43 protein-coding genes and 1 pseudogene (1 of these 44 running past the window's edge) are annotated in these 52059 nt (G+C 71.1%); 15 read left to right on the forward strand and 29 right to left on the reverse strand.

All coding sequences use genetic code 11. The features are described 5' to 3' along the window. Positions 1-832, forward strand: the 3' portion of a protein-coding gene (locus IG54_RS0104310; protein ID WP_030777460.1) for a hypothetical protein. The gene continues 200 nt to the left of window position 1, outside the view; only the last 832 of its 1032 coding nucleotides appear in the window; its start codon lies beyond the left edge, outside the window; the stop codon is at positions 830-832. 26 nt (positions 833-858) lie between these two features. Here IG54_RS0104310 and IG54_RS0104315 read toward each other — a convergent pair whose 3' ends face one another. The 4 genes from IG54_RS0104315 to IG54_RS0104335 all read right to left on the reverse strand — a co-directional run bounded on the left by IG54_RS0104315 (position 859) and on the right by IG54_RS0104335 (position 5585). Beyond that, on the reverse strand, positions 859-2379 hold the full coding sequence (locus IG54_RS0104315) for an MFS transporter (RefSeq protein ID WP_234335955.1): 1521 nt from the start codon (positions 2377-2379) through the stop codon (positions 859-861). A gap of 317 nt (positions 2380-2696) precedes the next feature. Then, positions 2697-3530, reverse strand: coding sequence for a PIG-L family deacetylase (locus IG54_RS0104325; RefSeq protein WP_030777468.1), 834 nt, complete (start codon positions 3528-3530; stop codon positions 2697-2699). A gap of 216 nt (positions 3531-3746) precedes the next feature. Beyond that, positions 3747-4952 (reverse strand): MFS transporter, encoded by a 1206-nt coding sequence (locus tag IG54_RS0104330; RefSeq protein ID WP_030777471.1) that lies wholly within the window; start codon positions 4950-4952, stop codon positions 3747-3749. A gap of 96 nt (positions 4953-5048) precedes the next feature. After that, complete coding sequence (locus tag IG54_RS0104335) at positions 5049-5585, reverse strand: SRPBCC family protein (protein ID WP_030777473.1); 537 nt, start codon at positions 5583-5585, stop codon at positions 5049-5051. Positions 5586-5699: 114 nt separating this feature from the next. On the opposite strand from IG54_RS0104335, the gene IG54_RS0104340 reads away from it, so the two are divergent. Beyond that, positions 5700-7565, forward strand: a complete 1866-nt coding sequence (locus IG54_RS0104340) for an SIR2 family protein (RefSeq protein WP_030777476.1) — start codon at positions 5700-5702, stop codon at positions 7563-7565. Positions 7566-7665: 100 nt separating this feature from the next. Beyond that, entirely contained in the window at positions 7666-7968 is a 303-nt protein-coding gene (locus IG54_RS0104345; protein ID WP_030777477.1) for a hypothetical protein, read from the forward strand. A gap of 4 nt (positions 7969-7972) precedes the next feature. Here the strand turns inward: IG54_RS0104345 and IG54_RS0104350 are convergent, their stop codons facing one another. Genes IG54_RS0104350 through IG54_RS0104365 form a run of 4 tightly spaced genes read right to left on the reverse strand, consistent with a single transcriptional unit; the run spans position 7973 to position 14694 of the window. Then, positions 7973-10696, reverse strand: coding sequence for an NACHT domain-containing protein (locus IG54_RS0104350; RefSeq protein WP_030777479.1), 2724 nt, complete (start codon positions 10694-10696; stop codon positions 7973-7975). Beyond that, entirely contained in the window at positions 10693-11949 is a 1257-nt protein-coding gene (locus tag IG54_RS0104355) for an FG-GAP repeat domain-containing protein (RefSeq protein WP_030777482.1), read from the reverse strand. The genes IG54_RS0104350 and IG54_RS0104355 overlap by 4 nt, the downstream gene beginning before the upstream one ends. A 38-nt stretch (positions 11950-11987) precedes the next feature. Then, complete coding sequence (gene iolE / locus IG54_RS0104360) at positions 11988-12929, reverse strand: myo-inosose-2 dehydratase (RefSeq protein WP_030777484.1); 942 nt, start codon at positions 12927-12929, stop codon at positions 11988-11990. 22 nt (positions 12930-12951) lie between these two features. Next, positions 12952-14694 carry a GMC oxidoreductase gene (locus IG54_RS0104365; protein ID WP_030777486.1) on the reverse strand — a complete coding sequence of 581 codons (1743 nt, stop codon included), beginning with the start codon at positions 14692-14694 and terminating at the stop codon, positions 12952-12954. Positions 14695-15097: 403 nt separating this feature from the next. On the opposite strand from IG54_RS0104365, the gene IG54_RS37625 reads away from it, so the two are divergent. The 3 genes from IG54_RS37625 (at position 15098) to IG54_RS0104380 (ending at position 19385) form a co-directional block, all read left to right on the forward strand. Further along, positions 15098-15391, forward strand: coding sequence for a hypothetical protein (locus IG54_RS37625; RefSeq protein ID WP_106976944.1), 294 nt, complete (start codon positions 15098-15100; stop codon positions 15389-15391). Positions 15392-15581: 190 nt separating this feature from the next. Further along, positions 15582-17555, forward strand: a complete 1974-nt coding sequence (locus tag IG54_RS37630) for a serine/threonine-protein kinase (RefSeq protein WP_030777488.1) — start codon at positions 15582-15584, stop codon at positions 17553-17555. 177 nt (positions 17556-17732) lie between these two features. After that, complete coding sequence (locus IG54_RS0104380) at positions 17733-19385, forward strand: alpha/beta hydrolase (RefSeq protein WP_037896230.1); 1653 nt, start codon at positions 17733-17735, stop codon at positions 19383-19385. Between the two features lie 18 nt (positions 19386-19403). On the opposite strand, the gene IG54_RS0104385 is transcribed toward IG54_RS0104380, so the two are convergent. Together IG54_RS0104385 and IG54_RS0104390 are read right to left on the reverse strand one after the other, a co-directional pair. Next, a complete protein-coding gene (locus tag IG54_RS0104385; RefSeq protein WP_030777493.1) occupies positions 19404-19892 on the reverse strand; it encodes a YbaK/EbsC family protein in 489 nt (162 codons plus the stop codon). A 143-nt stretch (positions 19893-20035) separates the two neighbouring features. Continuing rightward, positions 20036-20728, reverse strand: a pseudogene (locus tag IG54_RS0104390) (lysophospholipid acyltransferase family protein); the annotation flags it as partial. Positions 20729-20956: 228 nt separating this feature from the next. Between IG54_RS0104390 and IG54_RS0104395 the strand changes: the two are divergent. Further along, entirely contained in the window at positions 20957-21349 is a 393-nt protein-coding gene (locus IG54_RS0104395) for an SSI family serine proteinase inhibitor (protein WP_030777498.1), read from the forward strand. Between the two features lie 47 nt (positions 21350-21396). Here IG54_RS0104395 and IG54_RS42455 read toward each other — a convergent pair whose 3' ends face one another. The 5 genes from IG54_RS42455 to IG54_RS0104420 all read right to left on the reverse strand — a co-directional run bounded on the left by IG54_RS42455 (position 21397) and on the right by IG54_RS0104420 (position 25912). Next, a complete protein-coding gene (locus IG54_RS42455) occupies positions 21397-21555 on the reverse strand; it encodes a hypothetical protein (protein WP_037896233.1) in 159 nt (52 codons plus the stop codon). 85 nt (positions 21556-21640) lie between these two features. Continuing rightward, positions 21641-22591: a cytochrome c oxidase assembly protein gene (locus IG54_RS0104405; protein ID WP_030777500.1), complete on the reverse strand. Its 951-nt coding sequence runs from the start codon at positions 22589-22591 to the stop codon at positions 21641-21643. Between the two features lie 106 nt (positions 22592-22697). Further along, the gene (locus IG54_RS0104410) at positions 22698-23723 is read right to left on the reverse strand and encodes a 6-phosphofructokinase (RefSeq protein ID WP_030777502.1); all 1026 of its coding nucleotides are present in this window, start codon (positions 23721-23723) and stop codon (positions 22698-22700) included. Positions 23724-23902: 179 nt separating this feature from the next. Further along, positions 23903-24631, reverse strand: a complete 729-nt coding sequence (locus IG54_RS0104415) for a type 1 glutamine amidotransferase (RefSeq protein ID WP_030777503.1) — start codon at positions 24629-24631, stop codon at positions 23903-23905. Between the two features lie 42 nt (positions 24632-24673). After that, entirely contained in the window at positions 24674-25912 is a 1239-nt protein-coding gene (locus tag IG54_RS0104420; protein WP_030777505.1) for a Mur ligase family protein, read from the reverse strand. Between the two features lie 141 nt (positions 25913-26053). Between IG54_RS0104420 and def the strand changes: the two genes are divergently transcribed. Beyond that, positions 26054-26593, forward strand: a complete 540-nt coding sequence (gene def / locus IG54_RS0104425) for a peptide deformylase (protein WP_030777507.1) — start codon at positions 26054-26056, stop codon at positions 26591-26593. A gap of 68 nt (positions 26594-26661) precedes the next feature. On the opposite strand, the gene IG54_RS0104430 is transcribed toward def, so the two are convergent. Continuing rightward, the gene (locus tag IG54_RS0104430; protein WP_030777510.1) at positions 26662-27306 is read right to left on the reverse strand and encodes a TetR family transcriptional regulator; all 645 of its coding nucleotides are present in this window, start codon (positions 27304-27306) and stop codon (positions 26662-26664) included. A 167-nt stretch (positions 27307-27473) separates the two neighbouring features. On the opposite strand from IG54_RS0104430, the gene IG54_RS0104435 reads away from it, so the two are divergent. Next, complete coding sequence (locus IG54_RS0104435) at positions 27474-28700, forward strand: acyl-CoA dehydrogenase family protein (RefSeq protein ID WP_030777512.1); 1227 nt, start codon at positions 27474-27476, stop codon at positions 28698-28700. 22 nt (positions 28701-28722) lie between these two features. On the opposite strand, the gene IG54_RS0104440 is transcribed toward IG54_RS0104435, so the two are convergent. The 4 genes from IG54_RS0104440 to IG54_RS0104455 all read right to left on the reverse strand — a co-directional run bounded on the left by IG54_RS0104440 (position 28723) and on the right by IG54_RS0104455 (position 32854). Beyond that, on the reverse strand, positions 28723-29511 hold the full coding sequence (locus IG54_RS0104440) for a GNAT family N-acetyltransferase (protein WP_030777514.1): 789 nt from the start codon (positions 29509-29511) through the stop codon (positions 28723-28725). A 60-nt stretch (positions 29512-29571) separates the two neighbouring features. After that, on the reverse strand, positions 29572-30612 hold the full coding sequence (locus tag IG54_RS0104445; RefSeq protein WP_030777516.1) for a polyketide synthase: 1041 nt from the start codon (positions 30610-30612) through the stop codon (positions 29572-29574). Positions 30613-30712: 100 nt separating this feature from the next. Then, positions 30713-31534 carry a helix-turn-helix domain-containing protein gene (locus IG54_RS0104450; protein ID WP_030777519.1) on the reverse strand — a complete coding sequence of 274 codons (822 nt, stop codon included), beginning with the start codon at positions 31532-31534 and terminating at the stop codon, positions 30713-30715. A 432-nt stretch (positions 31535-31966) separates the two neighbouring features. Then, a complete protein-coding gene (locus tag IG54_RS0104455) occupies positions 31967-32854 on the reverse strand; it encodes a Gfo/Idh/MocA family protein (RefSeq protein WP_030777521.1) in 888 nt (295 codons plus the stop codon). A gap of 289 nt (positions 32855-33143) precedes the next feature. On the opposite strand from IG54_RS0104455, the gene IG54_RS0104460 reads away from it, so the two are divergent. Together IG54_RS0104460 and asnB are read left to right on the forward strand one after the other, a co-directional pair. Beyond that, positions 33144-33734 (forward strand): TetR/AcrR family transcriptional regulator, encoded by a 591-nt coding sequence (locus IG54_RS0104460; RefSeq protein WP_030777524.1) that lies wholly within the window; start codon positions 33144-33146, stop codon positions 33732-33734. A gap of 292 nt (positions 33735-34026) precedes the next feature. Then, a complete protein-coding gene (asnB, locus tag IG54_RS0104465; protein ID WP_030777526.1) occupies positions 34027-35868 on the forward strand; it encodes an asparagine synthase (glutamine-hydrolyzing) in 1842 nt (613 codons plus the stop codon). Positions 35869-35898: 30 nt separating this feature from the next. On the opposite strand, the gene IG54_RS0104470 is transcribed toward asnB, so the two are convergent. Together IG54_RS0104470 and IG54_RS0104475 are read right to left on the reverse strand one after the other, a co-directional pair. Then, positions 35899-36174 carry a hypothetical protein gene (locus tag IG54_RS0104470; protein ID WP_158708815.1) on the reverse strand — a complete coding sequence of 92 codons (276 nt, stop codon included), beginning with the start codon at positions 36172-36174 and terminating at the stop codon, positions 35899-35901. 235 nt (positions 36175-36409) lie between these two features. After that, positions 36410-37165 carry a sulfite exporter TauE/SafE family protein gene (locus IG54_RS0104475; protein ID WP_030777531.1) on the reverse strand — a complete coding sequence of 252 codons (756 nt, stop codon included), beginning with the start codon at positions 37163-37165 and terminating at the stop codon, positions 36410-36412. A gap of 169 nt (positions 37166-37334) precedes the next feature. On the opposite strand from IG54_RS0104475, the gene IG54_RS0104480 reads away from it, so the two are divergent. Beyond that, positions 37335-38267: a LysR family transcriptional regulator gene (locus IG54_RS0104480; RefSeq protein WP_030777534.1), complete on the forward strand. Its 933-nt coding sequence runs from the start codon at positions 37335-37337 to the stop codon at positions 38265-38267. On the opposite strand, the gene IG54_RS0104485 is transcribed toward IG54_RS0104480, so the two are convergent. From IG54_RS0104485 to lpdA, 5 genes are all read right to left on the reverse strand, one after another. Continuing rightward, on the reverse strand, positions 38237-39472 hold the full coding sequence (locus IG54_RS0104485; protein WP_030777535.1) for an RNA polymerase sigma factor: 1236 nt from the start codon (positions 39470-39472) through the stop codon (positions 38237-38239). The genes IG54_RS0104480 and IG54_RS0104485 overlap by 31 nt on opposite strands. Continuing rightward, positions 39466-39879 carry a YciI family protein gene (locus tag IG54_RS0104490; protein WP_030777538.1) on the reverse strand — a complete coding sequence of 138 codons (414 nt, stop codon included), beginning with the start codon at positions 39877-39879 and terminating at the stop codon, positions 39466-39468. Before IG54_RS0104490 ends, IG54_RS0104485 begins: the two co-directional genes overlap by 7 nt. A 162-nt stretch (positions 39880-40041) precedes the next feature. Then, positions 40042-41580 (reverse strand): DHA2 family efflux MFS transporter permease subunit, encoded by a 1539-nt coding sequence (locus IG54_RS0104495; protein WP_030777540.1) that lies wholly within the window; start codon positions 41578-41580, stop codon positions 40042-40044. A gap of 379 nt (positions 41581-41959) precedes the next feature. After that, on the reverse strand, positions 41960-44128 hold the full coding sequence (locus IG54_RS0104500; RefSeq protein ID WP_030777542.1) for an MMPL family transporter: 2169 nt from the start codon (positions 44126-44128) through the stop codon (positions 41960-41962). Positions 44129-44260: 132 nt separating this feature from the next. Beyond that, on the reverse strand, positions 44261-45664 hold the full coding sequence (gene lpdA, locus IG54_RS0104505) for a dihydrolipoyl dehydrogenase (protein ID WP_030777544.1): 1404 nt from the start codon (positions 45662-45664) through the stop codon (positions 44261-44263). A 318-nt stretch (positions 45665-45982) separates the two neighbouring features. Between lpdA and IG54_RS0104510 the strand changes: the two genes are divergently transcribed. Together IG54_RS0104510 and IG54_RS0104515 are read left to right on the forward strand one after the other, a co-directional pair. Beyond that, the gene (locus IG54_RS0104510) at positions 45983-47218 is read left to right on the forward strand and encodes a CaiB/BaiF CoA transferase family protein (RefSeq protein WP_234335959.1); all 1236 of its coding nucleotides are present in this window, start codon (positions 45983-45985) and stop codon (positions 47216-47218) included. A 58-nt stretch (positions 47219-47276) separates the two neighbouring features. After that, positions 47277-47675 carry a YunG family protein gene (locus tag IG54_RS0104515; protein ID WP_030777549.1) on the forward strand — a complete coding sequence of 133 codons (399 nt, stop codon included), beginning with the start codon at positions 47277-47279 and terminating at the stop codon, positions 47673-47675. A gap of 128 nt (positions 47676-47803) precedes the next feature. Here the strand turns inward: IG54_RS0104515 and IG54_RS0104520 are convergent, their stop codons facing one another. Both IG54_RS0104520 and IG54_RS0104525 read right to left on the reverse strand, forming a co-directional pair. After that, on the reverse strand, positions 47804-48247 hold the full coding sequence (locus IG54_RS0104520; RefSeq protein ID WP_030777551.1) for a subtilase-type protease inhibitor: 444 nt from the start codon (positions 48245-48247) through the stop codon (positions 47804-47806). Between the two features lie 329 nt (positions 48248-48576). After that, positions 48577-49020, reverse strand: coding sequence for a DUF3093 domain-containing protein (locus IG54_RS0104525; RefSeq protein ID WP_030777553.1), 444 nt, complete (start codon positions 49018-49020; stop codon positions 48577-48579). A 162-nt stretch (positions 49021-49182) separates the two neighbouring features. Between IG54_RS0104525 and IG54_RS0104530 the strand changes: the two genes are divergently transcribed. After that, a complete protein-coding gene (locus IG54_RS0104530; protein WP_030777555.1) occupies positions 49183-51966 on the forward strand; it encodes an alpha/beta hydrolase family protein in 2784 nt (927 codons plus the stop codon). The last annotated feature ends 93 nt before the right edge of the window (positions 51967-52059 follow it).

Here is a 52059-nt window from a genome sequence, read left to right on the forward strand (position 1 = left end):
GCACGACGCGCTCGGCGCCGTGGTCGCGGCGGACCGGGATTTCGCCGCCGCGTTGGCCGCGGCCCTGGCCCCGATCATCGCCGGACCGCCGCCCGGCGACCCGCCTCCGCGGACCGTCCAGAACGGTGTGGTGATCGACGGCGGGTCGCGGATATGCGGCAGCACCATCGCACTCGGGCCGGTGACCTTCCACAACACCCCTGCCGGGCGGGGCGCGTTAGGCGCGGTCTGCCTCGGGCTCGCGACCTTCGTGGCGCTCCTGGTCTACGGCACCATCCAGGCCCTGGACAGCGAGTCGCCGGGCCCCGACGCCGACGCGCCGGGCGACGGCAGCGGGGATCGGGCGCTGCCCCTCGCCGACGCGGAGGCCGTGCGCGCCGTACTCCCGCCCGTCTCAAGCCTGCCGCCCGGCTGGACCGAGCGCTCAGCCCCCACCGCGGACGTCTCCGCGCAGGACGACGGCTCCACCTTCGCGGCGGAGTCCCGGTACCTGGGGCGCCACAGCATGGAGACTCGGTTGCTGGTGTTCTCCTACCCGGATGAGGACGGGGCACGGAAGGCCTTCGACGCCAGGGCCGGCAAAGCGCGGGCGGAGGGCGCGAGTTCACTGGCCATGGCGCGGATCGGGGACCAGACCGCGGCGTTCGCGCTCCCGGCGAGCCGTGGAGACGCGTACGACACCCACACCAGCCGCAGCACCGTGGTCCGCACCGGAACGGTCCTGACCGTCGTCGTCGGCAACGACACCGAGAGCCGCGCCTACAGCGGCGAGGACCTCGAAACCCTCACCCGGCTCCTCTCCGAGCGCGCACGAACGGCCCAGTCCGGCTGACGTACGGCGAAGAAGCGAGCGGGACGTCAGCGCCCCACACCGACCGCACAGCCGGGCAGTTCGCCGCCCCCGCCCTGTCGAGCGGAGGCGTCCTCATGCTGATGTTCCACCGGCCGCGGCAGCCATCGGGCCGCCGCGACGGACATGACGAGGGTCACGGTACCGGCGACGACCGCGGTAACCGTCAGGGCGTCGGCGAAGGCTTCCCGGGCGGCGGCCAGCGTGGCCTCGCGTGCCAGTGGGCCGAGGCGCGCGGCGGCCCCGGGCACCGCGAGCATGCTGAGGTCGGCCGCCGCCAGCAACTCACCTGAGGCGTCGTGCTGGTCCAGCGAGGCGTGCAGACGCGAGGTGAACACGCCGGTGACGATCGCGCCCTGCACCGCCACACCGAGCGCGGAGCCGATCTGGCGGGTGGCGTCGTTGACCGCGGAGCCCAGCCCCGTCTTCTGCTCGGGCACGGCGGCCATCACCGACTCCGTCGCCGCCGCCCCCACCAGGCCCGAGCCGACGCCGATGACCAGCTGGAAAAGCGCGCAGCGCCCGTACCCGGAGCCCGCACTGGTACCCGCCAGAACGACGAAGCTCAACGAAACGACCGCGAGCCCCAACACGATCGGGGTCTTCTGACCCCTGCGTGCCTGAAGGGGCAGGGACACCGCGGCGCCGACCGCCAGCCCCGCGGGCAGGGGAAGAGTGCGTACTCCGGCCTCCAGCGGCGAATATCCGAGCACCCCTTGGAGGTAGAGCGTCAGCACGAAGAGGGAACCGAACGCGGCGAACGCCACCACGGCCAGCGCGCCGGCCCCCATGCTGACGCGGGGCGCCGCCAGTACCGACAGCGGCAGCATGGGCGCCCGGGCGCGCGACTGGCGGAGGAGGAACGCGGCCAGCAGCACGAGTGAGCAGGCGAAGACGCCCACGACCCAGCCGCTGGTCCATCCCCGGTGAGGGCTTTCGATCACCGCCCACACCAGAGCGGTCAGACCGACGATCGACAGAGCCGCCCCGGGCGCGTCGAACGCCGACGGCCGGGGCGAGCGCGACTCGGGTACGAGAACCAGCGCGAGACCGATCGCGAGCACGGCCGGCGGCAGATTCACCCAGAACCCGGCACGCCAGGACGACTGCTCCACCAGCCAGCCACCGATCACCGGACCGCACACCCCGCCCAGCCCGCCCACGGCGGCCCACGCGGCGATGGCCCGGCGCCGCAGAACAGGCTCCGGAAAGAGATCGTGGAGGACCGCCAGCGTCGCCGGCATCAGCAGAGCGGCCCCCGCGCCCAGCAGACAGCGCGCACCGACCGCCTGCCACGGCTGGGCGGCGAAAGCGCCGCAGACGGAGGCGGCCGCGCAGACCGCCATCCCGCAGACGAACGAACGCCGGCGCCCCCAGGAGTCGGTGAACGCCCCCACCGCGAGGACCGTGCCTCCCAGCACCAGGGCGTAAGCGTCGACGATCCACTGAACTTCGGCGGACGAAGCCTCCAGGTCGTGCTGGAGACCGGGCAGCGCGACGTTCAGGACGGTCAGGTCCATCCCCAGCATGAACAGACCCAGGCACACCACGGCGGCGGCCGCCGCGCGGGCTCCCGGGCTCGTCGGCCTCGCAGAGCGACGAAGCCTCATACGAGGGCCGCGGTGGGAGCGAGGTACAGCCGCACGACGTGCATCAGGTGGTCCCTTCCGTCCTGGCCGTCCGTGTGGCCGCCCGGCAGGCGAACCCCCACGTGTGCCGAGTACGGACACCCTTGCAGCTGCCGCGCGCCCACCCCCGCGTCGCCCGGCCCGATATCACCCGCATGGGCCGCGAAGAACACGCGAAGGGGGCGGCGGGGGAACACGCGAAGGGCGCGGCATGCGGATCAGCGCAGTCCGGCGAAGAGGTCGTTCTCGGGTACAGCCGCGCCGGTGGCGTCCTTGACGCGGAGGAACGTCTCCGTGCCCATCAGCTCGCCGAATGTCTCCTGGCCCATCTTCAGGAAGAAGATGTTCTCGCCCTGACTGGCGTGGGCGGCCAGCGAGTCGAACTTCTGACCGCTGTAGGCGGTGGTGTCCACCCACGTGGTGATCTCGTCGTCGGGAAGGCCGATCTCGGCCAGCGCGGCGGCCTCGGCGGGATCCGGCTCCGGCATGTCCCCATGGAACTCGCGCATGATCTCCCCGAACCGCCGCATCCGCGAGCGCGGCATCGTCGTCCAGTACACCTTCGGTGTCAGCGAGGTCATCTCCAGCGCCGCCATCGTGATGCGGTGGGCCTGGATGTGGTCGGGGTGGCCGTAGAAGCCGTTCTCGTCGTAGGTGACGACGACATCGGGCCGGTAGTGCCGCATGAGGTCCGCGAGCCGGGCGGCACCTTCCTCCACGGGGGTCTGCCAGAAGGCGCCGGGGGCGTCGTTGCTCGGCCAGCCCATCATCCCGGAGTCGGCATAATCCAGCGTCTCCAGGTCGCTGATCCTCAGGACGTCGCAGCTCGCCTGGAGTTCCTTGCGGCGTATCGCGGCGACGGCCGCCGGATCGTGCCCGGGGTCGCCCGGCTTGGTACCGGCAGGTCCGTCACCGCAACCGCCGTCGGTACACGTCACGAGAACCGTGCGTATGCCCTCCGCCGCGTAGCGCGCGAGGATCCCGCCGGTTCCGGTGGCCTCGTCGTCGGGGTGGGCGTGTACCGCCATGAGCGTCAAAGGCCGGTCAGTCATGAATCAGTCCTCCTGCGGAAGTACGTCTCGACCCCATGGCAACAGCGCGGACCGGACGGACTGTTCCCGGCGCGACCGGCCGGCCTTCCCGGTGCCCGGCGCGCGATACACCGCGTCGTGCCGTGGAGTCGGCGTTCCGTCGGCTCATCTCCAGGCCAGGCACGCTGAGTTGGTGCTCGCCGCGCGAACACCGAGCCCGCTCAGAGGCTCCTCGCCTCAGCGCACTCCGCCGGAGGGTGCCGCCGCTACCGGTCGCCGGAGCAGGTAGACGCCTGCCGCCGACACCAGTAGGGCCATGCACGCGATGAACACCAGCCCGGCGCCTTCGAGGCCGAGCGGCCGTGCCAGCAGCCCTACGCCGATGACCGGTACCGAGATGCCCGTGTAAGCGACCACGAACAGCGCCGAGATCACGGCCGCGCGTCGGTCCGCCCCGGTCGCCTCGGCCACGGCGGACAGCGCCCCGCGAAACGCCAGCCCCTGCCCACACCCGCCGACGATCGCGCTCAGCACCACCAGCGGCAGCAGCTCCCAGTACAGCGCGCCCGCCAGCAGCGCGAGTCCGCCAAGGAGAGCGGCGCAGCCCAGGGGCAGCGACCGGCCCACGCCGAGCCGGCCGACGGCCAACTGCCCGGCGGTCGAGGCGAAGAAGGCCAGGGCGACGACCAGCCCGCTCACCGCACGGTTGTGCACGTCGAGGGACTGGGCCAGGAAGGACGGGCTGACCGACGTGAAGACTCCGAACAGGGCGAACCCCACGAAGGCGGCGGCCGCAGCGGGTCCGAAGACCGCTCGCACCCCCGGGGGCAGCCCGGGCCGCTGCGGCCGTACGGTGCTCAGCGGGCGCCGCTGCCGCATGGTCTCCGCCAGCCGCAGCAGGACGGCCGCCGAGCAGACCACGAGGGCGAGGTGGACGGCGAACGGCAGGTGCAGCGGCCACTCGGCGTACTGCGCGAGCACCCCCGCCAGCAGCGGGCCGCAGCCCAGACCGCCCATATTCGCGGCGGTCGCCACGAAAGTGGCCCGCGAGGCGCCTCCGCGCGGCGCCAACTCCATCACGTACGCCGTGGCAGCCCCGGTGAACAGGCCGGCGGACAGGCCCGACAGCAGCCGGCCCACATACAGCCAGCCCAGACCAGTGGCGCACAGGAAGCAGACGGCACTCGCGGCGGCGAAGCCCAGGCCCCACAGCAGCACCGGCCGCCTGCCCGCGGCGTCCGAGGCGTTGCCCGCGAGCAGCAGCACCCCGATGACTCCGACGGCGTACACGGCGTAGACGACGGTGACCGTCAGCTCGGAGAACCCGAACTCCGCCTGATAGAGGCCGTAGAGGGGGGTCGGCAGCGTCGTCCCGGCCATGCATACGGCGAACACCGCGCCGGCGAGCAGGCACGGGCGCCAGCTTCGAAGGTCACCGTCCATAGCGTCGACGGTATCCTTGCCCGCCGCCGCTCGCGGCCTGGTGCGCCGCCGTCCGAGGAGGCTCCCCTCGACGGCCATCCCCCTCGGGACGGGACATCAGGCGTCCGGTCCGCCGGAGGCCATTTTGATCAGGCCGTTCAGCCAGGCCTGGTGGCCGTTGAGCATCGGGTTGGGGAGCAGCCGGGCGAGTTCGGCGGCGGGGTGACCGATCTGCGTCTCCTGGGTGAGGATCCGCACGCGGCCGCCCGGCAGGTCCTCGACCAGCCAGGCGTGCAGTACGTCGAGCCGCTCCTCCGGCGTACCGTCCTGGTCGGCCGTCCAGGAAAGACGGCCCGGGACTCCCTTCGCCGGGGCCTGGAACTCGACGACGCGGGCGTGCTGGGTGCGCACGGACGAGAACCCGACAGGCTCGAAGGTGAAGATGACATCGTCCTTCAGCACGGGGCCACCGCCCTCCGGGAAGGAAACGGCGGTGATGTTGTCGTAGTACGACTCCCAGGTGGAGGTGTCGGTCAGATACATCCAGACCTGGGCGGCGGCGACGCCCTGGACGATCACCTCGTTCGAGACGAAATTGTCGCCGGTGCCGGGCAGGTACTTCTCGGGCCAGGTGATCGCGTTCTGCGTGGTCATGCGCTCACCCATACCCGCACCCGCAAGAGCCGTATCGGCCTGCCCGCCCACCGTGCCCGGACGGAGGCGCAGGCCAGGAGGCGTCCGCGAGGCCCGCCACGCACAGTGGAAGGCATGACGGACGACGACAGGCCGGCCGCGGCAGCGCCGATGCGCGGTCTCGACCCCATGATCTCGCTGGCCATGTGCGTGCAGGCCGGGCCCGGCGTCTACGCCCTGCTGCTGGGCGCGGGCATGTCGCGGGACGCCGGTGTGCCCACGGGGTGGGAGATCGTCACGGACCTGGTGCACCGGGCGGCCGTCGCGCGCGGCGCGGACGAGGAACTCGCCGCCGCCGATCCGGAGGCCTGGTGGGCCCGCCACGGCGACGGGGGGCCGCTCGGCTACTCCGCCCTGCTGGAGGCCCTGGGCGACACCCCCGCCGCCCGGCACAAGCTGCTGCGCGGCTACTTCGAGCCGGACGACGAGGACCGGCAGGACGGACGCAAGCGGCCCGGGGCGGCGCACCACGCGGCGGCCCGACTCGTGGCGCGCGGCTCGGTGCGCGTGGTGCTGACCACCAACTTCGACCGGCTCACCGAGCAGGCGCTGGAAGCGGCGGGAGTACAGCCGCAGATCATCCACAGCCCCGCGAGCCTGCGCGGGATGACACCGCTGGCGCACGCCCGGGCCACGGTCGTCAAGCTGCACGGCGACCTGACCGACCTGGAGGCCCGCAACACCGAGCGCGAGCTGGGGGAGTACCCGGCGGCCTGGGCCGGTCTCGTGGACCAGGTCCTCGACGAGTACGGACTGATCGTCTGCGGTTGGTCCGCCCAGTGGGACCACGCGCTGGTCGCCTGTTTCGACCGCCGCGCCACCCGCCGATACCCCGTGTTCTGGGCCGCCCCGCACGGCCCGCAGGGCAAGGCCGCGGAGCTGGTCGCCCGGCATGGCGCCGTGGTGGTCCAGGGCCTGACGGCGGAGGAGTTCTTCCCCGGCCTCCTGGCCCGGGTCGACGCCCTGGAACACCTGACGGCACCCGCACCGACCCGAGAGCTGTCCGTGGCCCGCCTCAAGCGCGCGCTGCCCGACCCCGTGCGCCGCATCGAGCTGCACGAACTGCTGGAGGCCGAGGTCACGCGGGTCCTGGAGCGAATCGCGGACGGTGGCCGGTACCCGCCCGGCGAGCGCGCCCTGGGCCCGGAGGCGTACCGGGAGAGGCTTGAGCGCTACCGGAGTGACTGCGACACACTCCTGCACCTGATGGCCGTCGGCGTGTTCCACGACGAGGCCGGGGCGCACGCACGGGTGTGGGTACGCGTGCTGCAACGACTGTTGAACGTACCCGGGGACGACGGCGAACAGGGCGATCCCGGGCTGCGCCGCTACCCGGCCCTGCTCGCCCTGGCCGCCGCCGCCGGCGCCGCCGAACTGGCCGGCCGCGACGAGCTGCTCGGCCGGCTGCTGCTCGAACCGGTCAGCACGCATCCCTCCGCCTCGCGGTCCGGCCCCGGCGGCCGGGCCGCGACCGAGCCCAGGCCCGCCGTGCTGGTCCTGCGCCCGACGGACGTCCTCGGCCCCGGTGAGCGCGTCAACGCCTTCCTGGAGACGCCGTATCCACCGCCGCTCGTCGACGCGTCGCACAGCACGTGGCTGCGCCGGCGGCTGCGGGACGTGCTCGCCGACCCGGGCGCCGACAGCGACCGCGCGATCTCCGACGCCTTCGACTGCTACGAGTACCTCGCCGCTCTCCTCCAGGGCGACCTCTCGGAAACCCCCGACACGCTGGGCGAATTCACCCTTCCGGACCGCTGGGACGGCGACGGACGGCTGCGGGTCGCCGCACGTGTGCAGGCCCGCTTCTCCGCGACCTGGCCGATGCTCCGCGGCGGCGCGTTCAACGGCGAGGTCCAGCGGGCCCACACGGCGGCGGCCGTCGTCGACGTCCTGTGCGCCGAGCGCTACGTGGCCGCCGGGGGGCGTCAGCCGTTCCGGTGACCGTGCGTTTGTCTCTGGTGGCGGGGTGTCGAAGGCGGCCTTAGCGTGAGCCAAAGATCCGCTGTGCAGGCGGACTTCACCCCGCGAGGAAGGCAGACGCATGACGGACGACCCCGCCGACAACCGCTTCTCGATCAGCGTATGTGACGTGCAGGTGGACCTGCCGCACAGGGACGACGGCGAATGGACGCTGCGGGAGATACTCGACTGGGCTCCCGAGCACTCCGCGTGGCACACGAGGAAGAGGTGCCTCAGCAGCTGTGGCGGTAGTTGTCTGATCGTCCCCGAGGGAACGCTGGTCGAGGTTCCCAAGGGCGAGGCCATGCAGGTCACGTTGGTCGCGCCGGCGGAAGTCGCGCGGCGGATCGCGGAGGGCCGCATGTGGGCGGAGAGCGGCACGTGAGCCGTCACGCCCCGGCCGCGTCCGCCCGGGCCGAGTCCCCCGCCGCGGGGACACCGACGACGATGCGGTCCCTGAACTCCGCATGACAGAACTGGTAGACGGGCCCGACCCGTCTGAGCACGCTGAGCACGCGGGCGTCCTCCATGAACGACAACAGATGACGCGGCAGCCGCCGGGCCGCGGCAAGCCGTAGGCCGGCCTCTCGGTAGGCGAAGTAGGCGGTGCTCGAAACGGCCACGAGCCCGGCGGCGAGGCCGAGCGCCAGATTCGCCTCCAGCGTCAGCAGCCACTCCCCGACCGTCTCCACGCCCAGGATGTGACTGTTCTCCAGATCCCACTGGACCGTGATGACCCACTTCACCAGAGGCGGCACCACGGCCAGCACCATGAGTGCGACGGCGACGGTGCGGTCGCCGCGCACGGTGGACTGAGGTGTCTCCTGTTCGAGGTCGGCGGGGACCCGGGCCCAGCGAAGGATCCCCAGCCCCGCTCCGAAGAGGGCGCCGAAGAAGACGCCGAGGACGCCTGTCGCGGTGCACCGCACCCACCAGGGTGGACTGGACATCCAGGGCGCCACAAAGGCGAGCGCGATTCCCAGGCTGACCCCCAACAGCGCGCCCTGCACGACGCATCCGGGGAGCACGGACCACAACAGGCGCCTTGGAGCACGGAAGTTCAGCCGGGAGGGACGTGATGAGCCGTCGGCGAGTTGGAGCCCCGCCATGATGACGATGACCAGCAGGAAGACGCAGGCCCGGAAAGTCGCCCGCTGACTGACGAAGGACACGGCCTCGGACGGGTCGATGAACGAGACGTCCAGAAGAGGGCGCCCTGTCACCTGGCGAACGGACAGGTAGGAGAGAAAACCGGCGAGTTCGGCACCCAGCCAGAAGAGCAGGACGAACACCAGGATCTTACGTGCCCGGACGCCACGGTGTTCCGCGGTGAAGGGACGCCACCTGACCCGTCGGCAGAAGATCGAGACACCCAGCACGCCGAGGGCGAGCAGCGCCATGAACAGCACCCAGGCGACACTCGCCCTGAGCCCGGTGTAAGGCGCCACACCCACCTGGCTGTCCGCGCCCACGTGCTGGAGGGTCCTCGCCCAGTGCTCGATCACCGCCCCCACCCCCGCGGAGAGCGGAAGGACGACCGCGCATCCGATGCCCACGCGGCGCGCGACCTCCGCGAAGGCGTTCGTCCGCCTCCGCTCGGGCGGCCAGGGTTCGACCGGAGGCCACGTCGGCCCCCTCCTCCCGTCCGGAACCCAGGCGAGCCGCACCACCGTCGCCGCCGCGACACCGGTGGTGAGCGTGATGGCCAGAAACCCGACCAGCCGCGCGAGCGGCGAGAGCGCCCAGTGGAAGTACTCGCCCGCCATGCACCCCGCTCCCAGCCCCAGGACCGCCCCGGCCACCGGGCCGGACAGCGGGCCCACCGGATCCGGCCGCAGGGTGCGGTGCAGTTCCCACCAGGCGATGTCGTCCGTGCCCTGCCGCTTGATGTGCGCGGCGAGGAAGGCGAGTGCCGTGCGGGCGTCATCGGGCCGCCAGCGGGCGGCGGCGGAGCGGCGTACGTCGGGGACCGACGGGTCCGCGACGGCCGGCTCCGCGGAGAAGACCGCAGGCACCAGCGCGTCGAGCAGGTGGTGCTGGAGGCTCTTCGTGTCGGTGCAGCGCGTCATGTCGGCGGGGTCGCTGGCCGGTGAGGCGTAGACGGTGCGGGCGAGCCAGATGTTCAGCGGCACCGACAGGGCCCGGGCGACGGTGCCTTCGGGGTGCCGCGTGAGTTCGTCGATCACCGGTTGCCACGCCGCGCCGCGCCGGGGCGGGACGGCGCAGCGCAGATAGTCCGCCACGTCCGCCGCCTCCACCGGGCTTGCGATCACGACGGCCGCGGCGGTGATCACGTCGGTCTCCGCGACCACCTGGTGGTATTCGGCCTGGCGCGCGGTGAGGATCAGCGGCCCGTGCACCGCGACGGCGTGGTTGAGGGCGGTCAGCGCCTGGGGGCGCAGCTGGGCCGGCAGTTCGTCGAGGCCGTCCAGGACGGGCAGGACGCGTCTCTCGGCGACCAGTTTGCGCGCCGCGTCGCGACCGTACGTCTCGTGGTTGCGCAGCGCCGGGTAGTCCTCGTGGATACGGCGTGCCATCCAGTCGAGCAGTGGCTGCTTGCGGGGGTTCCACGGGGCCAGGTCCAGCAGCACGGGGACGGGCTCGCCGGGTTCGGGGGCGCGCAGGAGTTCTCGTACGAGCAGGATGGCGAGGGCCGTCTTGCCGGCGCCGGGGTCGCCGAGGATGACGAGGCGGCGGCGCGGCAGGGCGCGGAAGGCCTCGGCGAAGGCCTGGATGTTGTCGCTGCGGCCGGACAGGGTGCGGCCGACCATCCGCGCGTGGTCGCCGGACTCCGTCTGCGCGCTGTGCCAGCGCACGGCCAGCGGGTGGGGATCCAGCAGGCCCTGCGCGGCGGCTTCCTCCGTCCACTGGTTGCGCACCATGGCGGCGAGCGCCTCCGCGGCCTGTTCCAGTTCCGCCTTGGTGGCGGGCGCGGCGGGGCGTGTCCGGTGCCAGGACCAGCTGAGCAGGCCCGCCGTGGCCGAGATCAGGACGCTCAGCGAGGTCGCGGCGGCCTGTGCGCCCGCGCCGACCACCAGGGCCAACACCGTGCCGAGCGCCGCGACGCCGATCGCTCCGATGACCCACGGCCACCAGGATCTGTCAGTCCTCATGTGGGGTTGGTCTCGATGTCGTTGCGGAACAGGCAGAGCTTGGCGTCCTCGGCGAGGAAGTACTTGTCCACCTTGTAGGCGATGGTGGCGAAGTCGAGTCGGCCGTCTCCGTTGAAGTCGCCGATGGCGATCCGCGCGGCGCTGTCCGACGACACCCGCCACTTGGCGAACACGCCGGCGGTGATGTCCAGCGCCTTGTAGTAGAAGACGCCCTGCCAGGGATACGGGCCGCGCAGGGCCACCAGGAACTCGTCGTCGCCGTCGTTGTCGAAGTCCGCGCAGATGATCTGGTGGCTCGGGCCCTCGCCGAGTTCGTTGGGGTCGCCGAAGACGTCGAGCACGATCCGGCGCCAGCTCGCCTCGGCCACGGGGGTGCCGGGGCGTTCCTTGATGTACGCCGCCACGGTGTTGCCGTGGAAGGGCTCCGTCGCCACGACGTAGGCGTGCGGGTCGGCGCCGATCCGTCCGGCGCCCACGTCGCCACTGCCCTTGAACCCGGTCCGCTCGAACCGCTCGTGTTCGCCGTCGCCGATGTGCGTGGTGGTGAACCGGTGCTCGCGCTCGTCGTAATGGAGCCAGGTCACGCCCTCCTCGGAGGCGAGCAGGATCGAGTCGAGGTGCTCGCTGCCGGGCAGCGGATTCTTCTGGATCTCCACTCCGTGGATCATGCGGAAGTGGCTGTCGTCGATGACGCGCTTGTCCCAGGGCTGTCGTATGTCGTTGTTGGGGCTGAACAGCACGACGGGTACGAGGGCGTGGACGTGCCGGCCCCCCACGGTCGGCAGGGCCATCAGCTCGGGCTTGCGGGTCTGGGTGAAGTGGCCGAGACGCAGCCGGTGCATGGCCGTCTCACGGCCGATGTAATGCCGCTTCCAGCGCGTCTCGGAGTCGAATTTCCCGGTGTTCTCGATCCAGTCGATCTTCCCGCCCTCGGGGTCGGGGTCGTCGATGCGCCCGCGTTCGCCGTACAGCTCGTAACAGACCACGAGGTCCGGGTAGCCGTTGCCGGTGATGTCCCCGAAGTGGGCGCCGATCGGCATGTGGAAGCCGTCGGCCACCAACTGCCGCTGCCAGCCGGGGTTCCTGTACCAGTAGATCTCGCCGAGGTAGAGGCCGTGGCCGACCAGATCGGGCCGGGTGTCGCCGTCGATGTCGGGCGCCTCCAGCCAGTAGCCCTCGATGAGGTCGTCCTGGAGGACCTCTCGGGTGAACCGGGGGACGCGGATGTTCAGGGGGGTGCTTGCGACGCCCATGGGGGTGCCTTCCGGTGAGAGCGTGCGGTCGGATCGGGTCAGCCGAGTGCCTCGGCCAGATAGGCGCGGGCGGTCCGGGCGTAATGGAGCGGCGGATGGCCGCCCCGCGGGTCCTGCTCGGCCTCCACCACCAGCCAGCCGCGGTAGGAGTCGCCGGGCCGCAGGACTTTGAGGACGGTGTCGAAGTCGACGAAGCCGTCGCTGTCGCCGGGCACCGTGAAGATGCCGGCCTCGACGTACTCGCGGAAACTGCCGTCGGCCAAGGTGCGGTCCGCGTGGACACCGCCGCGGACGTTCTTCAGGTGGACGTGGACGACGCGGTCCCGATGCCGTTCGACGATCTCCGTCGGATCGGCCCCCGCCCAGGCGAGGTGACCGGTGTCCAGCAGGAGGCCGACGTGTCGCGGGTCCGTCTGCCGCATGAGCCGGTCGACGTCCTGTTCGGTCTGTACGCCGGTGCCCATGTGGGGGTGGTAGGCGAGGGTGAAGCCCTGGCTCGCGGTGATCTCGCCGATCTTGTTCAGCCCGTTGCACAGGTCGTCCCACTGCTCGTCGGTGAACTCCGGCTTGTTGCTGCGCAGGCTGAGCGCCTGAAGGTGGACAGCCCCGCCGAACTCGGCGACGCCGATGACGCGGGTCCTCACCGGGGGCGCCCCCGCGTTGAACCGCTTCAGGAACTCCAGGACCTTCAGCAGGTCGCGGGCGGTGCGCCCGGCCCCGTCCGGCACGGTGAAGTACGTACTCACCCACGGTTCGCTCACACTCAGGCCGCGCAGATGCATCGCGGCGGTCAGCGCGTGGACATCGGTGGTGAAGGTGTGTCCGATGCTGCACCCCTCGAACCCGGCGAGCGCGATCTCGCTGAGGCACTGCTCCATCGGGATGTCGTTGCCGATCAACGGGAAGTCGTCATTGGTCCAGCAGGTGGGGGTGATGCCCAGGTGGATGCCGTCCGGGGGCGGGGGGATGTGTGCCGGCATGGTGAGGTCCAGGGGTCGGGAGTCAGTGTCCGGGGTGGCCCTTGACGATGGTGTCGACGGCGTGCAAGGCCGTGGCGACGCTGGTGAGCGTGGGGTTGGAGGCGTTGCCGAAGGGGTGCAGGCCGTTGCCGCCGAGGTAGAGGTTGTCGATGTTCCACACCTTGGAGTACTCGTCGACGACGCTGTCCAGCGGATTCGTGCCCATGCGGGTGGTGCCCGCGATGTGCAGCGGCAGGCCCGGGGTGAGGAAGACGGGCTCGGAGCCGGGCATGAAGCCGCCCAGCGCGGAAGCGGTGCGCAGCATGTGCTCGTTCATGCGGTCGGTCTCCTTCCGTTCGGCCTCGTCGAGGCAGAAGTGGAAGGTGGGCTGCGGCATGTCGAAGGTGTCGCGCAGCGCGCGGGAGAAGGTGACCCTGTTCTCCGGGTGGGGCCGGGAGATGCCGAACCAGCGCAGGTCGACGATGAGCCGGGGGTCGACATTGGGCGGTACGGCGCCGTAGGTGAAGGCGTCCCGGTGGATCTGGCAGTGCCAGGGGCGCCGGTCGGACACCAGCAGGGCCAGGTTCGGATCCCGTTCGCCGGGAGGGAAGGGCACCGGGTCGGCGCACTTGTCACCCGAGCGCAGCCGCTTCAGCTGGGCGGCGCGGTAGCGGGCGACCCGGTCGGCGGCGGCTTCGGCCGTGGCGTCGGCTTCGCGGGCGGCTTCGGTCGTGACGTCGCCGCCGCCGGGCGAGGTCCGCAGGATGTCCTCGATGCCGTCCATGTGCTCCTGCTGCAACACGACCTGGCAGAAGGACATGGGCTGTTCGGTCAGGTAGCGGCCGAGTGCGGGGAGGGTGACACCGGAGTTGAACAGCAGCTGCGGCGTCGGTACGGCGCCGCACGCCACCACGTACGTATCGGCCCGCAGCCGGATCTCCTCGCGTACGTCACGCAGGTTGCGCACCATGGCGTACTGGACCTTCTGGTGCTTGCCCGAGCCGCTGATCTCCAGATGGACGCACTGGTGCTCGGGCAGCAGCGTGAACGAGCCGCGTGACGGTGTGTGGACGGGGTCGGCCAGCTCGCCGAGGACGGTGTCGGCGGCCGACCACGTCACCGCGGAGGTCCGGGCGGAGTCGGCGCGGTCGCTGACCGCGAGGGGAAGTTCGGTGACCTCGGCGAACTCCTCCCCGGCCCGCTGGAGGACCCGCTTGACCAGCAGGTGCCGGGCCGAGGAGGTGAACACGGAGGTGCTGCGCGCCAGTAGGGACTCCGCCTCGTCGTACAGCCTGTCCATCTCCTTGTCGTCGATGGGGTAGCCCTGCCCGCCGTACTGCCGCTCCACTTCGGGGTGGAAGCGGGGAACCGCGCAGGTCCAGTGGGTGGCCATGCCGCCCACCGCGTACGTGGCCGCCGCCGCGGGCAGGTTGACGTGCACCCGCTGCTCCGGGTTCTGGTTGCGCATCGAGAAGCCGGCGTATTCGTCCGGGTCGTACGTGAACGCCGACGGGTCGAGGGTGAGCACCGGCTCCCTGCTGGTGGCGGTCGACAGGGGGAGCAGGTTGCCCTTGATGACCGCGACGAACAGATCGATGTTCTTCTGGAACAGATAGCTGTTCTTGAGGTGTTCGCCGTAGCGGCGGGACAGTTGGGCCCCGGCGTCGATCATCAGGACGCTCTTGCCGGCGTCCACCAGTTTGCGGGCGAAGGTGCACCCGACGGGCCCGCTGCCGATGACCAGTACATCGGCCTCGACGGGAGGGGGCGCAGCGCTGGCGTTCATGGACGTCCTTTCGCGGGGTCCGGGACCCGGGGCCGCGTCGTGGAGGAGACCGGCCAGTCGTGGAGGAGGCCGGCCATGCGCAACGCCCGCGGGGCGCTGCCGAGGAGACGGCCCGTCGCCGGGTCCCGGAACCGGTCATGCGGCCTTCCAAGGGAGCCGAACCCCGGCCGGGCACCGCGGACGGGCAAGAGCCTGAACGCGTCCGCAGGACCTTCTCCACGGTGGCACAGGCCGGATGAAAGAGCGACTTGTCATATGCCAATGGCACGCCGGGAAACCTTGCATCGCGTGCGCGAGCCCTGGACTCGCCCGGGCGCCCTCTGGGACCGTCGGAGTGTCTCCGCGCGCGCGGGGGAGCGCCCACCGTCCCGGGGGCGGGGGAACCAGGAAACCGGTGAGGGCCGTGGCGGAGATCTGGCTCGTGGGGCTCGTGGCGACGGCGCTTCTGGTGGCCTTGATCGCCGTCGTCGAGAAGGTCAGGAACAGGCCCGCGCGCAATGCCGCCAAGACCGCGCCGGGTGCGCCGCGGCGAGGTGAGGCCGAGAGCTGGGTCGCGGGCGGCGCGGTGGCGGGCTGCGGCGGCGGGATGCCCGGCTGGAGCGCGCCGCCCAAGGGCGACTCGTCGTGCGACGGTAGCTCGTCCTCCTGCGGGGATGGGGACGGGGGCGGTTGTGGCGGGTGCGGGTGCGGCGGCTGAGCCTGCTTCAGGCGCGCGGCCCGGGGTGTTGAACGTCCGGGCACCGAGGGCGGCCCGTGCCTGAAGGGTGCGCGTGCCTGGACGGTGCTCGTGCCTCACGTTATAGGCCCGTAGTCGAACGCCCGGTCCGCTGAAGTACTTTGATACCCGGGCTCACTGAGAGACGGCCGAACCAGGGGGAACGTGCGCCATGCGGGCACTCGCGCCGGGTGATCCGGCATACATCGGGCGGTACCGACTGCTCGGCAGGCTCGGCGAGGGCGGCATGGGCCGGGTGTACCTCGGGCGCTCGGAGGGCGGGCGCACCGTGGCGCTCAAGGTGATCCAGGACGAACTGGCCCGAGTGCCCGAGTTCCGGCAGCGGTTCGCCCGCGAGATAGCCGCCGCCCGGCGGGTGGGCGGCCAGTGGACCGCGGCCGTGCTGGACGCGGACACCGACGCGGCCTCGCCGTGGGTCGCGACGCAGTACATCTTGGGGCCGTCGCTCCATGAGGTGGTGGCCGAGGACTACGGCCCGCTGCCCGAACATTCTGTACGCACGCTCGCCAACCGCCTCGCTCTCGCGCTGGAGGCCGTGCACGGCGCCGGTCTCGTCCACCGCGACCTCAAGCCGGCGAACGTGCTGGTCACCGTGGACGGTCCGCGCGTCATCGACTTCGGTATCGCCAGGGCGCTCGACGTCCTGGACACCCTCGTCGGCGACGGCGCGCGAACCCGTACGGGCATGCTCATCGGCTCACCCGGATTCATGTCTCCCGAGCAGGCGCGCGGGCGTGAACTCGGCCCCGCGAGCGATGTGTTCTGCCTCGGCTCCGTTCTGGCGTACGCCGCCACGGGGCGGCAGCCGTTCGGGGTGACCGGTACTGGCGGCATGCACGCGCAGTTGTTCCGGATCGCCGAGGACGAGCCCGACCTGGACGGCGTGCCCGAGAGCCTGCTGCCGCTCGTACGCGACTGCATGCGGAAGGAGCCGGCGCGCCGGCCCGCGCCGCGGGAGATCGCGGAGCGGACGTCCGGGCTGCGGGCCGGTCCGTGGCTCCCGGGGGAGGTGCTTGAGCAAGTCGGGCGCCATGCCGCGCAGTTGCTGGACTTCGATGCGCCGGGGCAGGCTCCGTCTCGGCCCGGCGCCCTGCCCCCGCCGACGGCCGAGATTGCGACGGCGTGGCCGTCGGTGGAATCCGGACCGGCGACGCCCTCACCGCTCCCGGCTCAACCGCAGACTCCGCTCCCGGCTCAACCGCAGACTCCGCCACCGGCTCCGCCGACCATGCCCGCCTGGGCGCCGACCGGTACACGAAAGCCGCGCCGGCGCCTCCGAGCCGTATGGACCGGGGCCCTCGTCCTGGCCGTGCTCGCCGCGGGCGGAGGGCTGCTCGCGATCAAACCCTGGGAGGGGGGCGGCGGGGGCGGCGGCCAGGAGGGTGGTGGCGGCGGGAAAGCCGGTGCCGCCGTGCCGAAGGCCCTCCACGGCAAGTGGGAGGGCAAGTTCCCCGGGCAGGGCACGAAGTCCGAGAAGTACGCGATGGTGGAGTTCGGCGCCGACAAGAGCGACGGCGACGCCATGGTGTCCGTCATGGGCACCGAACTGCTCTGTGTCACGCGCGCCGACGTCGAGTCCGCCGGGCATGACGAGGACTCCGGCAAACGGACCGTCGCGCTCGGCACCGGGGAGATCAGGACCGGAAGGCCGAAGGCCGATTTCGGCCTCTGCCGCGACCGGCCCGGTGGCAGCCTCGGTTACGACCCCGTGGACCCCGATCGACTCGTATGGACGGTCGGTGGACAGGAGATCCAGCTCACCAGGCAGGAGAACACCTCGATCGCCGAATACGGTCTGACCACCTGGTACGCCGACAGCGGCAAGCAGCGCAAAGGCACCCTGGAGTCGGTCACCCTACAGACCGAGACCCTGCACGACAGCACCGTGAAGATCGTGGACGGCCGGGGCTCCCAACCCTCCTGCTTCTACGAGGCACAGCTGTTCACCGCGATGGACGGCCGCCTCCTCACCACCCCGGCGGACCCCGCGACCACCGGCGCGGCGCCCGCACCGGACTGCCCCGCTGGCCTCGCCCCGATCTGGCTGGACACCGTGGACGACCGGACTCTCGAGTACGGCTCCCTCGACGGGACCATGTCCGGGACCTTGAAAAACAGCCCCTGACACCCTCGCCGACGCCGGGCCGATCCTGGTCGCGAGGGCAGCGGGGCGGGGCCGCGCGGACCGCTCACAGGGGCAACCGGGTCCGGTTATCGGATTAGTAAAGAAGGCCCCCCGCGCCTGTCGCCCCCCGCCCCCAGGCGCAAGGATCCCCCGTACTGATCGAATCTGCTCGAATCGATGTGCGGGAGGCCCCACTTGAGTTGGACCCGAGGGACCAGGCGGACGGCGGTGCTCGGCTCGGCGGGCGCGCTCGTCGCGGTGACGCTCATAGCGGGCGCGGTGGCCGCCCCGACGGCGATCGCCGGGACCGAGACGGGCGGGAAGGCCGACGCGGGCGCCCGCTTCGGCAAGGAGCGCGAGGACCGTGAGGCCCGCGGCGTGGCGCTCGCCGCCCGGCGCGCGGCCAAGGCCGGCGTCGACTGGAAGGACTGCCCGGCCGACTGGGGCCTGGAGAAGCCCATCCAGTGCGGCTGGGTCACCGTGCCCCTCGACTACACCCGGCCCGACGGCAAGCAGATCAAGATCGCCGTCGACCGCATCGGCAACACCGGCACGAAGGACGAGCGCCAGGGCGCCCTCGTCTACAACCCAGGCGGCCCCGGCGCCTCCGGCCTGCGCTTCCCGCGGCGCGTCGTCACCCAGAACAAGCTGTGGGAGAAGACCGCGAAGGCGTACGACTTCGTGGGCTTCGAGCCGCGCGGCGTCGGTCACTCGGCGCCCGTCTCCTGCATGGACCCGCAGGAGTTCGTGAAGGCGCCCAAGCCGGACCCGATCCCCGACAGCGAGGCCGACAAGCGCGCCCAGCGCAAACTCGCCGCCGAGTACGCGGACGGCTGCCAGGAGCGCAGCGGCGCACTGCTGCCGCATATGACGACGCCGAACACGGCCCGCGACCTGGACGTCATCCGCGCGGCCCTCGGCGAGCGGAAGCTGAACTTCCTCGGCGTCTCCTACGGCACCTACCTGGGCGCGGTCTACGGCACCCTCTTCCCGACGCACGTACGCCGCATGGTCTTCGACTCCGTGGTCAACCCGCGCACGGACAAGATCTGGTACGAGGTCAACCTCGACCAGGACATCGCCTTCGAGAAGCGCCTCATCGACTGGATGACGTGGGTCGCGAAGAACGACGCCGCCTTCCACCTCGGCGACACCTACGGCGAGGTCCGTGCCCAGTGGGAGAAGCTGCGCGCCACCGCGAAGAAGCAGCCCCTGGACGGCGTCGTCGGCCCGGCCGAACTCCACTCCTACTTCCAGAACGCGCCGTACTACGACTCCTACTGGGTCCAGATCGCCACGAACTGGAGCAAGTACGTCGCAGGCGACCCGAAGCCCCTCATCGAGGCGGCGAGCCCCGACATGGACGACAAGGCGGGCAACGCAACCTCGGAGAACAGCAACGCCGTCTACACCGCCGTCGAGTGCGCAGACGCCAAGTGGCCGCGCAGCTGGCGGAAGTGGGACCGCGACAACACCCGCATCCACCGGACGAGCCCCTTCTTCACCTGGGGCAACGCCTGGATGAACCTGCCGTGCGCGACCTGGTCCAGCAAGCAGCAGCGCCCGCTGGAGATCGAGAGCCGCAAGGGCCTGCCGCCCACACTGCTGGTCCAGGCCGCCCGTGACGCGGCCACGCCGTACCCCGGCGCCCTCGAACTGCACAAGCGCCTCAAGGGATCGCGCCTGGTCACCGAGGCGGACGCCGGTTCGCACGGGATCACCAACATCCCCAACCCGTGCCTCAACGACCGTGTCGACGCCTACCTGTTGACCGGCCGGCTGGACTCCTCCGACGTGACGTGCGGCCCGCACGCCACGCCGAAGCCGTAACAGCCCCTCGGCCCACCGCTACTGGGAGATCGCCTCGGTCCGAGGCTGGGCGATCTCCCGGTAGTCCGCCGTCCGCAGCGCCAGCGAGCGGTCGAGCCGCGCCGCGTTGAAGAAGATCTCCTCATGCTCCAACAGAGCCGGATCCACGACGAGTTCCAGCTCCGGGTCGAACGAGAACGGCAGGATCGTCCCGCTCACGCTCCCCGAGAGCCGCTCCGCCACCTCCTGCGTCGCGAACCCGGCGTACGTGCCACCGAGCAGCGCCTTCAGCGCGTTCAGATCGACGCGCCGGTCGCCCGGCACCACGGCGAGGACGTACCGCTTCGTCTTCTTGCCAATCTTCACCATCACCACAATGCACTTGGCTGCCTGCTCCAAGGTGTTGCCGCGCAGCGCGCTCACCGCCTCCGTGGCGCCCTCCGGATCATGCTCGATGACCCGGTACGCCGCGCCCCGCTCCTCCAGCAGCCCCACCAACTTGGCGTACTGGACGTGCTCTTCGCTCACTTGGCCCTCCCGTCGCGCCGCTCAGGCGCCTTCCGTTCAGGCGCCTTCCGCTCAGGCGCCTTCCGCTCAGGCGCCTTCCGTTCAGTCGTCGAAGAGATCGACTTCGCGATCATAGTTCGGGAACGCCACGGCCCGGACCGTCCCGCCGCGCCCTGGCGCTCGGCCTCCTCCGCCTTCACGACCGCCGCGTACTTGTCGACGTACTCCTGTCCGGAGAGCCCGAGGATCGCGTACATGATCTCGTCGGTGACGGCCCGCAGGACCGCCTTCTCGTTGTCCATGCCGACGTAGCGGGAGAAGTCGAGGGGCTCGCCGAAGCGGATCGTCACCCGCCGGAAGTTCGGCATCTTCTGGCCCGGCGGCTGTGCCTCGAAGGTGCCGATCATCGCGCAGGGGATCACCGGCACCTCCGCCTTGAGCGCCATCGCCGCGACGCCGACCTTGCCCTTGTAGAGCCGCCCGTCGTGCGAGCGCGTGCCCTCCGGGTAGATGCCGAGCAGTTCGCCCTTGCGCAGCACGCCGAGGCCCTCGCGGATCGCTGCCTGGCCTGCCTCCTTGCCCGAGCGGTCGACCGGGATCTGGCCCGCGCTGTGGAAGAACGCGGCCGTCAGCCGGCCCTTGAGGCCCGGCCCCGTGAAGTACTCGGCCTTCGCGAGGAACGTGATGCGGCGCTTGATGATCGCCGGCATCAGGAAATGGTCGGAGAACGACAGGTGGTTGCCCGCGACGATCGCGGCACCCGACTCGGGCACATGTTCCAGGCCCTCGATTCTCGGCCGGAACATCAGCCGGAGCAGTGGGCCGAGGATCACGTACTTGAGCAGTAGATAAAACATGGCGCCCGCCTTCCCCTGATCCAGGTGACGACGCACAGTAGCCAATCGGCGACGCGGACGCGAGAGGCCGTTCGGGCCCTCGGCCACCGCCGGGTGGGCGAACCGTCGGCGAGGCGGCTCGACGCGCGATGCGCGCGGAGGGTCCGCTGGCCTCGCCCCGGCGTCCCCGACGGGACGCCGCGGACCGACGCCGCAGCACGTCACCGTCACCCCCTCCGGAGGTTTCGCATGCGTCCCTTCACCGTCGCGGTCGCCGCCCTGATCGCCCTCGGCACGGCCGTCCCCGCCCATGCGGCGGACGAGGCCCCCACCCCGAAGCAGCGCGGGCTCTTCCTCACCGTCTCGGGCTCCGAGAACACCTGGATCCGCGGCGTCCTGCTGCGCTGCCGGCCCGAGCCCACCGGCCCCCACCCGCAGGCCGCCGAGGCGTGCGCGGCGATCGCCCGGGCCAAGGGGAACTTCGACAAGCTCGCCGACGACCCGCGCATGTGCACCAAAAAGTTCGACCCGGTCACCGTGTCCGCTTCCGGTACCTACCGGAAACGGGTGATCAGCTGGCAGAAGACGTACCCGAACGCCTGCGAGATGGGTGCGGACACGGGCCACGTCTTCCGGTTCTGAGGACGGCGACGACCTCACGCGGACCCTGCTGTCGCGCGGCACACCGCTCACGTGGTGCGCGACAGCACCATCCCGAGAGTGATCAGTCCGAGTACGACCCAGCCGAACCACAGCCAGCCGTTACTTCCGAGCCCCACCGAGTAGGCCGTCACCATGACCAGGCCTCCGATGGTGAACCCACCCATGGTCTTCGTGGAACCGGGCATCGCTCAGCCTCCTCCCGGCAGTCTCCGGCGCCTGCGCCGAGACCGCGGTCCGAGGACCATCGTCACCCCCGATGCCCCTCCGGCGCTAGCGGCCGCGTGCGGCCAGTGAGGCCAGATAGGCGTTGTACGCCTCCAGCTCCTTGTCCCCGTCGCGGTCGGCGGCGCGGTCCTTGCGCCGCGCCTCACGGTCCTCGGAGCGCCGCCACTGGAAGAGCAGGGCCACCAGGACCACCACGGAGGGGATCTCACTGAACGCCCAGGCGATGCCGCCCGCCGCCTCCTGGTCGGCCAGCGCGTCGATGCCGAGCGAGGCCGGCGGGTGCATGTACGTACCGATCATCGGCTGGGTCGCCATCATCAGCGCGATGCCGAAGAACGCGTGGAACGGCATGCCCGCGAACAGCTCCAGCATCCGCATCACATAGCCGGGCCGGTGCGGCCCCGGGTCGACGCCCATGATCGGCCAGAAGAAGACCAGGCCGACGGCGAGGAAGTGCACCATCATTCCGATGTGGCCCGCCTTGGAGCCCATCAGCGTGTCGAAGAGCGGCGTGAAGTAGAGCGCGTACAGGCTCGCGATGAACAGCGGGATCGTGAACGCGGGGTGCGTGATGATCCGCATGTACCGGCTGTGCAGCAGCCACAGCAGCCACTCACGGGGACCCTTGTGGCCCCGCGCCGCGGCCGGCAGTCCGCGCAGCGCCAGTGTGATCGGCGCACCCAGGAGCAGCAGGATCGGCGACAGCATGCTGATCACCATGTGCTGCACCATGTGCACGCTGAACATGACCATGCCGTAGTCGTTGAGCTTGGTGCACATCACGAGCAGGACGGTGAGGATGCCGAGCACGAAGGAGATCGTGCGGCCCACCGGCCACTTGTCGCCGCGCCGCACGAGCCGCCCCACACCCCACCCGTACAGGGCGAGGGCCACCAGGCAGCCGATGAGGAAGAAGGGGTCGGCGGAGAGTTCCAGGCCTCGCCCCAGCGTGAACGGCGGCAGATCCATGTTCATGCCGTGCCCGCTGTGATCCATCCAGTGGCTCCTGATTCGTGCGGATTGTGCGACGTGTGTCGGCACAAGAGTAGAACCGCCCCCGGCCGCTGAGGCGACCGGGGGCGGATAGTGCAACGGGCAACGACTACAGCACGCACTCCGCCTCGGCGTACCGCTCGTCGGGCACGGTCTTCAGCGTCTCGACGGCCTCGGCGAGCGGCACCATCGTGATGTCCGTGCCGCGCAGCGCCGTCATCCTGCCGAACTCGCCGCGGTGCACGGCCTCCACGGCGTGCCAGCCGAAGCGGGTCGCGAGGACGCGGTCGTACGCGGTGGGGGTGCCGCCGCGCTGTACGTGGCCGAGGATGACCGGGCGCGCCTCCTTGCCGAGACGCTGCTCCAGTTCGATGGAGAGCTGCCGGGCGATGCCGGCGAACCGCTCGTGGCCGTAGGCGTCCTTGACGCCCTCGTCGAACTCCATGGAGCCCGGGCGGGGCTTGGCGCCCTCGGCGGCCACGACGATCGCGAACTTCTTGCCCGCCGCGAAGCGCTCGCCGACCTTCGCGGTCAGCTCCTCGATGTCGAAGGGGCGCTCGGGGACGACGATGGCGTGCGCGCCCGCGGCCATGCCGGAGTGCAGGGCGATCCACCCGGTGTGCCGGCCCATGACCTCGACGATGAGCACGCGCTGGTGCGACTCGGCGGTGGTCTTGAGGCGGTCGAGCGCCTCGGTCGCGACGCCCACGGCGGTGTCGAAGCCGAAGGTGACGTCGGTGACCGCGATGTCGTTGTCGATCGTCTTCGGTACGCCGACGATCGGCAGGCCCGCGTCCGAGAGCAGCCGGGCCGCCTTCAGCGTGCCCTCACCGCCGATCGGGATGATCGCGTCGAGGCCGAGGTCCGCGACATGGCCCCTGGCTCGCTCCACGCCGCCGCGCAGCTGCGCGGGCTGGACGCGCGAGGAGCCGAGGATCGTGCCGCCACGGGCGAGGATGCCGCCCACCGCGTCGAGGTCGAGCTTGCGGTAGTCGCACTCCAGGAGGCCTTTCCAGCCGTCGTAGAAGCCGATGACGTCGTCGCCGTGGTCCGCGACCGCGCGGTGCACGACGGAGCGGATGACGGCGTTCAGGCCGGGGCAGTCGCCGCCGGATGTCAGGACACCAATGCGCATAGCCCGGAATACCTTTGCAACGTGGGCCGAATGGCCGGACCACGTCGTCCGGCTGGATCCCCGCCACCCTATAGGCGCCGGGGGGCGGGGCCGCATCAGGCGTCCGAGGGCTGGACGCCCCCGCTCACATGTGCGTGCGGGGCGTCAAGCGGGCTTCGTGCCGGGGTGCGACGCGGGTGCTACGCGGGCTGCTGCGCGGCGTTGATGCGCTCGGCGCGCAGCGCCTCGTACCAACGGTCGTCCGTCGGCGGCAGCGCGTTCACATCGAGGGCCAGCTTGAGCAGCAGGTCCGCGATGAGCGGGTTGCGGGCGAGCACCGGGCCGTGCATGTAGGTGCCGAAGACCGTGCCGTTGTACGCGCCCTCGGTGCCGTCGCCCGTGCCGTTGCCCCGGCCGAGGGTGACGCGGGCCAGCGGCCGTGCGTTCGGGCCGACGTGCGTGACGCCCTGGTGGTTCTCGAAGCCCGTCAGCGGGGGCAGGCCCAGCTGGGGGTCCATGTCGGCGAGGACGTCACCGACGCACCGCTCGCCCTCGCCGCGCGTGGAGACCACGTCGAGCAGGCCGAGGCCGGGCTCGCGCTGGCCGAGGTCGTTGATGAACTCGTTGCCGATGATCTGGTAGCCGGCGCAGACCGAGAAGACGATCGCGCCGTTGCCCACGGCCCGCTGGAGGCCGCCGTCGCGGCGCAGCCGCTCGGCCGCGAGGCGCTGCGGGCGGTCCTCACCGCCGCCGATGAGGTAGATGTCCCCGGAGGTGGGGACCGGCTGGTCGCTGCGCACGTCGTACCGCTCGACCTGGAGGCCGCGCTGGCGGGCGCGGCGCTCCACCACCAGGGCGTTGCCCTGGTCTCCGTACGTGCTGAGCAGGTCGGGGTAGACCCACACCAGCCGCAGGCTGTTGTCGCTCATGCTCATGTGTCCCTACGAAATGTCTAGAAGGGGCCGGTGGGGTCAGTTGCCGACGCGGCGGCGCAGGTCCTGGAACGCGGTGTAGTTCGCGATCGTCTCGATGCGTCCCGGCGGGGCCAGCTGCACCGCCTCGTCGACGCTCTCGCAGACCCGGAAGTCCAGGCCCGCGACCTCCAGGCGCACGGCGAGGTCCAGCTTGCGGTCGCCGAGCACGAAGATCGGGTGGCCGGCGAGCCGGGTGTAGTCGACGTCCCACAGCCAGGAGGTGTCCGTACCGTCCGCGCCGCGGGCGTTGACGGAGAGGATCACCGGGGTGGGCGGCGGGTCGATCAGCGAGAACGTCTCGAGCCAGCCCGCGGGGTTCTTCGCGAGCAGCAGACGCAGGTCACGGCCCTGGAACTGCACGACGTCGTAGCGTCCGGCGACCGCCTGCACCTGGTACATGCGCTCCAGGGCGACCTGCGGCGGCACCCCGAAGACGGCGGCGACGGCCGCCGACGAGGTGGCGTTGGCCTTGTTCGCCCGGCCGGGCAGCTGGAGGTGGATCGGCCAGGCCGAGCCGTGCGGGTCCAGGACGTGGTCGCCGGAGAGGACCCAGCTGGGCGCGGGGCGGCGGAAGCCGCACTCGCCGCAGAACCAGTCGTCCCCGGGGCGCTGCATGACGCCGCCGCAGGACGGGCACGACCAGGCGTCGTCCTTCCACTCCTGGCCGGCCGCGACCCACACCACGTTCGGTGAGGAGGAGGCCGCCCAGACGACCAGCGGGTCGTCGGCGTTGGCGATGACCACGGCCTTCGAACCGGCCAGGCCCTCGCGCCACTTCTCGGCGAGCATGCGGGTCTCGGCGGCGCGGTCCAGCTGGTCGCGCGAGAGGTTGAGCAGCGCGATCGCCTTGGGGTCCACGTCACGGGCGACGCCCGCGAGGTACTTCTCGTCGACCTCGATCACGCCGTACTTGGCGTCGGAGCCGCCGGCGAGCGCCGAGGTGATTCCCGCAGGCATGTTCGCACCGAGCGCGTTCGACACGACCGGGCCGCTGGCCCGCAGTGCCTCCGCGATCAGGCGCGTGGTGGTCGTCTTGCCGTTGGTGGCCGACACGAGGACCACGTCCAGGTGTGTGGCGAGGCGACCGAGCAGCTCGGGGTCGAGCCTGAGCGCGACCTTGCCGCCGATCACCGATCCGCTGCCGCGGCCCGCCGCGCGCGACACCGCCGCGGCCGCCTTGCCCGCCGTCACGGCCAGCTTGGCCCGCGGCGACAGCGGGTCCGTGTTGCCTGACATCTGTCGAGATCCTCCTTGCGTACGGCGCCGCGCCTGCCCCGGCATCGTTTCTCTGCCTCAGCCTATCGAGATCCACTGACAAGCCCGAACCACGGCACCACCTCGATGCCGCCGCCCTCCATGGACCGTACTCTTGCCGCCATGCGACACGGCTCGATCCCGGGCGCCTCGGGGCGCGTAAGACCTCTGACCCTGCTCGGTGACCCCGTGCTGCACACGGCCTGTGAGGAGGTCACCGACTTCGGTCCCGAACTGGCGCGTCTCATCGAGGACATGTTCGCGACGATGTACGCGGCCCAGGGCGTGGGTCTGGCGGCGAACCAGATCGGCGTGGCCAAGCGGGTGTTCGTCTACGACTGCCCCGACGACGAGGACGTCCGTCACCTCGGGCACGTGGTCAACCCGCGGCTCGTGGAGGCGGACGGCGTGACCGTGCGCGGGCCCGAGGGCTGTCTGTCGCTGCCCGGCCTCGAAGCGGGTACGCCCCGCTTCGACCATGCGGTGGTCGAGGGCGTCGACCTGCGCGGTGCGCCCGTGAAGGTGCACGGGACGGGTTGGTTCGCGCGCTGTCTCCAGCACGAGTGCGATCACTTGGAGGGCGGCGTCTACACCGACCGCGTCACCGGCTGGCGGCGCCGCAGGGTGCTGCGGGCCGCCGCCAGGGCCTCCTGGAACGCCTGAGAGCCCCTCAGGGGGCGCGTGAGTGCTCCCCGACGACCCGTGAGGGGCACCTGGCGGTTTCCCGGAGGTCAGAAGCCGGGGCCGCCCACACGGTTGCCCGCCGCGGCGAGCCTGCCCCACAGGAGATCGGCCAGGCTGCGGACCAACTGCTCGCGGGAGCAGGGCCGTTCGCCGAGCCACCAGTCGCCCGCCGCGTGCATCATGCCGACGATGCCGTGCCCCCAGACGCGGGCGAGCTGGGCGCTCTCCGGGCCGAGGTCGACGCGCTCCTCGATGACCTCCGCCAGCTCCTCGCCGAGGCGCCGCAGTACGGGAGCGGAGTGCAGTCCGACGTCGAAGCCCTGCTCGCCGGGGGAGGGCGCTTCGGAGGGGTGCATAAGGAAGCGGTAGACCTGCGGGCGAGCCTCGATCGCCGCGAGGTAGGTGTCGAGCGTCGCCTCCACCCGCTCCCTGCGCTCCGCGGGGGCGTCGAGGGCGGCGCGCAGGGCTTCGAGCAGCGCGTCGGTGTGCCGCTTGGCGAGCGCGGCGTACAGGCCGCCCTTGTCGCCGAAGTGGCGGTAGAGGATCGGCTTGGTGATGCCGGCCTCCGCGGCGATGGCGTTCATGGAGGCGCCGGGGCCGTCGCGGAGCACCACCCGGTCCGCGGCCTCCAGCAGCTCGCGCCGGCGATGGTCCGCGGATCTCTGCTGATCAGCGTGGTGTGTGGTCTCCATAAGCGTTCTCTCCCCGCCCGTGCGATTGCGTGACGCACGCGCAACGTAACACCCGGCAGGTGGCGGGCATCGAACGGGCTGCCGGGAGTTGACACGGACTACTGGCCGGTAACACACTTCGGTTACCGCTAGTAACGCCGCAGTTGATCGCTGGTCCTGGAGGGGTCATGGCCGAGTTCACCATGGAGCTGAACGACGAACAGAAGGAGGTCCGGGACTGGCTCCACGGGTTCGCCGCCGAGGTGATCCGCCCCGCGGCCGCCGAGTGGGACGAGCGCGAGGAGACCCCCTGGCCGATCATCCAGGAGGCGGCGAAGCTCGGGATCTACTCCCTCGACTTCTACGCCCAGCAGTTCTTCGACCCCACGGGCCTCGGCATCCCCATGGCCACCGAGGAGATCTTCTGGGGCGACGCGGGCATCGGCCTGTCCATCATGGGCACGGGCCTGGCCGCCGTCGGCGTGCTCGCCAACGGCACCGAGGAGCAGGTCGGCACCTGGATCCCGCAGATGTACGGCGACGTGAACGACGTCAAGGTCGCAGCCTTCTGCTCCTCCGAGCCCGACGCCGGATCCGACGTGGCCGCCATGCGCACCCGCGCCGTCTACGACGAGGCCAAGGACGAGTGGGTCCTGAACGGCACCAAGACCTGGGCGACCAACGGTGGCATAGCCAACGTCCACGTCGTCGTCGCGGTCGTCGACCCCGAGCTGGGCTCGAAGGGACACGCCTCCTTCATCGTCCCGCCGAACACGCCGGGCCTCTCCCAGGGGCAGAAGTTCAAGAAGCACGGCATCCGCGCCTCGCACACCGCCGAGGTCGTCCTGGAGGACGTACGCGTCCCAGGCCACTGCCTGCTCGGCGGCAAGGAGAAGCTCGACGAGCGCCTCGCCCGCGCGCGGGAGCGCGCCAAGTCCGGCGGGGAGCGCGTGAAGAACGCCGCGATGGCCACGTTCGAGGCGTCCCGCCCGGCGGTCGGCGCCATGGCCGTGGGCACGGCCCGCGCCGCGTACGAGGAGGCCCTGGAGTACGCCAAGACGCGCACCCAGTTCGGCCGCCCGATCATCGACAACCAGGGCGTCGCCTTCCAGCTCGCCGACATGCGCACCCAGATCGACGCGGCCCGCCTCCTGGTGTGGCGCGCCTCGTGGATGGCGAGCACCGGCAAGAAGTTCGAGTCGGCCGAGGGCTCCATGTCGAAGCTCTACGCGAGCGAGGTCGCCAAGAAAGTCACCGCCCAGGCCGTGCAGATACTCGGCGGCAACGGCTTCACCCGGGAGTACCCGGTGGAACGCATGCACCGCGACGCGGCGATCTACACGATCTTCGAGGGCACGAGCGAGATCCAGCGCCTGGTCATCGCGAGGACCCTGTCGGGCATGCCGATCCGCTGACGGGAGCGGACCCAGCGCCGCCTCAGGGCTCGTACACGTACGGAGTCGTCGTGCACAGCGTCGAGAAGCCGAGCCGGTCCAGGATCGGGCGGCTGTCGTCGGAGGCGTCGACCTGGAGGTAGCGGTAGCCGCGCTCGGCCGCGATGCGGGCGCGGTAGGCCACCGTCGCGCGGTAGATGCCCTTGCCGCGCCACCGGGGGTCGGTGCCGCCGCCCCAGAGCCCCGCGAAATCGGTGCCCGGGCAGAACTCCATCCGGGCACCGCACACCGGCCGCTCCCCGGCCATGGCGACGACCGCGACGATCTCGTCCGGCGTCTCGGTCAGCTGGGTGAGCACCCGCTTGGCGAGGTGTTCGCTCAGCGCGGCGTCGCCCTCGCCGAAGGCCGCCAGGTGCGCCTGGGCCATGAGGTCGACGCCCGCCGCGTCCGTCACGGGGACCAACCGGATGCCTTCGGGCAACTCCGGTGCCGCGGGCAGCTTCTCGGCCTGGGCGACCATCACGGTCTCCTGCGGGTCGGCCACGAAACCCGCCGCGCGGAGCCGGTCGGCCAGATCGGCGGGGCGGTCGTGGGAATGCAGCTTCCACTCGAACTCGCGTCCCGCGTCGGTGTAGTGGCGCACCTGCTCCGCGATGACCGCGTCCGCCGTCGTCGCGTCGATGTCCGCCCACAGGACGCCGTTCCAGTCACTCTCCGAGCCGGTCTGCCGGACAACACCACCGACCCGTTCGACGGCCGGACCGTGCCCTTGGCTCCGTGCGTCCTGCCTGATCTGGCGGTCGTATGCGGCCAGTACCGCTGCGTGATCCATGCGGTCACTCCAACAGGGGCGGCAGGGGGTGGCAACCGAATTAGGTGCGCGCGGACGGGGTCAGGACTGCCAGCGGCAGCGGAGGGCGGCGGTGATGAAGCCGGGACCGAACGCCAGGGCGACACCGTTCGCCCCGTCCGCGGGCGGGGCCGCATGGGTGCGCTCCAGGACGCGGAAGACACTGACGCCTCCCATGTTGCCCTCGTCCGACAAGGTGTCCACCGAGTGCTGGGTGTCGACCGGTGCGAGGCCGAGAGCGTCGGCGGCGCCGGTGATGATGCGCAGGCTGCCCGGGTGGATGACCGCGAAGTCCACGGAGTGGTCTCCCAGCCAGTCCAGCAGGGGAGGGAGGGTGGCGGCGACCGTGCCGGGGGCCTGCTTTGTGGAGTCGAAGTGCATGCCATGCGGGTCGAGCCGCCCGCGATAGCGGTCGAGACTGCCCGGCAGGGCGTACTCGAACGTGTCGTCGATGACAAGGCCGGGCCCCGAGGGTGCGTCGGTGACCACGGTCGCCGCGGCCGCGTCCGCGAACAGGGTCTTGTAGATCATCGATTCGATGGTGTCGGCGGTGTGGTTGTAAGAGGTCGAGAGCACCTCGGCCGCGACGACCAGTACTTTGCTCCCGGGCCGCGCGGTGACGAGGTCCACGGCACGGATCAACGCCTGGACGCCGCCCGCGCACGCCACGGTCGTCAGGGCGACGCGGCGCACCGTCGGTCTCAGGCCGAGGCGGTCGACGAGGTGGACATCGAGGTTGGGGACGGCCCAGCCGGTGGCGTGGGTGGTGACGATGGCGTCGATGTCGTGCGGTGCCAGCCCGGCCGCCCACAGGGCCTCCTGGGCAGCCTGTTCCGACATGTCGACGGCGTCGTGGAACGCGGCCTCGGTCCGGTCCTGGACATCGGCCGTCCCGGAGACGGTGGGGGAGGCCAGCGGCCGCGTGAAGTGGCGGGTGCGCACCCCGCAGTTGTTCACGACACGGAGGATCGCGTTCAGCCTGGGGTGGTCGTGGTGATGGGCACGTATGTCATCGGCGATCTCGTCCGTGGTGACCTTGTGAGCACCGAGGACAGTTCTGGGGACGGACACGAAAGCTGGCATGAGGCACTCCCACGGTGCAGATCGGGTGCGGGGGGTGCCGATAACGTACTTGACGGCGCGATGAATGCCCCCCCCTCGCGTGGGAGTGAGGGCCCAGGCCTCACATGGCTCGCAGCATCGGGGCGCGCGAGTGCCTTCGCTCCATTCCGGGGTGATAGATGAGGATGAACAGACGCGAGCCCGGGGCGGTCATGGGCTGTGCCGCGCAGATCGACACCCAGCCGAGGCCGTGGACGGCGTGCCGCAGCGGACGCTCGTGACCGTCGGGGTGGATCAGCGCCCCGTCGATGTCGTAGAGGTGGGAGAGTTCGGGATCCGCGATCACCTCCTTCTCGATGGCGCGCAGAATCTCGTCGTCCGGCCGGGCGACCAGGGCGGCACGCAGTTGCGGCAGCACCATGGGGACCCAGGAATCGCGCCAGTCGGTGAGCTGCTCGCGGCCGTCGGGTTCGAGCAGCATCCACCGCATCGTGTTGGTCGGCACCCGCCGGTCGGGGAACATCGCCGCGAACGGTTCGTTGTGGGCGAGCAGCTCCCAGGACGCGTCAGTGACGTACGCCATGTGCGTGATGCTCTCGACCGCCTCCTGCCAGACGCCCGGTATCTCCTTGCCCGAGGAGGGGTGGAGCGGACCCGGCGGATCCTGCAACAGCGCGTACCGGCACAGCGACACCCACTCCTGCTCGTTGAGCCCGAAGAGACGCGCCACGTCGCGCAGCAGGGACGCCGGCGGATTGGGGTAATTGCCGGATTCCAGCCGGTGATACGTCCCGAAGGTGCGGTGCAGCAACTGGTCGACCTGGTGCTGCGAGAGGCCGGGAGCCCGCCGCCCCTGACCGCTGGGCCGGGAGAAGCCATGCGATTCGGGGGCAATGAGGGCGCGTCGTTCGCGGAGCAGAGCGCGGAGCGCCGTCTTGTTCATGGTGGGTAATCCCCTTGGTACACGCTGAGTTGGAGCGTGATCAGTCTAAATATTCACAACTTCTTTGGTAGTAAACATTGCCCGAAGAAAACGATCAGCCGCTGCGGCATCATGGAGTGCGCGACCTCGCCGACCAGCAGGTTTGATCGTCGGCGAGTGCGTGGGCACAACTGTGGGGCATCTTGTCCGGGGAGCTTGAGAATGGCTGAAATTCCCCGGCATCGGGTACCCCCTAGGCCTATCGGGCCGTTGCGGGAAGCGTGTGGGACGACTGTTCGTATTCCGATCCGTGTGGTGGGAAACAGGGCAGAGCGGGACCGCGCGCAGCTTCTTCCCGGATCGGTTTCGTGGGTCCACCGGCTGCGGTCGGTGCCGTCACTCGCCATTACGTAGCGGCCACGGTACCGACCGCCCGTGGTTGTCCCCGTGCACTCACCCGGCGGGGAGCCGCTCCTGTGCCCACGCCAGGATCTCCGTGACCCGCAGCCCGAACCGGACATCGCAAGGGTGTGCCGTGCCGGTGCGCGCGGCCGTGACGAGTTCGTCCACGGCGGTGGGGAACGCCTCCTCGGCCCCCTCCCACGGGGGCAGCACCGCGACGCCGCTCTCGCCGCGCAACTCCACGGCCAGCCCCGCGCACTCCACCGGCGCCGTCAGGCTCAGCGCCGCCGTGCTGGAGGCGCCGCCCAAGTGCCGCAGGATCAAGTGGACCGTGTCCCCGGGCCCGGCCGCCGCCGTCACGTCGCTCACATCACCGAGGACCGGCAGAAGCACCGACAGGGCGTGCGGGCCCACGTCCCACAGGCCGCCGCGGCTCGCCCGCCACGGTGAGGGGAACGCGGCGCTCCCGTCCGCGGTGTAGAAGGAGCCGTACCAGTCGGCGCGGCCGGTGAACCAGCCGCCCGTGTTCTCCTGTTCGGCCAGCCAGGCCGAGCTGGCCTCGGCGAACCGCAGTGTGAAGAAGACCACGGACGCCACCTGGGCCCGCTCGGCCGCCCGCGCCAGTCGGAGCGCGGCCTCCGGCGTCGTCGCCACGGGCTTGTCGAGGAGCAGATGGCAGCCCGCCGCCGCGGCCCGCGTCGCCAGCGCCGCCTGGACGTCCGGTGGCACCGCGAACGCCACCGCGTCGCTGGCGGCGAACAGTTCGTCCACGTCCGCGTACGCCGCTGTCCCGTGCGCGGCGGCGAGCGTGGCCGCGGCCTCCGGGCGGCGGCCCCACACGCCGCTGAAGTCGATGTCCGGGTGCGCGGCGAGGGCCGGGGCGTGGGTGGCGGTGGCCCAGGGGCCGGTGCCGACGAGGCCGATGCGGAGTCGGTTCATGGGCGGCAGTATGACCGAAGCAGTTCGAGAGCGAACCGGCGCCCGGTAACCCCTCGTCCCTTACGGTCACTTGACGGCCGTGCGCATGAGGGTGTGCCCGGCATGGGGCTCGGGCACATGCCGCTTCCCAGCCGCTTCCTACTGGTGAATACTTATTCAACCGCTATTGTGAATTTCCATTCACCTCATGTCGGCGGGGGCTTCACGGAGTCCGTCCCGATATCCGGCGATGCCCGTGCCTCGGCGCGGCGGCGCCGGCCGGAAGGGCGACCGTGGAAGGAATGCGACCGTGGGAAGAAGGCACCTCACCCAGCCCTCCGTTCCGGCCGCCTCGCGCAGGGACGCCGAAGCGACCAAGGGTGCCATCACCCGCGCCGCGAGATACCTCCTCGCGCGGCACGCCCACGGCGACATCACCCTCAAGGCGGTGGCCGACCGCGCCGGGGTGAGCGCGCCGCTCGTGCTGAAGTACTTCGGCAACAAGGACGCCCTGTTCGCGCACGTCATGTCATTCGAGGCGGACGCGGAGGCGTTCCTCGACGCGCCCCTCGCCGATCTCGGCCGCCACATGGTCCACCATCTGCTGACCGGCCAGGCCGAGCGCGGCGCCGACCCCATCCTGCGCATCGTCTTCGCCCCTCTCCACGGAGAGCGGGGTGACGTCCTGCGCGCCAACTTCCGCGCCCAGGTGGCCGAGCGGCTGAGCGGGCGCCTGGCGGGACCCGACGCGGGACTGCGGGCCGAACTGGCGGTGGGCATGCTGATCGGTCTCGGTGTGATGTACGGCATCGCCCGCGGCCCGCGGCTGCGCGCCGCGACCATCGCCGAGATCACCGAGCGGTACGCGCCCGCGGTGCAGGCCTTCCTGACTCCGGAGTGAGTGCGAGCATCCACGCCCGCTGAACCTTGCCGACAGGTGCGCCGGGCGGATCGTGGACAAGTCTTTGCCCGTGGCCGGAATGTTTCCTTACGTGATCTCCGGCGGCCCTCTTCGGCGGGGCGGCGGGCCGAGTCCGCCCCTCGGGCGCCCCCTGGCCTTGGCAAAGTACGGCCGAAAACGCGGGGGTGCTGGTGCTCCCCGAGCGTCCGGGATGTTGACCGTAGGCCCTCGAAGGCGCACGATTTCCGCTATAGGTGCTAGATACATCTAATTTGCGAGCGGGAGGAATCACATGTGCGGCATCACCGGCTGGGTCTCCTTCGACCGTGACCTCACGGCCGAGTCCACCACGTTGGACGCCATGACGGAGACGATGTCCTGCCGCGGCCCCGACGACCGCGGCACGTGGACCGGCGGCCCCGCCGGGCTCGGACACCGCCGGCTCGCGATCATCGATCTGCCCGGCGGGCGCCAGCCGATGACGGTCGAGACGCCGAACGGCACCGTCGCCCTCGTCTACTCGGGGGAGACCTACAACTTCTCCGAGCTGCGGCGCGAACTCGCGGGCCGCGGCCACCGGTTCACCACCGACTCCGACACCGAGGTCGTCCTGCACGGCTATCTGGAGTGGGGCGAGGCGCTCGCCGAGCGGCTCAACGGCATGTACGCCTTCGCGATCTGGGACGCCCGGCACGACAAGCTCGTCATGATCCGCGACCGCATGGGCATCAAGCCCTTCTACTACTACGAGACACCGGACGGCGTCCTGTTCGGCTCCGAGCCCAAGGCGATCCTCGCCAACCCCCTGGCCCGCCGCCGCGTCGGCATGGACGGGCTGCGCGAGCTGTTCACCGTCGTCAAGACGCCCGGCCACGCCGTCTGGGACGGCATGCGCGAGGTCGAGCCCGGCACCGTCGTGACCGTCGGCCGCTCGGGGCTGCGCCATCACGTCTACTGGTCACTGGAGACGAGGCCGCACACCGACGACCGCGACACGACGATCGGAAAGGTGCGCGAGCTGCTGGAGGACATCGTGCGCCGCCAGCTCGTCTCGGACGTGCCGCGCTGCACACTGCTCTCCGGCGGTCTGGACTCCTCGGCGCTGACGGCGCTCGCCGCGCGCCGGCTGGCGGAGACGGGCGAGACCGTACGGAGCTTCGCCGTCGACTTCGTCGGCCAGACCGACAACTTCGTCGCGGACGAGCTGCGCGGCACACCCGACACGCCCTTCGTGCACGACGTGGCGAAGTCGGCGGGTACCGAGCACCGCGACATCGTCCTGGACTCGCACGCCCTGGCCGACCCCGAGGTGCGCGCGAAGATGATCCGCGCCCGGGACATCCCCATCGGCTTCGGTGACATGGACGCCTCCCTCTTCCTCCTCTTCCGCGCCATCCGGGAGCACTCCACGGTCGCGCTCTCCGGGGAGTCGGCGGATGAAGTCTTCGGCGGCTATCTCCAGTTCTTCGACGAGCGGGCGCGCACGGCCGACACGTTCCCCTGGCTGGTGCGGTTCGCCGACCACTTCGGTGACGACTCCGGTGTGCTGCGCCCCGACCTCACCGCGGCGCTCGACCTCCCCGCGTACGTCAAGGACGGGTACGCGGCGGCCGTCGACGGCATTCGGCGCCTGGACGGCGAGAGCGACTTCGAGTACCGGATGCGCAAGATCTCGTATCTGCATCTGACCCGCTTCGTCCGCGTCCTGCTGGACCGCAAGGACCGCGCGAGCATGGCCGTCGGGCTGGAAGTGCGCGTCCCGTTCTGCGACCACCGCCTCGTCGAGTACGTGTACAACACGCCCTGGGCGCTGAAGTCCTTCGACGGCAGGGAGAAGAGCCTGCTGCGCGAGGCGACCGCCGATGTGCTGCCCCGGTCCGTCTACGACCGTGTGAAGAGCCCGTACCCCTCCACGCAGGACCCCAAGTACGCGGTGGCCCTGCAAGGGCACGTCAAGGATCTCCTCGCCCGGCCCGGCCACCCGGTCTTCGAGCTGGTCGACCGGGAGCGGGCGGCCCGGGCCGCCGAGCGGGAGGCGCCGCAGATCACCCAGGCCTCGCGGAGCGACCTGGAGCGCACCCTGGATCTCGCGCTCTGGCTGGACCTCTACCAGCCGGACATCGCGCTGCCCTGACCCGCGGGCGTCACGCCCTGCCCCGCGCGCTCACTCCTTGGGCTCGGCCGAGGCGGCGAGGGTGTCGAGGAACCGCTGGAGCGCGGGTTTCCTGCCCGTTCCGAGGTCCCGCTGCACGGGTGGCACGCTCGCCCCGCGCCGGGCCTCGGGGGTCCGGCAGGCGTCGGGGTGCTCCTCCTCGGTGCGGACGGTCACCGCGCGGCGTATGAACTCCGCCACCGGCATCCCGAGCCGGTCCGCGTGGAGCAGGACCGCGGCGTACTCCTCGGGCGTGAACAAGACCTGCACAGGCTTGGCACCGTCCATGGACGCATGATGCCGCCCGGGCGGGGGTGACGCGGTGCGGTTGGCATATTCGCCCACGAAGGCGTGAAAACAGCGCAAGCGGCGGCGCCAAGGGGAAGTGGCCCCGACCGGACGGGGGAATCACGGTCGGGACCACCTCATGTTCAATGATAAACCATTGAGTGATGTGCCCACGTGGGAGGGGTGGGGGTGTGAGCCGCGCAACGCGCTGCCCCCGTCCCTTCCGGGCCCGGGCTCAGCTCACGATCATGATCACCGAGGCCGTGACGCCGACGACGACGATGAAGCCGCGCAGCGCGACCGGCGGCAGGCGGCGGCCGTAGCGCGCCCCGACGAGCCCGCCGACCGTCGAGCCCGCGGCGATCAGCCCGGCCGCCGTCCAGTCGACGTCCGCGACCGCGATGAAGACGATGGCGGCGACTCCGTTGACGATCGAGGCGAGGACGTTCTTCGCGGCGTTCAGGCGTTGCAGGTCGTCCAGGATGAAGGCACCGAACAAGCCCATGAGCAGCACGCCTTGGGCCGCGCCGAAGTAGCCGCCGTAGACGCCGGCGGCGAGGACGCCGCACCACATCGGAGCGCCGCCGTCCCGTCTCCCCGGATTCTCGCGCTCCTTGAGCCGCCGGTTGAGCCACGGCTGCAACACCACCAGAACGCAGGCGGCGAGGATCAGCACCGGCACCACCGCCTGGAAGGCGTCGTCGGGCAGCGTCAGAAGAAGCAGCGCGCCGATGAGGCCACCGATGAGGGAGGCCGTACCGAACCGCACCAGGCGCCCCAACTGCCCCTTCATCTCACGGCGGTAGCCGTACGCGGCGCTCACGGTGCCCGGCACCAGGCCGAGGTTGTTCGACACGTTGGCGAGCACCGGCGGGAAGCCGAACGCCAGCAGGGTGGGGAAGGTGATGAGCGTGCCGGACCCCACCACCGCGTTGATCCCGCCGGCCGCGACACCCGCGGCCCCGACGGCCGCCATCTCGAGCGCTTCCACACGTCACCTTTCCCACAGGGCCGCGGCCCGCCCCCGGGGTCGTCCGGACCCCGGGTCGGCGCCCGTCTCCGGGTCGCCGCCCGGGCCGTGAACGATCTTGGGTCATGGTGAAAACCCAAGTCAATCCTCGGGTTTCCTTGCATCTCCCCAAGGGATACCTTCACCCCTTGTGACCTTCGACGATCTCCGAGTCTTCGTGGCCGTGTGCCGCGCGGGCAGCCTCAGCGCGGTGGCCCGCGACCTCACCTGTACGCAATCGGCGGTGAGCCAGCACGTCAAACGTCTGGAAAAGGAGCTGGGCGTGAGCCTCCTGGAACGGCACGCCCGGGGCGTCGTGCCCACCGCGGCCGGGCGCGTCCTGCGCGCGGCGGCGGCCGAGGGCATCGGCGGCATCGACCTGGCGGTACGGCGCCTGCGGGAGCAGGCCCGGGGCGACGGCGGCACGGTGCGGATCACCACCGGCGCCACCACCGTGCGGCACTTCATGGCCGAGGCCGTCGTGGACTTCCGGGGCCGGTACCCCCGCGTCAGCCTGGAGTTCCAGACCGTGAGTTCCAGCAGCGGGTGCTTCGACGCGCTCGCCGCCGCCGACCTCGACCTCGCCTGGATCACCCTCGGGGAGCCCGTGCGCGGCATCGAGCAGCGGCCCGTCGTGGCCCTGCCCTGGGTCCTCGCGGTCCGCGCCGACGACCCGCTCGCCGACCGGCCGCGCGTCGAACCCGCCGACCTGGCCGCAGGGCAGCTCATCACACCGCCGGTGAACTCGACGTCCCGCGCTCAACTGGACGCCCACCTCGACGAGTTGGGCGTGGTCCTGCCGACGGGCACCAGCGTCGCCGACTGGGACACGGCACTGCTGCTCGCGGAGCTGGGCCTCGGCCAGGCCGTCGTGCCCGCGCTGCCCGGCTGGCGGGGCCGCGCTCCCGCCGGGCTGCGTATGGTCCCGGTCCCGGAGCTGCCGCCGCTGTCGGTCGGCTGGGCGGTACGCCGCTGGGACGCGCTCAGTCCGCTGGCCCGCGCCTTCGCCGACACCGTGGCCGAGCACTGCGCGCCGCTCGGCCCGCTCCCGGCTCAGGGCAGTAGTCTGGCGGCGCGCGTCTGAAGGTAGCGGGCCTCCGGCCGGCTGAGGGTGCCCCTGGCCGCCGACCGGTAGGCGGCGAGTGCCCCTTCGGTGTCACCCGCCTTCTCCAGCAGATGGGCCCGTACGGCATCGAGGCGGTAGTGCCCCTTCAACGGGCCTTCCAAAGCGGTGAGTTCACCGAGCCCGGCCCTCGGCCCGTGGACCATCGCGTACGCCACCGCGCGCCCCAGTTCGGCCATGGGCTCGGGGGCGCGGCGGACGAGAACGTCGTACAGGGCGAGGATCTGCGGCCAGTCGGTGGCGTCCGCGCGCGGTGCCTCGTCGTGCAGCGCGGCGATCGCCGCCTGCAACTGATAGGCGCCCGGCGGTCCTTGGGAGAGCGCCTCCTCCACGAGCGCGCTACCTTCGGCGATCGCCCGCCGGTCCCAGCGGGCGCGGTCCTGCTCGTCCAGCGGGATCAGCTCGCCGTGCGGACCGGTCCTCGCGGCGCTGCGCGCCTCGGTGAGCAGCATCAGCGCCAGCAGCCCCGTCACCGCGCCCTCGCGGGGGAGCAGGCGCCGCACGGAACGCGTCAGCCGGATCGCCTCCCGCGCGAGGTCCGCGCGGTGCAGGGCATCGCCGGACGTCGCCGCATAGCCCTCGTTGAAGATCAGATACAGCACCTGGAGGACCACGCCGAGCCGCACGTCGCGGTCCTGGGGGCCCGGCTGCCGGAACGGCGTACCCCTGACCTTCCCCTTCGCCCTGCTGATCCGCTGCGCCATGGTCGCCTCCGGCACCATGTGCGCGCGGGCGATCTCCGCCGTGGTCAGACCGCCGACGGCACGCAGGGTGAGGGCGACCTGTCCGGCCGGGCTCAGCGCCGGGTGGCAGCACAGGAAGAGCAGGGTGAGCGTGTCGTCGTCCGAGGGGGCGCGGCTCTCGCCCGGCGGGGCCGCGGTGAGCGCGTCGCGGGGTGTGAGCAGCGCCGCGTCCTCCTCGCGCCGCCGCCGTGCCGCGTCCGCGCGCAGCTGGTCCACGAGCCGCCGCGAGGCCACCCGGATCAGCCAGCCCCGCGGATTGTCCGGCAGGCCCTGGTCCGGCCACTGCCGCGCCGCCGCGAGCAGCGCTTCCTGCACGGCGTCCTCGGCGGTGTCGAAGTGTCCGTACCGGCGTACGAGCGCGCCGAGGACCTGCGGCGCGTGCCGGCGCAGCAGGTCCTCGACCTCGGTCGTACGTCTCAGCACGCGCCTCCCGCGTCCTGTACGGGCCGGATCACGACGGGCGGCTCGACCAGGCCCTCGGGGCCGGGACACCGCGTGATGCGCGCGGCGATCTCGGTGACCCGCTCCAGGCTCTCGCAGTCGACGAGCCAGTACCCGGCGAGGACCTCCTTCGTCTCGCCGTAGGGGCCGTCCGTGATCACCGGGCGGCCGTCCTCGCCCGCGCTGACGAACCGGGCCCGCGCCGGTTCCGTCAGGCCCTGCGCGTCGATCAGCTCCCCGGATTCGGCGAGGTCGTTGCTGACCTCGGTCATGAACGCGAACATCGCCTGAAGTTCCTGCTCGCTCCAGGCCGGGCTGTGCTCGGAGGGCTTGCCCGCCATCGCGTCGTAGTCGGCCTGTGAGCCCTGGACCATCACCAGATACTTCATGACTCGCTCCTCGGCTGCGCCGTCACCCCTCGTGGGCGACTCTCACAGGGGACGTCGGAGCGGACGGCGCGTTCTCTACATCGGCTGCCCCCAGCATGCTATCGAGCGGTGGCGTCGAGTTCCTGGTGAGAGGCGGCCTGGGAAGCCGCCCGCCCACGGCGCTCAGCCCAGGTGGACGGGCGCCGCGCCCTCGGCCGACCGCTGCTTCGTGGCGTTGATGGCGAGCGCGGTCACGGCGAGACCGGCCAGGAACATCACGCCCGCGCCGACGAAGGCGAGGGTGTAGCCGTGGGTCAGCGCGTCGGCCGCCTCGGCCACCAGGCCGTGGTCCTTGGTGGCGACGCCCCGGTAGAACGAGGCGGCCGCCGCCGGAAGCCGCTCGTCGGCCGCCGAGGTGGAGATGGTCGACAGGACGGCGAGGCCGAGGGCGCCGCCGATCTGCTGCGCGGTGTTCAGGAGCGCGGAGGCGATGCCCGTCTCCTGGTCGCCGACCCCGCTCACCGCGCCCAGCGTCATGGGTACGAAGCTCATGCCGAGGCCGAGCGCGGTCACGAACATCGCCGGCATCAGATGCCCGGCGTACGACGAGTCGGGGGTGAGCGTGGCGAACCAGAACATGCCCGCGGCGGCGACGAGCAGGCCGGGCCCGGCGATGACACGGGGGGCCAGGCGGGTCACCAGCTTGGCGCTGACGGCCGCGGCGACGCCCATGCCGAGGCTGAACGGCAGATTGGCGAAGCCCGTCTTGACCGCGCTGTAGCCGAGGATCAGCTGCATGTAGAGGGTCAGGAAGTAGAAGGTGGCCATCATGCCGGCGCCGATGAAGAGCATCGTGGCGTAGGAACCGGCGCGGTTGCGGTCCTTGAAGAGGCGCAGCGGCATCAGCGGGTGCGCGGTGCGGCTCTGGACGAGCAGGAAGGCGCCGAGCAGTACGGCGGCGACGACGAAGCAGCCGAGCGTGACACTGTCGGTCCAGCCGTGCTCGCCGCCGCGCGTGATGCCGTACACCAGGGCGATCAGGCCGCCGGTTCCGGTGAGGGTGCCGGGGAGGTCCAGGCGCCCCGGGTGGCGCTCGGCCTCCACGAGTGTCCTGGTCCCGGCGAGGACGGCCAGGCCGATGGGGATGTTCACGAAGAACACCCACCGCCAGTCCAGGGCGTCGGTCAGGACGCCGCCGAGGAGCAGACCGACGGTGGCGCCGATGCCGGCCATGGCGGCGTAGACCCCCATCGCCTTGTTGCGCGGCTTGCCCTCGGGGAACGTCGTGGCGATCAGGGACAGCGCGCTGGGGGCCGCGACGGCTGCGCCGACGCCCTGGAGGACGCGCGCGGCGATCAGCAGGCCCTCGTTGGGGGCGAGGCCGCCGAGGAGGGAGGCGAGGGTGAACAGGGCGATGCCCACCTGGAACATCCGCCGCCGCCCGAAGAGGTCTCCCGCCCGGCCGCCGAGCAGCAGCAGCCCGCCGAAGGCCAGTGCGTAGGAGTTGACGATCCACGCCAGGTTGGCGTCGGTCACGCCGAGGGCGGTCTGGATGCTGGGCAGGGCGATGTTGGTGATCGTGCCGTCGAGGACGACCATCAGCTGCGCGGCGGCGATGACGAACAGGGCGAGCCCGAGGTGGCGGCCCCTGCCGGGATTCCCGGTCGCGCCGGGGGCGTCCGCCGGTGCGTGGGCGGTGACAGGCGAGCTGTCGACAGACATGAAAGAACTCCAGAGCGAGGCGTGGAAACATTCCTCCGGAAGCGGGAGCAGACACGGAGGATCGGCGTCCATTCCGGATGGGATAAGTCGTGCAATCCGAGCTGCGCGACGCGGAGAAGTCGGCCTGGGCTCGGGACGAAGGAAAACGTTAGCACCTAATAAGGGCAGGTCGCAGCCTTGCTCGTACCTTTTTGCGCCACCCCTGGGTGAATTTGACATTCACCCTCGATATGTGGACAAGCAGGAGGCGAAGGAATTCAGTAAGCCGTTTGCATTCCGGCAGAAAGTGTGAGCAAAGAATGGGGAAGGTAAGACTCGGATGGGTCCACAGATTTCCCCGAGACGCAAATTGGCTGGCTGGGAAGGCGGCGGGGGGCGCTCACCGCGTCCGCGTCGCGTCCCCCGCCCGCTCGCCGTCCACGTCCGGGGGCGGGGGAGTCCCGCCCCCGTTCCGCTTCTCGTCGCCGTGCCCCGGCCACCACGCCGCGTGTCCGATCAGTGCCGTCAGCGCGGGGGTGAAGACCGTCGCCATGATGAACGCGGCGATGACGATGCCGAAGGAGAGCGAGAAACCCATCTGGGAGAGCGTCGAGTTCCCCGCCAGCATCAGGGTCGCGAACGTGCCCGCGAGGATCACGCCCGCCGAGCCGATGGTCGGACCCGAGTGCCGCACCGCCGTGCCCGCGGCGTCGTGCGGTGCGCGCCCCTCACGGGCCTCTTCGCGAAGGCGGGACACCATGAGGATGTTGTAGTCCGTGCCGAGCGCGACCACGAACAAGTACATGATGACCGGCAGCATGAACATCAACCCCGGCTGGCTGCCCAGCTGTTGGAAGATGAGGGAGGTCGCGCCGAGCGTAGCGCCGAAGCCGAGGGCGACCGACAGCATCAGGTACCACGGCGCCACCAGCGAGCGCAGCAGCAGCGCGAGGATCACCATGATGGCGATCGCCGCCACCGGGAAGACCACCGAATAGTCGCGGTCCACCGCCTTGTTGATGTCGACGTACACCGCCGTCATGCCGCCGACCAGTGCCCGCGAGCCGTCCGGCGCGGCCTCGTGGGCGGCGGGCCGCAGCCGGTCCTTGACGGTGGACAGGGCCCTGTCGGACGCCGGCGGGTCCGAGAGCACCACCGAGTACGAGGCCGTCGTACGGTCCGGGCTCAGCCGCGGCGCCGCCACCTCGCCCACGCCCCGGACGTCGGCGAGCCGCTCGCGGAAGGCGGCGGCCTGCCGCTCGGTGACCGGCCCGTCGTCCGACGAGGAGAGGTAGACGGACGTCGGATCCGTGGTGCCCGCGGGGAACCCCCTTTCGAGGTTCGCCATGGCGACCATGGACTCCTTGTCCTCGGGCAGCGAGGACCCGGCGAGGTCGAAGTTGGCCTTGTAGCCGAGCGCGCCGAGCGTCAGGGCGCCCATGAACACGGCCGAGACGATCGCCCACACCGCGGGCTTGCGCGCGATGGACGCGCCGAGCCGGGCGAAACCGGTGCCGTGCGGCTCCCGCTGCCAGGACTTCGACGGCCAGAACACCCTCGTGCCGAGGAGGGACACCACGGCGGGTACGAGCGTGAGGCCGGCCAGCAGCGTCACGAACACCGCGATGGCGAGCGCCGGACCCATCGAGCGCAGCATGCCGAGCGAGGAGAGCGTGAGCGCCGCGAAGGCGACGATGACGGCGCCCGCCGCCGATGTGATGGCCTCGCCGACCCGCTCGACGGCGTGCACCATGCCGCTCTTGGGATCCTCGCCCGCCCGCAGCGCCTCCCGGTAGCGGAAGAGCAGGAACAGGATGTAGTCCGTGCCCACACCGAACAGGACGACGGTCAGCAGCTCCTGGATGGAGGAGTCCGCCTTCATGTCGAACGCCTTGTTGGCATAGGCGATCAACCCGGTGGCCATCGGCGAGATCAGGCCGATCAGGACGACGGGCAGCAGCGCGATGATGGGGCTGCGGAAGATGACCAGGAGCAACGCGATGATGATCACTATCGTGCCGACCCCGACGAGCAGGCCCGCCCGCTCGGAGGCGTCGCTCTCGTCGAGCGCCTGGGCCGCGGAACCGGTGATGCCGGCCGACAGGTCCGTGCCCTTCAACTCCGGCCCCAGATCCGACCGCAGCTGTTTCACCGCGTCCTGCTGCGAGGTGTCCTCGGGGTTGGTGATCTTCGGCATCGCGACGACCGACGTCTGCACGAGCTTGTTGGGCGAGACCTCACCGGGCACGACGGCCTGTACGTCCGGGATCCTCTTCGCCTGGAGATCCTTGGAGATCCGGCCGACGTCGGCGGAGTCGGCGGCCGTCAGCTTCTCACCGTCGGAGCGCTCGAAGACGATGATGGCGCCGATGTTCCGCTGCTTCGGGAAGTCCTTCTCCTGCACATCGGCGGCGCGAATGGACTCGTAGTGGTCGGGAAGGAAGCTCGCCTCGTCGCTGCTGGAGGTGAGTTTCGGCGCCAGCGAGATCACCGCGCCGGCCACCACCACCCACGCCAGGATGATCCACCAGGGGCGCCGAACCACGAATCGGCCCAGACCAGAGAACATCGGCTACTGCCTCTCCTCGCCCCCGAGGCATCACAGTCGTGTTCCGCCCAGCATCGGACGGACCGGGCGGCCCCGCCACTCGAACCACCGGATTCCGGTCACTCGTGGCGCGGCGGGGCGGCCCGGCGGCCGTCAGAAGTTGATCATGTGCCCGGCCAGGCCGTGCACCGCTTCCTTGACGGCCTCGCCCAGCGTCGGGTGGGCGTGCACATTGCGCGCCACCTCGTGGACGGTGAGGTCCCACTGCTGGGCCAGGGTGAGTTCGGGAAGCAGCTCGGTCACGTCGGGGCCGATCAGGTGGGCGCCGATGATCTCGCCGTACCGGGCATCACTGATGATCTTGACGAAGCCGACGGTGTCGCCGAGGCCGTGCGCCTTGCCGTTCGCCTGGAACGGGAACTTGGCGACCTTGACGTCGAAGCCCTTCTCCTTGGCCTGCGCCTCCGTCCAGCCGAAGCTCGCGATCTGCGGCTGCGAGTAGGTGGCGCGCGGGATCATCGGGTAGTCGAGTTCCATCGTCTCGGCGTCCGCGAGGGTCTCCGCAGCGACCACGCCCATGGCCTCGGCGGTGTGCGCCAGCATCAGCTTCGCCGTCACGTCACCGATGGCGTAGATGTGCGGGACGTTCGTGCGGCAGCGGCCGTCGACGTCGATCGCGCCACGCTCGGTGAGCGCCACGCCCGTCGCCTCCAGGCCGAATCCGGTGACGTTCGGCGCGAAACCGATGGCCTGAAGGACCTTGTCCGCCTCCAGCGTCTGCTGCTTGCCGTCCTTGCCCGTGACGGTCACCTTCACCCGCTCGCCCGACTCGTCGATCGACTCCACGCGGGTCGAGGTGAGGACGTCGATGCCGAGCTTGCGGTACTGCTTCGCCAGCTCCTTGGACACCTCCGCGTCCTCCAGCGGCGCGACGCGGTCCAGGAACTCGACGATCGTGACCTTCACACCGTAGTTGTGCAGGACGTAGGCGAACTCGATGCCGATCGCGCCCGCGCCCGCGATCACGATGGACTCCGGCAGCGAGTCGGCGAGGATCTGCTCCTCGTACGTCACCACGCACTCGCTGCGGCTGGTGCCGGGCAGCAGCCGGGGCGTGGCGCCGGTCGCGATGATGCAGTTCTCGAAGCCGATCGTGGCGGTGGTGCCGTCGGACTTCGCCACCTGAAGAGTGTTGGCGTCCAGGAACGTGCCCCGGCCGTCGAACTCCGTGATGCCGTTCTTCTTCATCAGGAAGTGGACGCCCTTGACGCGGCCGTCCGCGACCGTGCGGCTGCGGCTGAACGCCTCGCCGTAGTCGAAGGACACCTGTCCGTCGACCTTGATGCCGTACGTCTTCTGCTCGTGCGTGAAGAGATGGGCCAGCTCGGCGTTGCGCAGCAGCGCCTTCGTCGGGATGCAGCCCACGTTGAGGCAGACACCGCCCCAGTACTTCTCCTCGACGACCGCTACTCGCTTGCCCAGCTGGGCGGCGCGAATGGCGGCCACATAGCCGCCGGGTCCTGCTCCGAGCACGACGACGTCGAAGCGGTCTTCCATGGGGAGGTCCTCTCTGGGGGAACGAATCCAGTGGTGCGGATGGCTCTCTGCCACGATCATGCGTCATGGGCGGGCCCGTGCGGTGACCGGGTGGCACATGCCACTGCCGTTCCGGGCGGCGCCCCCACGACCACATGGCCGGTCGCCGACCCAACGATCCTTTCCCGAAGGAGCGTTGGAGTTCCAGTTCCCGGTTGACCGCGCGGGCCCGCGCGAGGCCCCGCCGGGCGCGCGGTCGGCTCTTGACCAGGTGATCAAGGGGCTCCTAGCCTCACGGATATCCGAATGCCACGCGCTGGGTCTGCCGAGGTCCTGCTGATGACGAACCCGCTGATGACGAATCCGCCCACCCCGCCGGCCGCGACCGAGGGGGCCCTCGCCGGGCTCAAGGTGCTGGATCTGTCCCGGGTCCTCGCCGGCCCCTACTGCGCGCAGCTGCTCGCCGACCACGGCGCCGACGTCATCAAGGTCGAACCCCCTGCCGGTGACGAGACCCGGGGCTGGGGGCCGCCGTTCGTCGCGCCGGACACCTCCGCGTACTACCAGAACCTCAACCGCGCCAAGAGGAACATCGTCGTCGACCTGTCCGTGCCCGAGGGGCGCGACATCCTCGACACCCTCCTGGGCGACACCGACGTCCTCGTCGAGAACTTCAAGGCGGGCACCCTCGCCAAGTGGGGCTACGCCGACGACGAACTGCGCCGCCGCTTCCCCGCCCTCATCCACTGCCGCGTCACCGGCTTCGGGACCGACGGCCCGCTCGGCGGGCAGCCCGGCTACGACGCCGTACTCCAGGCGTACGGCGGCCTGATGAGCGTCAACGGCGAGCCGGACGGGCCGCCGCTGCGCGTGGGCGTCCCGGTCGTCGACCAGGTCACCGGCATCCTCGCCTTCTCCGGCATCCTGCTCGCCCTGCACGAACGCCACCGTTCGGGCCTCGGCCAGCTCGTCGACTGCACGCTTCTGGACACCGCGGTCAGCCTGCTCCACCCGCACTCGGCCTCGTGGCTCGCGGGCGGCACCGTGCCGCGGCGCACCGGTTCCGCGCACCCCAGCATCGCCCCCTACGACTCCTTCACCGCCGCCGACGGGCCGCTCTTCATCGCGGTCGGCAACGACCGGCAGTTCGCTGCGCTCACCGAGGTGCTCGCGGTCCCCGGGCTCGCGGACGACCCCCGTTTCCGCACCAACCAGGACCGTGTCCGCCATCAACGGGAGCTGCGCGCCGCCCTGGAGGAGGCCATCACCGAGCGGCCGCGCGCCGAACTGGCCGCCCAGCTCACCGCGCGCGGCGTCCCGGCCTCCCCGGTGCACGACGTGGCCGAGGCGCTGACCTCGCCCCAGGTGCGCCACCGCGGCCTGGTCATCGACACCGGTGACTACCGCGGCCTCGCCTCGCCCGTCTCCCTGTCCCGCACCCCGGCGCGCGTGCGGCCCGAGGTGCGGGGCGCCGGGGCGGACACGCGGGATGTGCTGGACGCGGCGGGGTACGACGGGGAAGCCATCGCGAAGGCGGTCGAGGGCGGCGCCGTGCGGGCCGCTGACCCGTCCTGAGCCGTGCGGGGGCTCGGCGGCCGGGGGATTGTCAGTGGCGGGTGCGAGGGTGATCGCCATGAGACCACTTCTGCTGAGCGACATCGAGACGGCCGTGCGCGGCAGTTGGGGCGCGGACACCTGCCCGCCCGACTCGACGACACCGTGGCCCGAGGACAATCCCGCCCGTGACCAGTGCGGTGTCACCGCGCTCGTCCTCAACGACCTGTTGGGCGGCGACCTCATGCTCGGCGAGGTCCACGTCGACGGTGTGCGGGTCGACTACCACTGGTGGAACCGCCTCGGCGCGGGGCTGGAGATCGACCTCACCCGCGAGCAGTTCGCACCGCACGAGAGAGTGACCGAGGGCGTCGTCACCGCGAGGCCGCCGGAGATACGCCGGTGCCGGGAGGAGTACGAGCTGCTGCGCGCCCGCGTGTTGAAGCGGCTCGACGAGTTGGCGCACAGCGGGTCCTGAGCCCGGTGGGAGCGAACACTACGGCCCCCGGTGTCGAAGGACACCGGGGGCCGCCCCGCGTCCCAGCAGCCTTCCCCCACGAAAGGTCACCGGGACTCCCCTGAGTGTGGATCAGGGTTCAGATCTCGTCAGAAGTTCAATACGGCACCCTCCCCCAGGCCAGCCTTCATCATGCACCGGTTGGAGAAGGTGGCGGACCAGCTGACGCGCTTGCCGTTCCAGACGCCGTTGGCGGTCACCGTGACAGGCCGCCACTCCTTGGTGCAGATGATGTCGGACGTGTTCTTGTTCACGAGGTTGGCGAACTCGCCGTCAGCCCTCGTGAGTTCGGCACACGCGGCGGCCGGGGACGGGTGGCTTCCCGCGGGCCGCGGCGCGCAGATCAGCGTCACGGCGCGCTCGATCGCCGCGGAGTTGGCGTCCTCGCCCTGGCCGACCGTGAGCACCAGGGCAGATGGCGCGTAGAGGCTCTGCGGCCCGGGGGCCTCGGCCTGCGCGGTGCCTGGTGTCGCGGCGAGGACGCAGGCCGCCGCCGAGGCGGCTGCTCCCGCGATCCTGAGGGTGCGACGCATGGTGGACTCTCCTTCGCTCGATGCGGTTTGTGACTGCGGTGGGGAGTCTTGCCGGTGCGGAGAGTGAGTGCCAAACGGATGGTCGATTTCCGGATGTGGCCGTCCGGTGGGCGGTTCCCGTACGGGCGTTCGGGCAGCTCAGGAGCGGTGGACCGGCCGCGCGAGGGCTGTCCAGCATATGGACGAACGGCATTGGTATAAACGCTAACTAGGCTCTGACCTGCGCAAACAAGAATTTGGTTCTTCCTTCGACCACCTGCATCGACCGGAAACCATCGCTGAGTCGGGGTTAAAACGGGCCCTGCACGCGCAGGCTCGGGCAAGTCGACTCAGCTCCGCGAGAAGGCCAGCACCGCCGCCAGGTTCATCGGCCGGCGCGTCGAGACGTAGATGTACGGCGCGCCACCGTAGGAATTCCGCAACTCGATGCGCAGCGCGGTGGGGACGTAGGAGCGCAGGAGCAGCATCGCGTACGGATTCGCCCTGACCGTGCGCCACTCGAAGGCCTCCCGCTCGTCGAGGATCTCCGTCATGCCGAGCGCCTCGATCGGGATGGTCCGCTTCCCGACGACGAGGGAGCCCGGCGTCACGAGGATGCGCACCCTGCCGTGCGCGTGCACGATCGCGCCGGCCACCGCCATGCCGAGTGTTGCCACGGTCGCCGCCACGACCGGACCGAAGGGAATGGCCCCGACCGCGAGTCCGGCTCCGCCCAGCGCCACCAGGGCCCACCAGGAGCGGGGCACGCTCAGCCGCTCTTCGTAGATGTGCATGACCGAATCCTGGCAGGAGCGCCCGTCGGCCCGGACGGAGGGTTCCCGCCCGTGTGTGCCGGGAGGCAACGCGAAGCCGCCTGTTGCCGTCCTCGAAGAAGCAAGAGGGGCACATGAGTTCGTTTGTGTGTCCTGTGACGAGTCATCAGGAGGAGGACCACTTTGAGACGTGTCTCAAGAGTGGCGACCACAGCGCTTGCGCTACTCGCGCTCGCGGCCGTGTCCCCAGGAGCCGTACACGCGTTGCCGTCCGCCGACGCCCCACCACCCGTGTCGCCCGCCCCGCCCGGCGGCGGCCAGGATCTCCCGAAGGGCTGGAGCCTGGCGGGCGACGGCGGCGGCAAGGAGCTGGTCTGGGCCTCGCCGGAACCGGTCCCCATGGGAGACGCCCGCGTCGAGTTCTACTCCGGGGACAGGCTCCTCGGCAGGCCCGACGCCGCGCGGGACCGCCGTTCGTTCCGGCTGCCGCTCAACGGCGCGCGCCTCGGAGCGGTGAAGAAGCTGCGGGTCGTGGCCGGCGGGCGCCGCCTGGACGAGGCCGGATCCGGCGCCGTGCCGAGCACCCCGCGCCCCGTGGCCCCCACGGCCCTCCCTCCCGCCAATGACATCGACCCCGGCAAAGCGGGAAGCTACCGCACCGTCAGCGGCGCGTACACCCTCAAGTCGGAGCGGCTGCCCGGCTTCCCGGAGCCCGTGGAGATGCGGGCCCACGTGGTCGGCCCCGCCGACGCGCCGGGCAAGCGCCCGCTCGCCCTGTTCCTGCACGGCCGTCACTACACCTGTTACGGCGGTGGCGAGGACGCGGAGGGCGGCGGATGGCCCTGCAAGGCCGGCACGAAACCGGTGCCGAGCCAGGACGGCTACAAGCGGGCCCAGAAGCTGCTCGCGTCCCAGGGATACGTCACCGTGTCCATAGCCGCCAACGGCATCAACGGCCAGGACCACCTCGCCGAGGACGGCGGCGCGCAGGCCCGCTCCTCGCTGGTGCGGCTGCACCTCGCCCGCTGGGCGGAGTGGGCCGAGCAGCGGGACACCGCTCCGAAGGCGGTCCGCGAGATCGCGCCCGCGGACCTGGACCGGGTGCTCCTGGTCGGCCACTCCCGCGGCGGTGAGGGCGTCAACAGGGCCGCACTCGACAGCCTCTACGCCCCGCCCGCCGACCAGGACGGCTACCACGGCCCGGTGCGCTGGAAGATACGCGGCAACGTCCTGATAGGCCCGACCATCTTCGGACAGAACCCGGTCCCCGACGTGCCGTCCGCGACGATCCTGCCCGGCTGCGACGGAGACGTGTCCGACCTCCAGGGCGAGATCTACGTCGACGGGACGCGCCGCGTCAGCGGCGGCACCGCCCTGCACAGCGCGCTCTACATGGTCGGCGCCAACCACAACTTCTTCAACAGTGAGTGGACTCCCGGCCAGGCGAAGGCGCCCGCGGACGACGACTTCCAGTCAGAGGGGTCCGACCCCGTGTGCTCGCCGGGCAAGGGGACCCGCCTGACCGCCAAGCAGCAGCAGGCCGCGGGCGCCACATACATCGCCGCGGCGGCCCGGCTGTTCGTCGCGGGCGACGACCGGGCGCGCCCCCTCCTCGACGGTTCCAACCGCCGTGCGCCCTCGGCGGATCCCGCCCGCGTCCTGAGCCACGCCGTCGGCGCGCGCCGCACCGAGGCGTTCCTGCCGGACGCCTCGACCACGGTCAGGGGCGGACGGCTGTGCGCCCAGGTCGCCCCGGACACGGCCCGCGCCTGTCTGCCGCCCACCACCAAGGGAGCCTCACCGCACTTCGCCGGCTGGGAGGCCTCGCCGGAACCCGGCCGTGACGCGGTGGCGATGCGCTGGACGCGGGCGGGTGCCCCGCTGCGGGTGAGCCCCGCGCGTCCGGTGTCCCTCGCGGGCGCCAAGGACGTGGCGCTGCGGGTGATCGTGCCGCCCAACACCACCGGCACCCGGTTCGACGTCGCGCTCGTCGACACCGCGGGCCACCGCGTCAAGCTCGGCGGCGCCCGCGTCGACGGGCTGCCGGGCAGCGGCCGGACCGCCTCCTACTGGGGCCGCGAGGTCCGCGTGCCGCTGACCGCGCAGGCCAGACAGAAGCTGGACCTCAAGCGGGTGAAGACGCTGGAACTCACCCCGCGCAGCCGCTCGGGGAAGGCCTGGCTGATGGATGCCTGGGGTTGGCGCCCCGGCACGCCCGCGGTCAAGCCGGCCTCCCTGCCCCGTGTGGACATCGGCCGGCTGACCGTCGACGAGGGCGACTCCGGGACCCGTACCTACCGCGTGCCGGTGCACGTCTCGGGCGAGGGAAGCGGCAAGGTACGGCTCTTCGTGCCGAAGCCCGGCTCGGACGAGGTCACGCACCGCACGGTGACGGTCCGCCCCGGCGGCCACGACATCGATGTGCCGGTCGAGGTGCGGGGTGACACCCGCTACGGCTACGACGTCGCGCACGACGCGTTCGTCAAGGCGGTGCGCGGCGCCGTGGTCGGCTCCCACCACGGGGGCGTGACGGCACGCAACGACGACCCGCTGCCCAAGATCACCCTGAAGCCCGTCGCCGACCGGGTCACCGAGGGCAAGCCGCTGAAGTGGCGGATGACGCTCGCGGAGCCCGTCGACGTGGACATCATGGCCGGGATCGCCTTCCTGCCGGTCGACCGCGGCGCCGAGCTGTCCACGCTCGACGTGGACCCCCGCTGGGTGAAGGACGAGGTCGGCCAGGAGCCCCGCCCGGGGCGGGCGCTCTCCAGGATGACGGACGGCGAGTCGCTGTTCCTCATGGTGCCCGCGGGCAAGACGAGCGTGGAAATGTACGTGCCCACCATCAAGGACAACGTGCGCGAACCGGACGAGTCCCTGAAGGCACAGCTGTTCCCGTACGACCACAACTGGGAGCCGCAGGACGGTGGTCCGGTGGTCACCGGCACGGTCCGCAACGCCCGATAGCGCGAGGGGCGGCCGGCCCGGCGGGTAATCCAGCCGGGCCGGCCGCCCTCTGCACTCCCAGACCCACAGGCCCCCGCACCCACCGGCCCCCCC

Source organism: Streptomyces sp. NRRL S-920 (assembly GCF_000717945.1).
GTDB lineage: Bacteria > Actinomycetota > Actinomycetes > Streptomycetales > Streptomycetaceae > Streptomyces > Streptomyces alboniger.

Excerpts from the sequence above, each read along its gene's own strand:
- IG54_RS0104315 (WP_234335955.1), bottom strand. The coding sequence starts at position 2,379 with ATGCTGGGGATGGACCTGACCGTCCTGAACGTCGCGCTGCCCGGTCTC.
- IG54_RS0104325 (WP_030777468.1), bottom strand. The coding sequence starts at position 3,530 with ATGACTGACCGGCCTTTGACGCTCATGGCGGTACACGCCCACCCCGAC.
- IG54_RS0104330 (WP_030777471.1), bottom strand. The coding sequence starts at position 4,952 with ATGGACGGTGACCTTCGAAGCTGGCGCCCGTGCCTGCTCGCCGGCGCG.
- IG54_RS0104335 (WP_030777473.1), bottom strand. The coding sequence starts at position 5,585 with ATGACCACGCAGAACGCGATCACCTGGCCCGAGAAGTACCTGCCCGGC.
- IG54_RS0104340 (WP_030777476.1), top strand. The coding sequence starts at position 5,700 with ATGACGGACGACGACAGGCCGGCCGCGGCAGCGCCGATGCGCGGTCTC.
- IG54_RS0104345 (WP_030777477.1), top strand. The coding sequence starts at position 7,666 with ATGACGGACGACCCCGCCGACAACCGCTTCTCGATCAGCGTATGTGAC.
- IG54_RS0104350 (WP_030777479.1), bottom strand. The coding sequence starts at position 10,696 with ATGAGGACTGACAGATCCTGGTGGCCGTGGGTCATCGGAGCGATCGGC.
- IG54_RS0104355 (WP_030777482.1), bottom strand. The coding sequence starts at position 11,949 with ATGGGCGTCGCAAGCACCCCCCTGAACATCCGCGTCCCCCGGTTCACC.
- iolE (WP_030777484.1), bottom strand. The coding sequence starts at position 12,929 with ATGCCGGCACACATCCCCCCGCCCCCGGACGGCATCCACCTGGGCATC.
- IG54_RS0104365 (WP_030777486.1), bottom strand. The coding sequence starts at position 14,694 with ATGAACGCCAGCGCTGCGCCCCCTCCCGTCGAGGCCGATGTACTGGTC.
- IG54_RS37630 (WP_030777488.1), top strand. The coding sequence starts at position 15,582 with ATGCGGGCACTCGCGCCGGGTGATCCGGCATACATCGGGCGGTACCGA.
- IG54_RS0104380 (WP_037896230.1), top strand. The coding sequence starts at position 17,733 with ATGTGCGGGAGGCCCCACTTGAGTTGGACCCGAGGGACCAGGCGGACG.
- IG54_RS0104395 (WP_030777498.1), top strand. The coding sequence starts at position 20,957 with ATGCGTCCCTTCACCGTCGCGGTCGCCGCCCTGATCGCCCTCGGCACG.
- IG54_RS42455 (WP_037896233.1), bottom strand. The coding sequence starts at position 21,555 with ATGCCCGGTTCCACGAAGACCATGGGTGGGTTCACCATCGGAGGCCTG.
- IG54_RS0104405 (WP_030777500.1), bottom strand. The coding sequence starts at position 22,591 with ATGGATCACAGCGGGCACGGCATGAACATGGATCTGCCGCCGTTCACG.
- IG54_RS0104410 (WP_030777502.1), bottom strand. The coding sequence starts at position 23,723 with ATGCGCATTGGTGTCCTGACATCCGGCGGCGACTGCCCCGGCCTGAAC.
- IG54_RS0104415 (WP_030777503.1), bottom strand. The coding sequence starts at position 24,631 with ATGAGCGACAACAGCCTGCGGCTGGTGTGGGTCTACCCCGACCTGCTC.
- IG54_RS0104420 (WP_030777505.1), bottom strand. The coding sequence starts at position 25,912 with ATGTCAGGCAACACGGACCCGCTGTCGCCGCGGGCCAAGCTGGCCGTG.
- def (WP_030777507.1), top strand. The coding sequence starts at position 26,054 with ATGCGACACGGCTCGATCCCGGGCGCCTCGGGGCGCGTAAGACCTCTG.
- IG54_RS0104430 (WP_030777510.1), bottom strand. The coding sequence starts at position 27,306 with ATGGAGACCACACACCACGCTGATCAGCAGAGATCCGCGGACCATCGC.
- IG54_RS0104435 (WP_030777512.1), top strand. The coding sequence starts at position 27,474 with ATGGCCGAGTTCACCATGGAGCTGAACGACGAACAGAAGGAGGTCCGG.
- IG54_RS0104440 (WP_030777514.1), bottom strand. The coding sequence starts at position 29,511 with ATGGATCACGCAGCGGTACTGGCCGCATACGACCGCCAGATCAGGCAG.
- IG54_RS0104445 (WP_030777516.1), bottom strand. The coding sequence starts at position 30,612 with ATGCCAGCTTTCGTGTCCGTCCCCAGAACTGTCCTCGGTGCTCACAAG.
- IG54_RS0104450 (WP_030777519.1), bottom strand. The coding sequence starts at position 31,534 with ATGAACAAGACGGCGCTCCGCGCTCTGCTCCGCGAACGACGCGCCCTC.
- IG54_RS0104455 (WP_030777521.1), bottom strand. The coding sequence starts at position 32,854 with ATGAACCGACTCCGCATCGGCCTCGTCGGCACCGGCCCCTGGGCCACC.
- asnB (WP_030777526.1), top strand. The coding sequence starts at position 34,027 with ATGTGCGGCATCACCGGCTGGGTCTCCTTCGACCGTGACCTCACGGCC.
- IG54_RS0104470 (WP_158708815.1), bottom strand. The coding sequence starts at position 36,174 with ATGGACGGTGCCAAGCCTGTGCAGGTCTTGTTCACGCCCGAGGAGTAC.
- IG54_RS0104490 (WP_030777538.1), bottom strand. The coding sequence starts at position 39,879 with ATGAAGTATCTGGTGATGGTCCAGGGCTCACAGGCCGACTACGACGCG.
- IG54_RS0104495 (WP_030777540.1), bottom strand. The coding sequence starts at position 41,580 with ATGTCTGTCGACAGCTCGCCTGTCACCGCCCACGCACCGGCGGACGCC.
- IG54_RS0104500 (WP_030777542.1), bottom strand. The coding sequence starts at position 44,128 with ATGTTCTCTGGTCTGGGCCGATTCGTGGTTCGGCGCCCCTGGTGGATC.
- lpdA (WP_030777544.1), bottom strand. The coding sequence starts at position 45,664 with ATGGAAGACCGCTTCGACGTCGTCGTGCTCGGAGCAGGACCCGGCGGC.
- IG54_RS0104510 (WP_234335959.1), top strand. The coding sequence starts at position 45,983 with ATGACGAACCCGCTGATGACGAATCCGCCCACCCCGCCGGCCGCGACC.
- IG54_RS0104515 (WP_030777549.1), top strand. The coding sequence starts at position 47,277 with ATGAGACCACTTCTGCTGAGCGACATCGAGACGGCCGTGCGCGGCAGT.
- IG54_RS0104520 (WP_030777551.1), bottom strand. The coding sequence starts at position 48,247 with ATGCGTCGCACCCTCAGGATCGCGGGAGCAGCCGCCTCGGCGGCGGCC.
- IG54_RS0104525 (WP_030777553.1), bottom strand. The coding sequence starts at position 49,020 with ATGCACATCTACGAAGAGCGGCTGAGCGTGCCCCGCTCCTGGTGGGCC.